The following is a 57,671-nucleotide window of genomic DNA, read 5'->3' on the forward strand; positions in this document are numbered from 1 at the left end:
GGCGAGCGGCTCTGGAAGGGCCGGCGGCCGCGGCCGCCGGCGGGCGGATCGCGCGGGTCGAGGTCCGCGAGGTCCAGGTCCTGCAGCTCGGGCGGGAGTTGGTCCCGCAGGTCCGCCCGGGCGCCCTGCGCGAGCTCACGGAGCCCGCGCAGGGCACGCACGGTGTCGGAGACCAGCCCGGGGAGCTTGTCGGGTCCGACGAGGACGACCGCCACCACGAGCAGCGTCAGGACTTCCAGCGGGCCGATGTCGGAGAACACCGCGCCTCCCGTCTGTGGGTGGGGTTCGCCCGGGACGGGCCCGGCCGGGGGTTACGGGTTAACGGGCCGGCGCACCGGCGGCACGGCGGTACGGGGCGAGGAAGGTGCCGAGTTCCGCCAGCATCTCCTCCGGCGCCTGCTCGGCGACCCAGTGGCCGGCGCCCTGGATCACCACGCCCCGTACGTCCTCCGCGAGGGGCTCCATCGCGCCCGCGACGGCGCCGCCCCAGCTCTCGGACCCGCCGATCGCCAGGACCGGCATCGTCAGCTTCTTCCGCGCGCGCTCCTCGTTCTGCGCGGAGGTGGCGTCCCACGCGCGGTAGAGCCCGAAGCTGCCGCGCAGCGTGCCGGGGTCGGAGAAGAGGCGGAAGTAGTACTCCCGGGCGTACCGGGGCAGCTTCTCCCCGCCCTGGATGTCGAACTCGTAGCCGTAGAAGTCCGCTTCGCGACCCCTGACCAGCCTTTCGGTCAGCTCGTGGTCGACCCGGTTGAACGGGATGTGCCAGAGCCTGTTGTTGTCCCGCTCGTCCAGGAACAGGATCGGCGAGGCGGACTGGCGCGGGGGTCCGGGGACCTCGGCGAGGGCCACGCGGGCGACCCGCTCCGGGTGGTCGGCCGCCAGCGCGTAGCTGATGATCATTCCGGTGTCGTGGCCGACGACGGCGAACCGCTCGTGGCCCAGGGCGTCCATCAGGGCGACCAGGTCGCCCGCCAGGGTGCGGGTGTCGTAGCCGTCGTGGGGGTTGTCGGTCAGTCCCATGCCGCGCTGGTCGACGGCGACGACGGTGTGGTGCCGGGCCAGTTCCGGCATCAGCATGCGCCAGGCGTACCAGTTCTGCGGCCAGCCGTGCACCAGCAGCAGCGGCGGCCCGTCGCCTCCGACGACGACGTGCTGACGCAGCCCGCCGGCCCGCACGAAGCGGCTGCTGAAGGTGTCGGCGAACCCGGCCGGCAGCCGGGGCGCCGAAGAGACCGAGCCGAAGCCGCGCGGCGTCCGCAGGGGCGGGGTGGCGGAGGCCGACGGCAGTCCGCCCGCCAGCGAGAGACCGGCGACGGTGACGGCGGAGGCGGCCGCACCGCCGACGAAGGCGCGTCGTGACAGTCCGCGCGGGGCACGGTGCGACGTCGGCCTCCGGCCGGGGTCGTCCTGCCCGGACGGCTCCACGGGTGGCATGTTCACGGGAATTCCTTTCGCGTATGTACGAGCATATACTCGTATTGGGGTGCAGGAGGGGCCGTGCCCGCACGGCCCCGTACGCCCTGCGGTGTCGAAGGCGGTGTCAGCGGCCGGGGAAGCGCTGCTGGATCTCCTGGAGCACCCAGCCGTTGCCGTCCGGGTCGCTGAAGGTGGCGAACGAGCCGTACGAGGCACGGTCCGGGTGCAGGCCGGCGAGCCGCGCCTGCCCCTCCAGCCGGTGGGTGACCTCTCCGCCCTCATGGCCGTGGTAGAGCAGCCCGCCGGCGTCGTGGAACACCTCGCTCACCTCGACGCCACGGGCGACCAGCTCCGCACGGGCCCCCTCGATGTCGGGGACGATCAGGTACAGACCCTGGACGGAGCCCGGCTCGGCGGAGGTGAGCCCCCGGCCGAACATCACCGAGCACTCCGAACCCGGCGGGGTGAGGTGCACCGCGCGCCAGCCCTCGCTGACGTCCTTGTCCAGATCCAGGCGGAATCCCGCCGCCTCGTAGAACGCCTTGGCCCGGTCGACGTCGGACACGGGCAGCACGACCAGTTCCAGCTTCATGTTCATGGGGGGTCCTTCTTCATTGACGGCGGTGCGCCGCACACGGGCGGGTCACCGCTTCGGGATGAACGAGGACGGCGGAGCCGCACCGGCGCCACACGCCGTCACCGGCCGGGTCGCCGAAGGCTTCGAGTCGTAGTCCAGAGCGGCTCGGCCTGTCTTCGTGGTGACGACCGTAGGCCATTAGCTCGTAACGTGCAAAGCCGGATGGTCCCTTTTCTCACCATCGTGATGCACCTCACCGCACGGGAAGCGGACGAGGACCTTAGCGATTTCACACCTAACAAGGAGCGATCTAGACTGACCGGGAGAGGAGGCCACGGACGATGCCCGCACCCACGACCGAGCGCAGTCCGCTGAACCAGCCGGCGGCCGCCGACGCACTCCTGCGATTCCTCAACACGCACGCCTCGGGACCCCGGCAGCTCCCCGAGCGCTTCACGGACGCCCGCGCCATGCACGCATGGCTTCTGGAGCACGGCCTGGACGCCGGGATCACCTTCGTCACCGAGGCCGACGCGGCCGGCGCACGCGAACTGCGCGACGCCCTGATCACCGTGCTGCTGGCGCACGCGGGCGACAAGAACACCACGCCCGAGGCACTCGCCCGGGCGGAGGAGCACCTGCGCGGCATCGCGACCCGCTATCCCCTCGCCTCGGTCGTCACCGCCACGGGGGCCGGCCTGGTCAGCACGCAGACCGGCGTCCCCGGGCTGTTCGGGACCGTCCTCGCGAGCGTCACCGAACTCGCCCACGCGGGCCTGTGGGACCGGCTGCGGGCGTGCCGCCACGAGCCGTGCCACTTCTGCTTCTTCGACCGGACGCGCAACAGCTCGGCCGGTTACTGCGGTCCGAGGTGCGCTTCCCGCGCGTCCATGCGGGCCTACCGGCAGCGCAGGAAGGAACAGGCCACCGGGACGGCGGGCTGACCCTCCGGTTGTGTCGCACCGGCGGTGCGACCCCGGTCACCTGTGCTCGTGATATGAACCTTCGAAGGACTGAACAGGCACAAATCGGGCGGCAGTCCCGCGGAAGGGCCATGCGCCGCAGCCCGGACATCCGACCGGAAGGTGGGCAGACATGCCGCATTACGATCTCGTGGTCCTCGGCGCGGGAAGCGGCAACATGCTGTTCGGGGACGAGTTCGCGCACCTGCGCCGCGCCATCGTCGAGCCGGGCCGCTTCGGCGGTACCTGCCTGAACCGGGGCTGCATCCCGAGCAAGATGTTCGTCGTGGCCGCCGACGCGGCGGAGAACGCGCGGGCCGCGGCGCGGCTCGGCGTCCGCGCCACCGTGGAGCCGGTGGACTGGAAGACCGTCCGCGACCGGGTGTTCCACCGGATCGACCCGCTCCACGACAGCGCGCTGGACTACCGCCGGGACAACGGCATCGACGTCTACACCGACGAGGCGCGCTTCGTCGAGCCCAAGGTGCTGCAGGTGGGCGAGGAGCGGATCACCGCCGACACCTTCGTCGTCTCGGTCGGCTCACGGCCCGACGTGCCGGACATCCCCGGACTGGGCACCGTGCCCTTCCACACCTCCGACACCATCATGCGGATCGAGGACGCCCCCGCCTCCCTGGTGGTCATCGGCGGCGGTTTCATCTCGGCCGAGTTCGGCCACGTCTTCAGCGCGTTCGGGACGGACGTGACGATCATCCAGCGGGGTCCGCGCCTGCTGATGGCGGAGGACGAGCAGGTGTCCCAGCGCTTCACCGAACTCGCGTCCCGGCGGCACCACCTGCTCCTCGGCGCCACCGTCGCCTCCGTCGAGCGGCGCTCCGGCGGAGTCGAGGTGAGCCTGACCTGCCCCGACGGCGACCACGTCGTCCAGGCCGAGATGCTGCTGGTGTGCACCGGCCGCCGGCCCAACAGCGACCGGCTGGACGCCGCCGCCGGCGGGCTGGAACTCGACGAGCACGGTCACATCGTGACCGACAGCAGCTACCGCACGTCGGTTCCGGGGGTCTGGGCCCTCGGCGACGTCGTGAACCACTTCCAGCTCAAGCACATGGCCAACGCCGAGTCCCGGGTCGTACGGCACAACCTGCTGCACCCGGACGACCCGCACACCCTGTCCAACAGGATCGCCCCGCACGCGGTCTTCACCAGTCCGCAGATCGCGAGCGTCGGGCTGACCGAGCAGGAGGCGCGTCGCCGCGGCGTCGAGTGCCTGGTCAGCGTCCGCGACTACGCGGGCACCGCCTACGGATGGGCCCTCGAGGACACCACGAGCTTCGTGAAGGTCCTGGCGAACCCCCACGACCGCACGATCCTGGGCGCGCACATCATCGGTCCCCAGGCCGCGACGCTCATCCAGCCTCTGATCCAGGCCATGGCGCTGGGGCAGACCGCCGACCAGGTCGGCCGGGACGTGCTGTACATCCACCCCGCGCTCACCGAGGCCGTCGAGCAGGCCCTGCTGGAGCTGTAGCCCCGGTCCGCCCGGAGCGGTCCCGCCCGAGACGGGACCGCTCCGGGTCATCCAGAGGCAGCGGTGGGGTTACATCTTCATGCCGCTCCTCAGGTGCTTCATGTCGTGCGCGTCCATGCCCCGGCCCATGTCCATCAGCATCCGGTGGATGTCGTGGACCGGCGACGGCATGACGACGAAGGGCCGCATCATGCCCTCGTCCTCGTGGTCGAGCAGGTGGCAGTGGTACATCACCTTGCCGGTCTGGTCGGCGAGGCGGCCGGCGACGGTGACGAGGGTGTTGGCGTTGACGGTGATGGTGTCCTTCCAGCCGGACTCCTCGGGGGCGACCGGAACCGGCGCTCCGAGGGTGATGGGCTTCCTGGTCTGCGCCGTGGCGAAGTCCAGGCCGGAGGCGTCGACGGTCCGCCGGTCGACGACCTGGAAGTTCATCAGGTGGATGTGCATGGGGTGGTAGATGGGCACGCCCTCGGGGGCGGCGCTGATGAAGTGCCACTTCTCCCAGGTGCCGGCGGCGGCGAAGAAGGTGGTGGTGTCCTCGAACATGGTGCCCGTGCGGCGCAGCGTGACGGTACCGCCCGGCATGTCGACGGTGACGACGCCGGTGCCCGGTGCCGTGCCGGCCGGGACCTGCTCCATCTCCCAGATCTGGGGCATGGCGCCGGTCGTGTCGAAGCTCAGCAGGACGAAGCGCTCGGTGGCGTCCTTGGGCACATCGGCGAGGCTGAGCCTGCGGAACGACGTCGACAACGTTGTCGGAAGTGGGTGCGGCGCGCGGCGCCGCTTCTCGACGCAAAACTGCATGACCTCGGCGAAGGGGATCAGGAAGTCCGGCAGGGCCGCTCCGGGGGTCTGGCCCGGGATCGCGTTGACGAGCTTGAGCTTCCTGCCGGGGAAGGCCGCGAAGTCGATGACGACGTCGGCGCGTTCCGCGGGTGACAGCGAGAGCGCCTCGTCGATGGTCTGCGGCTTGCCGAGCAGGCCCATGTCGGTGCCGATGAGCTTCATGGCGCCGTGTACGACCTTGCCGGTCTCCTCGTCCACGACGACCAGGCGGTAGACGCGGGCGCCGGAGACGTTCAGCAGCCGGAAGCGGTAGGCGCGGGCCTGGACGTCCAGGTACGGCCACACCACGCCGTTGACCATGGTGAACGGGGCCAGGCTCGCCAGGGCGGGCGGGATGGTGCCCGGCATCGGCATCGAGCCGGGGCCCACGATCCGCTTCGCGAGGACCTGGCCGGTGAGCCGTCCCTGGGCGTCGGTGTCGAAGTTCACGTCCTGGATCGTCAGCGGGATCTCGTGCTCGCCGCGGGGCAGGCCGAGCCGGTCCTCCTCCGCGTCGCGCACCAGGTAGTTGCCGACCAGGCCGGACTGCACGTTGAGCGAGGTCACCGACATGGCGTGGTCGTGGTAGAAGAGGTGCGTGGCCGCCTGGTCGTTGGCGTACTCGCCCAACTGGCCGTTCCCGGCGGTGACTCCGAACTCCGCGGCGCCGTCGCTCAGGGCGTTCTGGTGGCCGCCGTGGACGTGAACGGTGGTCCAGGCGGTGAGCCGCTCGACCTCGGGGCGGGCGGGTGCGCCCTCGGCGCCGGGCCGGTTGTAGGGCAGCAGGCCGGGGCCGGGGCCCTCGGCGTTCACCCACACGGCCTTGAGCGGCGTCGTGCCCTTGAGCCTGTTGTTCCAGGCGATGCGGACGCGCTCCCCGCTGCGGACCTCGATGGTCGGGCCGGGGAAGTGGCCGGCGTAGGTCCACATCCGGCTCGGCGGCATCTGGGAGTGCAGCCGGACCCGGGACTCCACCATGTCGATCTCGGTGATCCCGTGGCTCTTGGGGCGCAGCTTCGGCGGGACGCGCAGCGGGTCGCGGAACGGCTTCAGCGTCGTGAACGTGGGCTCGTTCACGCCGTTGAGCGCGTCGGCCGCCTCCGCGGTGCCCTGGAAGACGCCGGTGGAGCCGAGGACCCCGGTACCGGCCACGGCGACGGCCGCGGCGGTGACCCCGGCCATGCCGAGAACGGTCCGCCTGCTGGTGGTTGGCATGTAAGTGTTCATCCTGTTCTGGGTGGTACGAGTGCGGGAGGTGGAGCCTCGGAGGGACGCGCCCGCGCTCCCCTGGGTCCGGGGAGCGTCGTTCCGCACGCCTCAGGACGGCGACGCCGAGCGGACGACCGGCGGCCTGAGGGGGGGTTTCCGGCGCGGACGGACGCCGTCGGAGCTGTCGGCCACCTGGCATCCCGCGTCAGGGCAGACACGACGGCCTGCCGGCCGGCCCCGACATGGGTCCTGTCGGTCCGGCGTTCCCGGAGCGCGCATCCTCATGGTGGGTTCGCCACCTCGGTGCGGCACTCGTACCCGGGCAATCCCCCCAGCCTGCGCTGAGCCCCCGCGCACTACTTGCTCGGTCAAACAAGTAGAAGATTCGACTACTTGTACGCGCAAGTAGCTTGATTCGTCATCAAACGGAACCCGGAACGAGGGGCCCGGCAGGCGCGCCGAGCCCCTCCGTCCGGCGCCCCCCGTGGGACGCCGAAGCCGCCTGCGAGGGCTCAGCCCAAGTAGAAGTCCCGGCGGGCGGCGACGAACTGCTCGACGGTCCGGGCGGGCACGCCCGTCACGCGCTCGACGTCGTCCGACGCCCGGTCGTAACGGTTCTCCCGGTGCAGCCGGCCCATCGTGGCGATGTGGGCCTCGATGTGCTGCGGCAGACCGACCTGACCGAGCACCTCGGCCTGCCACCGTTCCGGGGGCACGTCGACGTACGTCACCTGACGTCCCAGCGCCCGCGAGAACTCCTCGGCCATCTCCGTCATGTCGACCGTGCGCGGGCCGGTCAGTTCGTAGACCCGGCCGACGTGCGGGGCCGGATCGCGCAGGACCGTGGCGACCGCCCGGGCGACGTCCTCCACGGCCACCGGCGAGGTGCGCCCGGCGCCGAACGGCAGCGCGATCGTCCCGCTCTCCCGGATCGACCGTGCCGCCAGCGCGGTGAACAGCGGATTGTCCAGGAAGGACGTCGGGCGGATGTGCACCACCGGCAGACCCGACCAGTTCAGCACCTGCTCCGCCAGCCAGTGCAGCCGCTGCTGGTGGGACTCCCCCGTGCTGGTCCCGGTCATCTGCGACACCGTCATCTGCGACATGCCCACCAGCGCGTCCAGCCGTCCGTACTCGCGGGCGACGCTCGCCACCACGGTCGCCGCGAGCAGGTGGTCGGGCGAGACGGGCATGGCGAAGTACATCCGCCGCGCCCCCTCAAGCGCCGCCGCGACGGTCTCGGGCCGGGTGAGATCGCCGGTGACGACCTCCGCGCCGAGCGCGCGCAGCGCGTCCGCCCGTTCGTCGTCGCGGCGGACCATCGCGCGCACCGGTACGCCCTGCTCACGCAGGAGTTCGAGGACGGCACGGCCCACGCCGCCGACCCCGGTGACGAGGACAAGATTGCCGGCAGCCATCGGTCGGTCTCCTTCTGGGTTGGCTGAGTTTCCGGTGACAGGTGTGGCCACGGACGCCCTCGGCGTACGAGGTGCCGACGGGACCGCGCCCACCCCTGAACCATTACGAGCATATGCTCCTATCTCGCGGGCGGCAACCGCGCCCGCCCCGCACGGCCCGGGGCCCGCGCCCGCAGGGGCGGCGTCCCGCCCATGAGCGAGCGGTCACCCGCGCACCTATACTCGCCAAGAGGGAGTCGTTCGATGACGAGCAACAGCGCGGTCGGAGAACACCGCCGCGACGGCGGGCCCGCACGGATCCAGGCCACGGATCTCGAGGAGGTCCTGCACGGCGCCGTCCGTGAGGCCCTGTTCCGGATGGACGCCGTGTCCGCGGCGGTCTACCTGCTGCACGGGGACGATGCCGAACTGCACGCGGCGATGATCGCCGGCAGCCCGCCCTCCTGCTTCACGATGCCCTGCACGATCGATATCGACATGCCCCGCGCCTCGTCCCGTGCCGTCGCCACGGGAAGGACGGCGGTCCTCCCCGATCCCGATCCGGCCGGCGCGGACCAGACGTACGCCCTGCCCTATCCCTACGCGGCCCTGGCGGCCCCGGTCACCGCGGACGGGCACCGCTTCGGCGCGCTCACCGTCCTGCGCCTGGAGAGCCACGGCGACTACGGCCCCGCGGACCACAAGGTGCTGCGGGAGATCGCGGACACACTGGCCGCGGCTCTCGCCGGGCTCGCACGCCACGGCACCACCGTCAGGGCCGGCCCCACACCCGCCGTCGTGCCGGTGCTCCACTCGAGCGTCCACACCCCGGGCTGGGGAGTGCGCGGCGTCCCCGGCTCGGCCGGCGCCAGCCTGATGTACCCCCTACGGCATCTCGCCGAACGGCTGAACCAGGCCACCACCATGGACCACGTCATCGCGGCGGCACGTGACTCCATCATGACCCCCCTCGGTGCCCGCGTCCTGGTGCTCGCCTCGGTGAGTGCGGGCCGGCTGTGGGTCCTTGGGCACAGCGGGCCCTCCTCCGCCATGGTCCGCACCCTCCACGGCGCCCGACTCGGTGCGCGAACCCCGGCGGCGGAGGCGGTCGGCGGGCACGCGCTGTTCCTGTCCGGCGGGCCACCGCGGGACGAGGGCTCCGAATGGGAGGATGCCGGGCCGCGGGCCGCGGCCTATCTGCCGCTCGCCATCGGGAGCAGGCTCGTCGCTGAGGCACCCGCGCGGAACACACACGTCGTCGGCGTGTGCTGCCTGGAGTTCGCCGGGCCCCGCGAGTTCCCGCCCGAGGAGCGGACGGTGCTCGGCATGATGGCCGGGATGCTGGGGGCGACGGTCGAACGCGTCGAACTGGATGCCAGACAACGCGAGGTCGCCGAACACCTGCAGCGCAGGCTCCTGCCGTCCGCCCTCGCCGAGGTACCGGGGCTGGCGACCACCGCGCGCTACCGGCCCGCCGTGACCACGGTGCAGGTGGGCGGCGACTGGTACGACGTGATCAAAGTGGCGGACGACAGGATGGTGCTGGTCGTCGGTGACGTGGAGGGCCACGACCTGGACAGCGCCGCCGTCATGGGCCAGGCGCGCACCGCGCTGATCTCGTACGCCACCGAGGGTCACTGCCCGGCCGTGGTGATCGACCGGACGGACCGGCTGCTCGCCGAACTCGGCACCGAGCAGCTCGTGACGTGCTGCGTGGTCGCCCTGGACACCGGCGACGGAACGGCCGAGGTGGCCCTGGCCGGGCACCCGGCGCCGATCGTACGGCGGCCCGACGGGAGCGTCGACGTCCTCGAAGCCCCACCGAACCTCCCGCTGGGCGTCACCGCCGGGCACCCCTACCGGAGTTGGGAGCACACGCTGTCGCCGGGGTCCGTGCTGATGCTGTACTCCAACGGTCTGACGGACTCCGCCACCCGCGATCCCGGCACGTGCGCTCAGGACCTGCTCCACAAGGGCGGCCGGCAGGCCGGGACCGACCTGGAGCGACTCGCCGACCGCCTGGTCGCCCAGGTCTCCGGCCCCAGGTGGCGCCGCGACGACGCGGTGCTGCTCCTGGCCAGGTACGAGGGCGCCGTGGGCAAGGGGGCGCCACGGACGGCGAGCCTGCACGTGCAGCGCCGCGATCTGCACGGGGTCAAGGCGACCCGGGCGTTCGTCGACGAGCAACTGCGCTCGTGGTCGCTGGCGGGCATGTCGGACGCCCTGCAGCTGATCGCGTCCGAGGTCGTGACGAACGCCCTCATCCACGCGGGCAGCGATGTCGACGTCCGGCTGCGGGCCTTCGACGACCGCGTGCGGCTGGAGGTACGGGACTCCTGCGGCAATCCGCCCGTCCCCTCGCCGCTCGCCCTGGACGAGGAGGAGAACGCCGAGGCCGAGCACGGCCGGGGCCTGCTCATCGTGGAGGCCCTGGCCGGGCAGTGGAACACCTCGCCCAACGGCCGCGGCAAGACCGTCTCGCTGGATCTGCCCATCCCCACGGAGGCCTGACGGCGCCTGCCTGGACCGGTGGCCCCGCGGTCGGTGTGGATGTGTGTGTTCGTGGTCGTGGGGCCCACGGGGCGTCCGGCCAGGGTCCGGGGCGCGCGCGGTGACCTCGTCCGCACCCAGCACGTCCCGTTCGGTGAGCACGTCCTCCAGGGCGGCCGGCCAGAGCCGGTGGTGGTCCCAGGGGTCGTCCGCCGCGGGACCCTTCTCCCAGGCCCGGATCCGGGCGATGAGCGCGGACTGGAACCGCGGCCGGCCGAAGGCACCGGACTCGTGGAGGCCGGCGGCCAAGCCGAAGGCGCGGCTCTCCCACGGCTCGGCGAAGACCAGCTCGCCGTTGGAGCGGGGCGGGGCGGCCGGCCCGTCGACGTCCAGGGGAGCGGTCACGGCGCCGCCACCTTCGCCACGCCGACCCCTGCGTCCCGGGTCACCAGCGGCACGAGTTCCTCCTCGGTCAAGTGCTCGGTGCCGGCGGGTCGTTCGCCCCATCCTGGCGTGCCCCCCAAGTCGGCGATGCCCTCCATGGCGCGCTCTTTCCTGTGCCGGGATCACCGCACACCAGCTTGGCCCCCGGGCGGCCGGTGTCCCCGCGACACGGCCCGCCCGCCTCCCGGTTCCCTCCGACGGGCCGTCAGGCCGCCGCCCTACCGGGAGGCGAGGAACTCCCGGGCCCCGCGCAGGCGGGTCCGTATGAGCCTTTGGGTGGCACTGCTGTCGAGGCGGACGTCGAGGGCCCCGGGTACGGGGCCGCCGGCACGGCGCCCGGCGGGCAGCGCGGTGGCGTCGAGGCCGTCGCGGCGGGCGATGAGCGCGCCGAGTCGGTGGCGGCTGAGGGCGTCCGTCCCGGCGAGGTGGAACATCCCGGACGCGTCGGACACCGCGAGTTCCCACAGGGCGGAGGCGAGGTCCCCGACGTGCACCGGGCAGCGGACTTCGCCGGTGAACAGGACGCCGTCGCGCACTCCGGCCGCCAGGTCGTGGACCAGGCGCTCGTGCACGGACCCGCCGTCGCCGATGATCAAGGAGGTGCGCGCGACCACGGCGGCGGGCACCAGGAGCCGCACCGCGGTCTCGGCGGCGGCCTTCGCCGCGCCGTACGGGGTGACGGGGTCGGGACGGCAGGACTCGTCGTAGCGGACCCGGGCCCCGGAGAAGACGGCGTCGCTGGAGACGTGGACCAGGCGGCAGCCGTGTTCCGCCGCGGCCATCGCCACGCGGACCGAGCCGTCGGCGGTGACCTCCCAGTCGCTGTAGCCGCTGGTGACGTTGACGACGGCGTCGGGGGCGGCCTCGGCCAGCACCGTGCCGAGGTGCCCGGGGGCACGGAGGTCGAGGTGGTGCCACGGGATACCGGGAACCCCGCCGGGATGGCGGGAGCGGTACGTCGCCGCCGTCCAGAGACCCGCGGCCACGGCCTGTCGTACGAGTTCCCTGCCCAGGAAACCGCTGCCGCCGACGATGAGGACCTTCACGGACTTCACCGTAGGGCAGCCGCAAGGGCGGTGGGCTCGTCCGCCGCGGAAAACGACGAAGGCAAGGGAGGAAACCCTTCCCTTGCCACTCTCAACATATAGCGCACAGGGGGCCTTGCGGCAAGGCCCCCCTCGTACCGCAGAATCGCTGACCTGAGCCGGAACCTGGGGAATTGGAAGTTCTGATACGTGTGTTGTCATTTGTTCGTCGACGGGTCGAGCAGCGCGGGAGCGGCCGCGGATCGGAGCCGCTGACGTGGAGCCCCTGACCACCGGCGCGTTCGCCCTTCCCGCCCGGCTCGCCGCCAAGGCCGCCCCGGCGCTCGTCGCAGGCGACGAGCGGCACTTCGCCGCCATCGCGGAGAGCCTCGACCGGGCCATCGCCGAGCTGTCAGAACGCCTCGCCGCCGAGCGCAGGGCGCCCGGCGGCGTGGGCCGTCAGGCGATGGACCGGGACGCGGAGATCCACCGGCTGACCGCCCGGCTGCGCGCGCTGCGCCGCTTCGGCCTGGACCTGTGCCTCGGGCACATCGTGCGCGCCGACGACCCCGAGCCGGTGTACATCGGGCGGCTCGGCCTCACCGACAGCGCGGGGCGCCGGCTGCTGATCGACTGGCGCTCCCCCGCCGCCGAGCCGTTCTTCGCGGCGACCCACGCCGACCCGATGGGGCTGGTGAGCCGCCGCAGGTACCGCTGGAGCGGCGGCCGGGTCAGCGACTACTGGGACGAGGTGTTCACCGCCGACGGACTCGAGGGGCGCGCCGCGCTCGACGACCAGTCGGCGTTCATCGCGAGCCTGGGCGGTAGCCGGTCGCCCCGGATGCGGGACGTGCTCGCCACCATCCAGGCCGACCAGGACGCCGTGATCCGGGCGGGGTCACGGGGCGCCCTCGTCGTCGACGGGGGTCCGGGGACGGGGAAGACCGTCGTCGCCCTGCACCGCTCCGCCTACCTCCTCTACTCCGACCCGCGCCTCGGTCGTCGCCGGGGCGGCGTGCTGTTCGTCGGCCCGCACCAGCCCTACCTGGCCTATGTCGCCGATGTCCTCCCGAGCCTCGGCGAGGAGGGTGTGCGGACCTGCACCCTGCGGGACCTGGTCGCCGAGGGGGCCACGGCGACGGCCGAGACCGACCCGGACGTGGCCCGCCTGAAGTCGTCGGCGGACATGGTGCGGGCCGTGGAGAAGGCCGTCAGGTTCTACGAGGAGCCGCCGTCGGCGGGGATGACGGTGTCGACCGACTGGGGCGACGTCCGGCTGACCGCCGACGACTGGGCCGAGGCCTTCGACGCGCCGGGGCCGGCCACCCCGCACAACGAGGCGCGCGACCTGATCTGGGAGGAGCTGACCGCCGTCCTCCTGGACAGGCTCGGTGACGAGGACGTCCCGCCGGAGATGTTCCGCAGGTCGTTGCTGCACGACGGGGAACTGGTCACGACCCTCAACCGCGCATGGCCGTTGATCGACGCGGCCGACCTCGTCGGGGACCTGTGGTCGGTCCCCGCCTACCTGCGGCTGTGTGCTCCGTGGCTCGCCCCCGAGGACGTCCGCAGGCTGCAGCGGGCGGACCCGCAGGCATGGACGGTGTCCGACCTGCCGATCCTGGACGCGGCACGGCAGCGGCTCGGCGATCCGCTCGCGGCGCGCCGCGAGCACCGGCGTGAGGCCGCCGTCGCGGCCGAGCGCGCACGCATGGCCGACGTCATCGACAACGTGCTGGCGGCCGACGACGACGGCGAGGGCGCGGTGACGATGCTGCTCGGACAGGACCTGCGGGACAGCCTGGTCGACGACACCGCTCTGCCCGGCGACGACCCGGAACCCCTGGCGGGACCGTTCGCCCACATCGTGGTGGACGAGGCCCAGGAACTGACCGACGCGCAGTGGCAGATGCTGCTGCTGCGCTGCCCGTCCCGCAGCTTCACCGTCGTCGGGGACCGGGCACAGGCACGGCACGGGTTCGCGGAGTCGTGGCAGGAGCGGCTGCGGCGGGTGGGCCTCGACCGGGTGACCGTGGCCTCGCTGGGCATCAACTACCGGACGCCGCGGGAGGTCATGGCGGAAGCCGAGCCGGTCATCCGGGCCGTGCTGCCGGACGCCAATGTGCCCGCCTCCGTCCGCAGCGGCGGTGTGCCCGTCGTGCACGGACGGGTCACGGATCTCGACACGGTCCTCGGCACCTGGCTCGCGTCGCACGACGACGGCGTCGCCTGTGTCATCGGCCATCCGTCGTTCCGCGCGACGCCCCGCGTGCGGTCCCTGACCCCGGAGCTGTCCAAGGGGCTGGAGTTCGACCTGGTCGTCCTCGTCGACCCGGAGGCGTTCGGCGAGGGTGTGGAGGGAGCGGTCGACCGCTACGTCGCGATGACCCGCGCGACCCGGCAACTCGTCGTGCTCAGGAGTTCCTGACGGGGCGCCTTGGCCGGGGAACGGCGCCGGACAGGGAGACGGCGCCGGACGCCGGGGCACCCGTGGTGTTCCAGGCCTTGATGACGGGGCGGCCGTGCTCGGTGCCGAGGCGGCTGACGGTGCCGGTGTCCAGGGCGAACAGCGAACCGGCGGAGGGCGGCAGACCGAGACGGCGGGCGGTGAGGACGCGCAGGATGTGGCCGTGGGCGACAAGCAGGACGTCGCCCACGGCCGGGTCGCGCAGCAGCGGCTCGACGCGCGCGAGCACGCGGTCGGCCCGGCGGCCGACGTCCTCGGGGCTCTCGCCGGGATGGTCCGCCGGGCCGGTGGCCACGCCGTCGGTCCACAGGTTCCACGTCGGGCGGGTGCGGTGGATCTCCGCGGTGGTGACGCCCTCGTAGCCCCCGTAGTCCCATTCGCTCAGGTCCGGGTCGATCTCGGGGCCGCTCACCCCGGCCAGCTCGGCCGTGCGCACGGCGCGGCGCAGCGGGCTGCTCAGGGCGAGGGCGATGTCGTGGCCGCGCAGCACGGCGGCGACGCGGGCGGCCTCGTCCTCGCCGTGCGGGGTCAGGGGGAGGTCGGTGTGGCTGGTGTGCTGCCGGGACAGGGTCCACGCGGTTTCGCCGTGGCGGAGCAGGAGCAGGTCACCCATGATCGTTCATCCACTTTCGGCAATGGAGGAGGGGGTGGTGTGTGCGGTGCGGTGGTGAGGTGTCTTTGCGGTGGTGGTGGGGGCAGTGCGGTGGTGCCCGCGCCGGCCGGACCGGCCGGCGCGGGTCACTGCGGTGGCTAGCGGGCGGTGTCCGCGGAGGTGACGGCGTGGCCGCCGAACTGGTTGCGGAGGGCGGCGATCATCTTCATCTGCGGGGAGTCGTCCTGGCGGGACGCGAAGCGGGCGAAGAGCGACGCGGTGATCGCGGGGAGCGGCACGGCGTTGTCGATGGCCGCCTCGACCGTCCAGCGGCCCTCGCCGGAGTCCTCCGCGAAGCCCTTGAGCTGCTCGAGGTGCTCGTCCTCGTCGAGGGCGTTCACGGCCAGGTCCAGCAGCCAGGAGCGGATGACGGTGCCCTCCTGCCAGGAGCGGAACACCTCGCGCACGTCGGTGACCGAGTGCACCTTCTCCAGCAGCTCCCAGCCCTCGGCGTAGGCCTGCATCATGGCGTACTCGATGCCGTTGTGGACCATCTTGGCGAAGTGGCCGGCGCCGACCTTGCCCGCGTGGACGAAACCGAAGTCGCCCTCGGGCTTGAGGGCGTCGAAGACCGGCCGCACCCGCTCGACGTGCTCGGCCTGCCCGCCGACCATGAGGGCGTAGCCGTTCTCCAGGCCCCAGACACCGCCGGAGACGCCGGCGTCGACGAAGCCGATCCCCTTGGCGGCCAGCTCCTGGGCGTGCTTCTCGTCGTCCGTCCAGCGGGAGTTGCCGCCGTCAACAACGATGTCGCCCGGCTCGAGGAGGCCGCCGAGCTCATCGACCACGGACTGGGTCGCGGCGCCGGCCGGCACCATGACCCAGACCACGCGCGGTGCGTCGAGCTTGTCGACCAGTTCGGTGAGGCTGCCGACGTCGGCCAGTTCGGGGTCCCGGTCGTAGCCGACGACGGTGTGGCCCGCGCGGCGGATCCGCTCGCGCATGTTGCCGCCCATCTTGCCGAGGCCGACGAGTCCGAGTTGCATGTCAGGTGCTCCTTCTGTGTGTCGTGGGTGTGGTCGGCGGGCGGCGCCCGCCCGGGGCCGGGTGGCGCCGCCGTGGGGGTTCCCGGGGTCAGTTCCCCCGCAGGGAGCGGTACGCGGCCACGAGGGCGGCGGTGGAGGGGTCGAGGCCGGGGACGTCTGCGTCGCCGGTCAGGGCGGGTTCGACGCGCTTGGCGAGGACCTTGCCGAGTTCGACACCCCACTGGTCGAAGGAGTCGATGTTCCACAGCGCGCCCTGGACGAAGACCTTGTGCTCGTAGAGCGCGATGAGCTGGCCGAGGACCGAGGGCGTCAGTTCGGTCGCCAGGACGGTGGTCGTCGGGTGGTCGCCGCGGAAGGTCCGGTGCGGGACCTGCTCCTCGGGCACGCCCTCGGCGCGGACTTCCTCGGCCGTCTTGCCGAAGGCGAGCGCCTGTCCCTGGGCGAAGAGATTGGCCATCAGCAGGTCGTGCTGGGCGGTGAGTTCGGCGCTCAGTTCGCCGGCCGGCCGGGCGAAGCCGATGAGGTCCGCCGGGATCAGCTTCGTGCCCTGGTGGATCAGCTGGTAGTAGGCGTGCTGCCCGTTGGTGCCGGGCGTGCCCCACACGACCGGGCCGGTCTCCCACTCCACCCGCTGCCCCTCGCGGTCCACGGACTTGCCGTTGGACTCCATGTCCAGTTGCTGCAGGTAGGCGGTGAACTTGGACAGGTAGTGGGAGTACGGGAGGACGGCGTGCGACTGGGCGCCGAAGAAGTTGCCGTACCAGACGCCGAGCAGGCCGAGGATGAGCGGGGCGTTGGCCTCGGCGGGCGCGGTGCGGAAGTGCTCGTCGACGGTGCGGAACCCGTCGAGCATCTCGCGGAACCGCCGCGGGCCGATGGCGATCATCAGGGAGAGGCCGATCGCCGAGTCGTATGAGTAGCGGCCGCCCACCCAGTCCCAGAACTCGAACATGTTGTCCGGGTCGATGCCGAACTCCGCGACCTTGCCGGTGTTGGTGGACAGGGCGACGAAGTGCCGGGCGACGGCCTTCTCGTCCCCGTCGAGCCCGGCCAGCAGCCAGCTGCGCGCCGACGTTGCGTTGGTGATGGTCTCGATGGTGGTGAAGGTCTTGGACGCGACGACGAACAGCGTCTCGGCGGGGTCGAGGCCCTGCAGGGCCTCGTGGAGGTCCGCGCCGTCGACGTTGGAGACGAAGCGGAACGTCAGCGAGCGGTCGGTGTAGGGGCGCAGCGCCTCGTAGGCCATGGCGGGTCCGAGGTCGGAGCCGCCGATGCCGATGTTGACGACGTTCCTGATCCGCTTGCCGGTGTGGCCGGTCCACTCCCCGGAGCGCACCCGGTCGGCGAAGGCGGACATCTTGTCGAGCACGGCGTGGATCCGAGGCACGACGTTCTCGCCGTCCACCTCGATGACCGCGTCCCGGGGCGCGCGCAGGGCGGTGTGGAGGACGGCCCTGCGCTCGGTCACGTTGATCTTCTCGCCGCGGAACATGGCGTCGCGCAGCTCGAACACGCCGGTGGCGGCCGCCAGTTCGCGCAGCAGAGCGAGGGTCTCGTCCGTGACCAGGTTCTTGGAGTAGTCGATGCGCAGGTCGCCGACCTCCACCGTGTAGCGCCGCGCGCGTGCGGGGTCCGCGGCGAACAGTTCGCGCAGGTGCGGCCCCGGCCGGTTGACGGCACGGTGCTCCGCCAGTGCGGCCCACTGCGGGCGGTGGCTCGGCTTGGGTGTGTCAGACATCGTCCTTCTCCTGGTTCTCGTGCTGGTGCGCGCGCTGCGGCGGCACCGGGCCGGCCTTCGCGGAGCGGGCCTTCGCGGCGGCGGCCTTCGCGGTGGGGGCCTTCGCGGTGGGGGCCTTCGCGGTGGGGGCCTTCGCCGGGACGGCCTTGGCGCGGGGCGCCTTGACCTCGGCCCGGAGCGCGGCGGCATAGGCCTCGTCGGGGTCGAGACGGCGGAGCTCCTCCGCGATGAGCTCCGCGGTGGTGCGGACCTTCAGTGCGAGGACACGGGTGGGCTGTCCGGGGATGGACAGCCGGGCCACGGCACCCTCGGGGCGGTCGATGAGGATGTCGCCTTCCGGGGTGCGCAGCCGGACCGCGGTCACGACGGGTCCGTCGGTGACGACCCGTTCGACGGGCACGCGCAGCCGGTCGGCGAACCAGCGGGCCAGCAGCTCCGCACTGGGGTTGTCGGCCTCGCTCTCCACGACCGCGGAGGTGACCCTGGCCCGGGCCTGGTCGAGCGCGGCGGCGAGCATGGACCGCCACGGCGTCAGCCGGGTCCACGCGAGGTCGGTGTCGCCCGGCGCGTACGAGCCGGCCCGGGTCGCCAGTCGCTCCAGCGGGCGGTCGACGGCGTACGCGTCGGTGATGCGGCGCTGGGCGAGCGCGCCCAGCGGGTCCTTCGCCGGCACGTCGGGCGCGTCCGCGGGCCACCACACCACGACGGGGGCGTCGGGGAGCAGCAGCGGCAGGACCACGGAGTCGGCGTGCTCGGCCGCTTCGCCGAACAGCCGCAGCAGCACCGCCTCTCCGGATCCGGCGTCCGAGCCGACGCGGACCTCGGCGTCGACGCGGGAGGTAGTGCGCCGGCGGGTGGTGCGCGACGGCCGCTTGATGACGACGAGCGTGCGCGAGGGGTGCTCCTGCGCCGCCTGCTCCGCCGCCTTCAGGGCGTCGTGGGCGTTCTCCTCGTCGGTCACGATGACCATGGTCAGGACCATGCCGACGGCGGGGGAGCCGATGGCGCGGCGGCCCTGCACCAGGGCCTTGTTGATGTGGCTTGCCGTGGTGTCTGTCAGGTCGATCCTCATGGCCTGCGCCAGCTCCGTCCGTCTCGTGCGAGCATCTCGTCGGCCTCCGCGGGGCCCCAACTGCCCGCGGTGTACTGCGCGGGCCGTGCGTGCGTGTCCCAGTACCGCTCGATCGGGTCGAGGATCTTCCAGGACTCCTCGACCTCCTGGTGGCGGGGGAAGAGGTTGGCGTCGCCGAGCAGCACGTCGAGGATGAGCCGCTCGTACGCCTCCGGGCTGGACTCGGTGAAGGACTCGCCGTAGGCGAAGTCCATCGTCACGTCCCGGATCTCCATCGACGTCCCCGGCACCTTCGAGCCGAAGCGCACCGTGATGCCCTCGTCGGGCTGGACGCGGATGACGATCGCGTTCTGGCCGAGTTCCTGCGTGGCCTCCGGGTCGAACGGGGAGTGCGGGGCGCGCTGGAAGACGACCGCGATCTCGGTGACGCGGCGGCCCAGGCGCTTGCCGGCCCGGAGGTAGAAGGGGACGCCCGCCCAGCGGCGGTTGTCTATCTCCAGCTTGATCGCTGCGTAGGTGTCGGTCCTGGACTCGGGGTCGATGCCGTCCTCCTCCAGGTAGCCGGACACCTCCTGGCCGCCCTGCCAGCCGTGCGCGTACTGGCCGCGCACCGTGTGGGCGCCGAGGTCGCGGGGGAGCCGTACCGCGCGCAGCACGTTCAGCTTCTCGGTGAGGAGGGATTCGGCGTCGAAGGAGGCGGGCTCCTCCATCGCGGTCAGCGCGAGCAGCTGCAGCAGGTGGTTCTGGATGACGTCGCGTGCGGCGCCGATCCCGTCGTAGTAGCCCGCGCGGCCGCCGATGCCGATGTCCTCGGCCATCGTGATCTGCACGTGGTCCACGTAGGAGCGGTTCCACAGCGGCTCGAACATCGTGTTCGCGAAGCGCAGCGCCAGGATGTTCTGGACCGTCTCCTTGCCCAGGTAGTGGTCGATCCGGAAGACCTGCTCCGGGGCGAACACCTCGTGGACGAGCGCGTTCAGTTCACGGGCGCTGGCCAGGTCGTGGCCGAAGGGCTTCTCGATGACGGCCCGCCGCCAGGAGCCCTCGGGGGCGTCGGCGAGCCCGTGCTTCTTCAGCTGCCGGACGACCTTGGGGAAGAACTTGGGCGGCACCGACAGGTAGAACGCGTAGTTGCCGCTGGTTCCCCGGGCGGCGTCCAGCTCGTCGACGGTGACGGCCAGTTGCTTGAACGCGACGTCGTCGTCGAAGTCGCCGGGGATGAAGCGCATGCCCTCGGCGAGCTGCTGCCAGACCTCCTCGCGGAACGGCGTGCGGGCGTACTCGCGCACCGAGTCGTGGACGACCTGGGCGAAGTCCTGGTCGGCCCAGTCGCGGCGGGCGAAGCCGACGAGCGAGAAGCCCGGCGGGAGCAGTCCGCGGTTGGCCAGGTCGTACACGGCGGGCATCAGCTTCTTGCGGGACAGGTCGCCCGTGACACCGAAGATCACCAGGCCGGACGGGCCCGCGATGCGCGGCAGCCGCCGGTCGGACGGGTCGCGCAGGGGGTTGGACCACGGGGTGTCGGATGTGGTCAGGTCCTTGCTCATCGCGCGTCGGCTCCCTTGCCGTTCAGTGCGGTTCCGATGGCCTGCAGCAACTCGGCCCAGGCCGCCTCGAACTTCGCCACGCCCTCGTCCTCCAGCCGCCGGACGACCTCGTCGTAGGAGATCCCCAGCCGTTCCAGGGCCGTCAGGTCGGCGCGGGACCGGTCGTGGCGGCCGGTGACGGTGTCACCGTCGAGGCGGCCGTGGTCGGCGACGGCGTCGAGCGTCGCCTCGGGCACGGTGGTGACCGTCCCCGGCGCGACGAGTTCCTCGACGTATCGGGTGTCCCGGTACGCCGGGTCCTTCACCCCGGTGGAGGCCCACAGAGGCCGCTGCTCGTGAGCGCCCGCCGCGGCGAGCGCGGCCCAGCGGTCGCCGGTGAAGAACTCCCGCTGCGCCCGGTACGCCAGCCGGGCGTTGGCGAGCGCCGCCCGGCCCTTCAGGGCCGCCGCCTCGTCCGTGCCCAGTTCCGTCAGCCGCCGGTCGACCTCCGTGTCGACGCGGGAGACGAAGAACGAGGCGACGGAGTGCACGGTGGACAGGTCGATCCCCGCCGCGCGGGCCCTCTCCAGGCCGGACACGTAGGCCTCCATGACCTCGCGGTAGCGGTCCAGGGAGAAGATCAGCGTCACGTTCACGCTGATCCCGAGGCCGGTGACCTCCGTGATGGCCGGCAGGCCCTCCGAGGTCGCCGGAATCTTGATCATCACGTTGGGGCGGTCGACGAGCCAGGCGAGCTGACGGGCCTCGGCGACGGTCGCCTCCGTGCGGTGGGCGAGGCGGGGGTCGACCTCGATCGACACCCGGCCGTCGCGGCCACCGGTCGCCTCGTACACCGGCCGCAGGACGTCGGCCGCGGCTCGGACGTCGGCGGCGGTCATCATGCGGACGGCCTCGTCCGGGGTGACATCACGCGCGGCCAGGTCCGCGAGTTGTTCCCGGTAGTCCTCCCCCGAGCCGATGGCGGCCCGGAAGATGGACGGATTCGTGGTGACGCCCACCACACGCCCCGCGGCGACCAGTTCGGTCAGGTCACCGGAGGCGATGCGTCTGCGTGACAGGTCGTCGAGCCAGACCGAGACTCCCTCGGCGGCCAGTCGCCGCAATGGTTCCGCGCTTGCGGTTGCTTCTTCGTTCACTGTGATCATCTTCCTTCTGCGATCGCGTCAACCGTGGCGGACCCCAAAGGATTCCCGGCCGCCGGGGGCGGCGTTTTTGCAGGTGACGGAGGTATCCCACCCCGCGGGCATGACAGTGTGGACCCCTTGGATGTGACGAGGCGACGAAGATCACACCTTGCGGATGACGCACCGGCCCCTCGGCCCTCCCCGCGACCGCCCCCGACGACGCGGCGTCAGCCGGGTACGGCCTGCCCGGCACCGACGAGGCCGCCGGAAAGGTCCGCCTCCTCGGACGCCGCCACGCGCGAACCCTCGGCCGCCCACAGCCGCAGCCGTGCGTCGTGCAGCCAATACGCGGCGATTACTGGCGAGACATCCATGATGTCCGCTATCTCCTGAGAGCCGAGGCCCTCGACAGCCGCGAGGTACACGGCGAACCGCTGCTCCTTCGGCAGCGCGAGGAGCGCGGCCCGCGCCTCCGGCTCAGGCAGCAGCACGAACTCGTCCAGCGCGGACACCCGCAGCCCCTCCGGGAACCGCGACTCCGGCGGCAGCACGCACACGTCGGGGTGCGGGCCGATGAACGCGCCGGCCAGGAGGTCGTAGAGCCAGACCCGGTGGTCGATGCCGTCGAGGAGGCGCGGGAACGCGGCGTACGCCCGGGTGAACACCTCCAGGACGAGCTCCTCCGCCTCGGCCGGGTCACCCGTGACGCCCGAGGCGGCCCGGTACACGACGTCGAGGTGGGTCAGCACGTCACGCTCGAAACGGGCCTCGTGCCCGATCGGGCCGCTCGCGGAGCCAGCGGCCGGGGGCACCGGGCCGCCGGCGGCCGACCGGGTCTGCGGCGCGCGGGCGGTCCTGCGATGACGGCCGCCCCCGAGGACCGCGCCGCTCCCCCGCCCGTACGCGTCACCGTCGGCGCGCCCGCCCCGGTGCCGGCCACTGCCCGGGCCGGACACCGCGTACCGGGCCGCGGTGGAGGACTGGGCGTTCGTCAGCGACTGATGCATGTGCGTCTCTTTCCGTGAGGGCTTGCGGGTCGGTCCGTCGTGCGGGCGGGGTCGCCACACCGCATCGCGGCCCTGCTATTTGCTTCGCGCAGCAAATATATATCCTTCGCGAAGCAAGTAAACTGGGGGCATGCAAGATGCCGCACACCGCCCGGAAACCGCCTCGGAGCTGCCCCCTCCCCTCAATGCGGACGAGGAAGTCCTCATGCGGTCCCTCAGCCGCGTCATCTACGCCCTGCCCCGCGCGCTGGACGCCGACATGGCCCGCGAGCAACGGCTCCCGCTCATCGAGTACCAGGCGCTGATGAACCTCTCGGAGGCTCCGGGCCGGCAGTCACGGATGAGCGACCTCGCCACCGCCTGCGAGATGTCGCTCAGCGGCATGACGAGCGTGGTGCAGCGGCTGGAAGGCCAGGGATTCGTACGGCGGGTCAAGTGCCCGCGGGACGGCCGGGCCTGGAACGCCGTCCTCACCGACGCCGGGCTGGCCCGCCTGGAGGAGGCCTGGCCGACCCACCTGGCCTCCATCCGCCGCCACTTCCTGGACCACCTCGCGGGTCTCGACCTCCATGCGCTCGGCGTCGCGCTGCGCGACGTCGCCACCTGACCCCGCCTCTTTCCCGTGGTCAGGGCCGCCCCGACGGGCCCGTGCCACCGCGATCGCACGGCGGGCCCGATCTCGCGCCGTCCCGTCGCGGACGTGCATACTCTGGCCCTGCGGGCGCGCCGGCACCCGCGAGGACCGGGAGGTACGCGATGGTGTCGACGTCGGGGACGGAATCCCGGAGGGTCACGATCCATGACGTCGCCCGGTCCGCCGGAGTGTCCCGGCAGACCGTGTCGCGGGCGCTCAACGACAAGGACGAGATCGACGGCGCCACCAAGCAGCGGGTGCTCGACGCCGCCCGCGAGCTCGGTTACCGGCCGAGCCGCTTCGCCCGCGGCCTGGTCCGGCAGGACACCACGACGATCGGGTTGGTCATCCCCGACCTGCTCAACCCGTTCTTCACCGAGGTCGCCGCGGCCGCGCTCGAGGCGGCGCGGGCGCGCGGCTGGCACGTCGTCGTCTACGACACCGCGGACAGGGCCGAGGAGGAGTTCGGCACACTACAGGTGATCGCCTCGCAAGTGGACGCGGTCGTCGGCTACTTCAGCTGCTCCGAGCACGACCTCGAACGCTTCACCCGCGGACTGCCCGTGGTGCTCATCGGCCGCGAGCACCACACGGGGCGGTTCAGCTCGATCCGCATCGACGGCGAGCAGGGCGTGCGCGCCGCGGTGGCACACCTGGTCGCCGTCGGCCACCGGCACATCGGCATGCTCGACCACGACCGCCGCGCCGAGCCGAGCGTCCGGCGCGAGTGGTTCGCGGCGGCCGCGGCGGCCCACGGCGTCGACGCGGGCCAGGTGGTGGGGGCCGCCCAGTCGGCCGACGGCGGCGGGACGGCGCTCAGGAAGTTGCTCGCCGCCCATCCCGACGTCACCGCGGTCTTCACCTTCAACGACATCATCGCGATCGGCGCCCTGCGCGAGGCCCGCCGGCTGGGCAGGAGCGTCCCCGAGGACCTCGCCGTGGTCGGCTTCGACGGACTGCAGCTCGGCACGCTCCTGGAGCCCCCGCTGTCCAGTGTCGCGCTCGACACGCGCCGGCTCGGCGCGCTCGCCATCGACCAGGTCGCACGGCTGCTGACCGGTCTCGAACCGCTGGGTGCCGACGACCTGGTCGTGCGGGCCGAGCTGCGGCTGAGCGGCTCCGCTTAGCCTGCCGGACTCGTGTGCCCGCGAAGTCTTGACACTTGAAGGCACCGGAGCGCACACTTCCGAACAATTCCCAATGCCCCGTGAGCGTTCACGTGAACGCTCACGTGAACGCTCACGGGGGCGGAACAAGTGGGTTTGCCCTCCCTTGCGACGGCGTTCGGCGCACCCGCCGGGACCGTCAACTCCCCGTCCCTTCTCACCAGCACGTCCCGCCTGAGGTGTCAACGTCGACCCGCCTAGCGACCTCGCTAGTCGTCCTCCGGAACGGAAACCATGAGCAGCACAGTCACGCGCATCCGCCTCGCCGCCGTCGCCGCGGCAGCCAGCATCGCCGTACTCGCCGGATGCTCATCGCCGGCTCCTTCGGGTAACAGCGCGTCAGCGGACTCCTGCGCGCCCGCGAAGGGCAAAGTCACCCTCCAGTACTGGAACACCGTTCCCGGCATGGACGAAGTCGTCGCGCTGTGGAACAAGAAGAACCCGAACATCCAGGTCGAGACGAAGAACATCTCCAACGACCAGTACGGCACCATCGGCAACGCCCTCAAGGCGGGCAAGGCGCCGGACCTCGCCCAGGTCGGCTACGACGAGCTGCCCAACCTGCGCAGCCAGGACGCCTTCGCGGACGCCTCGGCCTGCAAGGCGGCCACCGGCGCCAAGTCGGCCTTCGTGCCGTGGACCTGGTCGCAGGCCAGCTTCGGCGGCACCGGGGTGTTCGCCATCCCGCAGGACACCGGCCCGATGGCCCTGTACGTGCGCAGCGACATCTTCCGGAAGCACGGCCTGGAGGTCCCCAGGACCTGGGACGAGTACGCGACCGAGGCGCAGAAGCTGCACGACGCGGACCCCAAGCTCAGCATGACCTTCTTCGACCCGAACAACGCCGAGTGGTTCAACGGGCTCCTCTGGCAGAACAACGCCCAGATGTACTCCTACTCCGGTGACAAGTGGCACGTCACCGTCGAGTCCGAGCAGAGCAAGCAGGTCGCCCAGTACTGGCAGAAGCTGATCGACGCCAAGCTGGTGCGGACCGACCTCGCCCACGGCTCGACCCAGATGTACACGGCCTACCAGAAGGACCAGATCGCCACGTACGTCGGCGCCGCCTGGGGCTACAGCATGTTCCGCGACAACCTGCCCAAGCAGGCCGGCAAGTGGTCGATCGTGCCGATGCCGACCTGGGGTTCGAGCGCCGCGTCCGGTGACTGGGGCGGCTCCACCGTCGCCTTCATGAAGGGCGGCAAGCACCTGTACGAGTCGGTGAAGTTCAACACCTGGCTGAACACCGACCCGGAGGCCCTCGCGCTGGAGAACAAGCTGGGCGGCCTGTACCCGGCGGCCACCGCCGGTCTGGCGCTCCCCGCGCTCTCGCAGGGTGTGCCGTACTACGACAACGAGAAGATCTTCGACGTCTTCGCGGACTCGTCCAAGAACATCGACACCGGTTTCACCTGGGGCCCGACCCAGAAGACGGTGAACCTGGCGCTCCAGGACGCGATGGCCAAGGCGACCGCCGGTGACGGAACCGTCGCCGGCGCGCTGACCGCCGCCCAGGACGCCGCGCTGAAGTCCATGAGGGACCAGGCGATCCCGGCCACGGCGGGCAAGTGACCGCGGCATGACCGACCTCGCGACCCGCGCGCCGCGCGTGGTGGCGACCACCGGGGGCCGCCGTCGCCATAACGGCGGCGGCCCCCGGGCGGGCACCATCGCCGCGTTCGTGACCCCGTTCTTCCTGCCGTTCGTCCTCTTCTACCTCGTGCCGATCGGCTACGCCCTCTGGCAGAGCCTGCTCGTCGTGCGCCGCACCGGCGGCCAGTACGGCACGTCGTACACGACCTTCGGCGGTCTGGAGCAGTACACACAGGTCTTCCAGAACGCCGAGTTCTGGGGCAGCATCGGGCGCATCGGGCTGTTCGGCATCGTGCAGGTGCCGGTGATGCTCTTCGTCGCGCTCGTCATGGCACTGCTGCTCGACACCCCCCTGCTGAGGCTCAAGTCGTTCTTCCGCATCGCGGCGTTCATGCCGTACGCCGTGCCCGGGGTCATCGCCGCGATCATGTGGTCGTACCTCTACTCGCCGCAGCTCAGCCCGGTCGTCGACCTGCTCAAGGGCGTCGGCCTCCAGCCCGACTTCCTCGGCCCGGGCGCCGTGCTGTGGTCGACGGCGAACGTGTCGACCTGGCTCTGGACCGGCTACAACATGCTGATCATGTTCTCGGCACTGCAGTCGATCCCCCAGGAGCTCTACGAGGCGGCCAAGCTCGACGGCGCAGGCAACTGGACCATCGCCTGGCGGATCAAGGTGCCGATCATCGCCCCGTCGGTCGTCCTGACCACGGTCTTCTCCATCATCGGCACCCTGCAGCTGTACGCCGAGCCGGCGGTGCTGCGGCAGATCTCCTCGAACATCTCGAGCACCTTCACCCCGAACATGCTCGCGTACACGGTGGCCTCCGGGAACAACTACCAGCAGGCGGCGGCGATCTCCGTGGTCATCGCCGTCATCACCTTCGTCTTGAGCTTCGGGTTCATGCGACTGACCTCGAAGAAGGCGGGACTGTGAGCGACCGAGCCCCCGTCCGCGAGAGCCGGATCAGCCGCACCGCCGCCACGGCCCTGATGTTCCTGCTGGCGGTCTACTTCCTGCTGCCGGTCTACTTCCTGGTCGTCGCGGCGACCAAGCCGCAGGGCGACCTCGCCTCCACCAACGGCCTGGCGTTCTCGCACTTCGACCTGTTCGGCAACCTCGGCACCCTCTTCACGCGCAGCGACGGCATCTTCGGGCGCTGGGCGCTGAACAGCGTGCTGTACGCCGTCCTGGGCGCGGCCGTCGGCACCCTGATCTCGGCGCTGTGCGGCTACGCGCTCGCCAAGTTCGCCTTCCGGGGACGGGAGTTCCTCTTCTCCGTCATCCTCGGCGGCATCCTCGTACCCACCACCGCGCTCGCGCTGCCGCTGTTCCTGCTGTTCTCGGCGACCGGGCTCGTCAACACCTACCTCGCGGTGTTCCTGCCCAGCATCGTCAGCCCGTTCGGCGTCTACCTGGCCCGGATCTTCGCCGCGTCCGCCGTCCCCCAGGAGATCCTGGAGTCGGCGCGGCTGGACGGGGCCGGGGAGTTCCGGACGTTCTTCTCGGTGGCGTTCAAGCTGATGACGCCGTCGCTGGTGACGATCTTCCTGTTCCAGTTCGTCGCCATCTGGAACAACTTCTTCCTGCCGATGGTGATGCTGCAGAAGGAGTCGCTCTTCCCGATCACCCTCGGCCTGTACCAGTGGAACGGCCAGACCGCCCGCGCCCCACTCCTCCAGGAGTCGGTGGTCACCGGTTCGCTGGTCTCGATCGTGCCCGTGATCATCGTGTTCATCCTCCTGCAGCGGTTCTGGCGCACCGGACTGGCCGCCGGCTCGCTGCGCTAGCCCCGCCCACCGCGCCCCGCTTCCCCCTTCTCCCTCCCCCCCCGCCGCCCCGTCCCGCACAGAAGGTCCCGTTCCCATGCCCGATTCCGCTGTCTTCGTGCCCCACTTCCACTGGGACCGGGAATGGTACGAGCCCTTCCAGGTGTTCCGGCACCGGCTCGTCACCGCCCTGGACACCGTGCTGGAGACGGCCGAGACGAACCCGGACTTCCGTTTCACCGTCGACGGGCAGATGGCCGCGGTCGAGGACTACCTGCAGATGCGGCCGGAGAACCGCGAGCGCGTCACGACACTGGTCGCCGAGGGCCGGCTCGCGATCGGGCCGTGGCTGATCCTGCTCGACGAGTTCCTCTGCTCGGGCGAGACCATCGTCCGCAACCTGCGGATGGGGTGGGCGGCCGCGGCGGAACTGGGCGGCTCGATGCCCATCGGCTACCTCCCGGACATGTTCGGCCACGTCGCCCAGATGCCGCAGATCCTGGCCCGCGCCGGCATCGAGCACGCGGCGCTGTGGCGCGGGGTGCCCGGCTCCGTCGAGGGCCACGCCTTCCGCTGGCGCGCCCCGGACGGCTCCGAGGTGCGCACCGAGTTCCTCTTCGACGGCTACGACAACGGCCTGGACGTGCTGCTGGTGCCCGACCAGATCGAGCGCGCGCTGGGCGAGTACGCGCAGATGACGGCCGGGCGCTGGGGCGACGACCCGGTGCTCGCGATGGCGGGCACCGACCACAGCGCGCCCGACCCGCGGCTCGCCGAGTGGCTGCGGCAGGCCTCGGGCGAGCAGCGCCCCATCACCATCGCCACGCTCGACGAGTACATCAGGAAACACGTGCGCGACGAGGTCCAGGCGGTCGTCACCGGCGAACTGCGCAGCCATGTGCGCGGCAACATCCTCCCTGGCGTGCTCTCGGTACGGCGCGGGCTCAAGCGCCGGATGGCCGTCGCCGAGCGCACCGTCGACCACGCCGAGCGGATGAACGCGCTGTGGTCGGGACGGGACGAGTCGCCGTTCCTCTCGCTCGCGTGGCACAAGATCATCGAGTCGAGCGCCCACGACTCGGTCGTCGGCTCCGGTACGGACGAGACCGCCGACCAGGTCGAGGCGCGGCTCGCCGAGGCCGCGCACGCCGCGCGCGCGGTGCGGGACGCGGCCCTGGCCGGACCCGCCGCCCGCGTGCCGAGCGACGGCCATCTGGTCGCCAACCCGCTGGCGGTCCCTCGCACGACGCTGGTGGAGGTCGACGTCGTCGCCCCGCCCGCGGGGACCGTCCTGGTCGCCACCGCGGCCGACGGCTCGGCGCACCCCGTACAGCTGGTCGCGCAGGCGCCGACCGTGCTCAGCGACGAGCGCATGGACGCCTCGCAGCTCGAGCGTGTGCTGCGCCGCATCCACCGGCGCGAGCTGTTCGGCCGTCAGATCGACCACTACGAGCTCACGGCGGGGTCGCTCGTCTTCCACCTCGCCGAGGTGCCCTCCAGCGGGCCGTTCGACCTGCTGATCCTGCGCCGCGAGGTGGCCGCCGCGGCCGCCGCGCACCCGGGTGAGTGGCGGGTCCTGACCCTGGAGGAGGCCCGGGCCACCGCGCTGGTGCCCGTCGCCGTCCCCGCCTCCGGTCTCGCGAGCTTCAAGGTGGCGCCTGCCGGGCGGGCGGCCGCGCCGGGGACCGCCTTCACTCCGGCGACGGCGACGGCCGGGACGCTGTCGAACGGACTGGTCGAGGTCGTGGTCGGCGCCGACGGCACCCTGGAGCTGACCGGGGCGGACGGCACCGTGCTGCGCGGGGTCGGCCGTCTCGTCGACGGCGGTGACCGCGGCGACAGTTACAACTACGGCCCTCCGGCCCGCGATCTGCTCGTCTCGGAGCCGGTCGAGGTCACCGTCGAGCTCCTCGAGAACGGCCCGCTGCGGTCGAGGGTGCGCATCACCCGTGTGTACGCGTGGCCGGCCGCGCTCTCCCCCGACCGCGACGTGCGCGACGGCCGGACCGTGCCGACGCCGGTGGAGACCCTGGTGGAACTGCGCGCGGGCGAGCCGTTCGCGCGCGTCACGACGTCGTTCCTGAACCAGGCCGCCGACCACCGGCTGCGCTTCCACGTCCCGCTCCCCCGGCCGGCGGCCGTTTCGGCGTCGGCCGGGCAGTTCGCCGTCACCGAGCGCGGGCTGACCGCCGAGGGCGGCTGGGGCGAGTACCCGATCCCGACCTTCCCCGCGAGCACCTTCGTGTCGGCCGGCGCGGCCACCGTGCTGCTCGACCACGCCACCGAATACGAACTCACCGGCGAGGGCGCCGAACTCGCCGTGACCCTCCTGCGCGCGATCGGCTCGATCAGCGTCAACATCCACCCGCTCCGCGACGAGCCGGCGGCGAGCGAGATCCCGGCGCCGGGGGCGCAGGACCTCGGGGTGCGCGTCGAGAACCGGTTCGCGATCGTGCCCTCGGCGACCGGCTGGCAGGCCGCGGACGCGGTCGCCCTCGCCGAGGAGTTCCGCAACGACGTGCTGGTCATCCGGGGTACCGCGCCCGCCGGCGGTCAGCTGCCCCCCGACACCGCCGGCGTGCGGGTCGACGGCACGGACGTCTTCGTCTCGGCCGTCCGCCGCGTCACCGGTGACGACCTCGCGGGCGGCACCGAGGTGCGGCTGGTGGCGATGAGCGACACCGGCGTGACCGCCCGCGTCACCGGCGCGTTCACCCAGGTGACCACGGTCGACCTGCTCGGCCGGCCGCTGGCCGCCGAACCCTCGGAGGGCGGACTCGAACTCGCCCTCGGCCCCTGGGAGATCCGGACGATCGTGCTCCGCTAGCCGCGATCGCGGCCGCGAGCGTGACCGCATCCCGGATCCCCCTTCGCTACCAAGAAAGAGTCGTGACCTCTTGCCCTCCGAGCTCTCCGCGTATGTTTCGGACACCATCCCAGGGCGTGGCGCGCTGCGCCCGGCGCGCTCGTGGCTGCACTCCGACGCCCCTTCCCGCACGCTCGACGGACAGTGGCGGTTCCGTCTGTCGCCGACCGCGACGGCGGCGGAGGACTTCGCGGCCGAAGAATTCGACGACGGCGGCTGGGACAGCATCCCCGTGCCCTCCCACTGGGTGCTCCAGGGGGACGGGGTCTACGGCCGCCCGATCTACACCAACATCCAGTACCCCTTCCCCATCGACCCGCCTCATGTGCCGGACGAGAACCCGACCGGCGACTACCGACGCCACTTCGAGCTGCCCGCCGGGTGGACGGAGGCCGAGCGCGTCGTGCTGCGGTTCGACGGGGTCGAGTCGCTCTTCAAGGTCTGGGTGAACGGCGACGAGATCGGCAGCGCCTCCGGCAGCAGGCTCGCCCACGAGTTCGACGTGACCACTTCCGTGCGCCCGGGCGACAACGTGGTCGCCGTACGGGTGCACCAGTGGTCGGCTGCGAGCTACCTCGAGGACCAGGACCAGTGGTGGCTGCCGGGCATCTTCCGCGACGTCACCCTGATCGCGCGGCCGGCCGGCGGCATCGACGACGTCTGGCTGCGCAGCGGGTTCGAGAACGGGCGCGGGCGGATCGACCCGGAGATCACCGCGGAGCCGGCGGCCTTCCCTGTCACCCTCCGCATGCCCGAACTCGGCGTCGAACGGGTCTGGGCCTCCCCCGCCGAGGTGGCCCCGTTCGAGGTCGACGGCGTGCAGCCCTGGTCGGCCGAGGTCCCGCGGCTGTACGAGGTCACGGTGGCGTCGGCCGCGGAGACCGTCACGGTGCGGACCGGCTTCCGCACCGTCGAGATCCGCGGCGACCGCTTCCTGGTCAACGGCCGCCGTGTCGTCTTCCACGGGATGAACCGCCACGAGACCCATCCCGAGCGCGGCCGTGTCTTCGACGAGGCGCACGCGCGCGAGGACCTGGCCCTGATGAAGCGGTTCAACGTCAACGCGATCCGCACCAGCCACTACCCGCCGCACCCGCGGCTGCTCGACCTCGCCGACGAACTCGGTTTCTGGGTCGTGCTCGAGTGCGACCTGGAGACGCACGGCTTCGACAAGGACGGCAGCTGGGCCGGCAACCCCAGCGACGACCCGGCGTGGCGCGATGCGTACCTGGACCGTGTCCGCCGCACCGTCGAACGGGACAAGAACCACCCCAGCGTCGTGCTCTGGTCGCTCGGCAACGAGGCGGGCACCGGCGCCAACCTCGCCGCGATGTCCGCCTGGGTCCACGCCCGCGACGCGGGACGCCCCGTGCACTACGAGGGCGACCACACCGGCGAGTACACGGACGTCTACTCGCGCATGTACGCGTCGGTGCCGGAGACCGAGCAGATCGGAACCGACGGCTCGCGCGCTCCCCTGATGAACTGCACCCCCGCGCAGGGCGCACGGCAGCGCACCAAACCGTTCCTGCTGTGCGAGTACGCCCACGCGATGGGCAACGGGCCCGGCGCCCTCGACCAGTACGAGGAGCTGGTGCACCGGCACCCGCGGCTGCACGGCGGCTTCGTCTGGGAATGGCGCGACCACGGCATCCGGGCGACGGCCCCGGACGGCACCCCCTACTACGCCTACGGCGGCGACTTCGGGGAGACCGTGCACGACGGCAATTTCGTGATGGACGGCATGGTGCTCAGCGACGGCGTCCCGACCCCCGGCCTCCACGAGTTCAAGGCGGTCGTACAACCGCTCCGCTTCACCTTCGACGAAGCCGGCGGCGGGAGCGGCGCCGGCGGCACCGTGGAGATCACCAATCTGCGGCACTCGGCGGACACCTCCGACCTGCGCTTCCGCTGGCGCGTCGAGCACGACGGGTCTCCGGTGGACTCCGGGGACCTGGAGGTGCCCGTCGTCGCGGCCGGCGGCTCGGCGCGTGTGCCGCTGCCGCGGATCACGGTGTCGCCGGAGTCGGAGACGTGGCTGACCCTGGACGCGGTCCTGGCGTCCGGCACCGCGTGGGCGGGCGAGGGCCATGTGGTCGCGACCGCCCAGCTGGACCGTTCCAGCCGACGTGCCGTGCCCGCCGTACGGCTTCCCGCCGACTGGCGGCGGAGCGACGGGACGCTGACGCTCGGCATCGCCGAGTTCGCCGGCGGGGCGCTGGTGCGTCTCGCCGGGCGCGCCGTGGCGGGACCACGGCTGGAGCTCTTCCGTGCCCCGACCGACAACGACGAGGGCACCTCGGGGGTGGCCGAGGAGAGCGACGCGCACGTCCCCGGGGTCTCCAACGCCGAGCTGTGGCGGCGCGACGGCCTGGACCGGCTGACCTCACGGCTGCTGTCGGTGGAGACCGCCGCGGACGCCCTGCGGACCGTCGCCAGGGTCTCCGCCGCCGACTCCGCTTCCTCGGTGACCATGGAGACGGTCTGGTCCCTGCAGGGGGGCGAACTCGAACTGCGGGTGGAGATCCAGCCGTCGGGCGGCTGGACGACGGTGTGGCCGCGGATCGGCATCCGTTTCGACCTGCCCGACGGCGGCGCCCCCGTCGACGGCGCGAAGTGGTTCGGCCTCGGCCCGCACGAGTCCTACCCCGACAGCCTGCGCGCGGCGCGCACGGGCCGCTTCTCCGCGAGCGTCGACGACCTCTGCGTCGACTACGCGCGCCCCCAGGAGACCGGGCACCGCTCCGGACTGCGACGGCTGGAACTGACCAGTGGCAAAGCCGGTGTGCTGCGTTTCGTGACCGTCCCGGACGGGCGGGGCCGCCTCCCCGGCTTCACGCTCAGCCGTCACACACCGCAGCAGGTCGCCCGGGCGGCGCACCCCTTCGAGCTCCCGGAGTCGGCGACGAGTCACCTCTTCGTCGACGCGGCCCAGCACGGCCTCGGCTCCCGGGCGTGCGGACCCGACGTGTGGCCCGACTTCGCGCTGCGCCCGCAGGCCCGGACGATCAGGCTCCGCATCTCGGCGGGCTGAAGTGCCCCGGCAGAAGACCGCGGTGAGCGGTAGGTGCGACCCGTCCATGGCTCGTTCGGCATGGACGGAAGCCGCCCGGACGGCGCCCTGGGCGCGGCAGGCGTGAGGCGGGGTTCGCCTCCGTCTCGGGCAGGTTCAGGCCGGTCCGCAGCGATCAAGTGCGGCGCGAAGCTGCCGGAGCCCTTCCGCTCTCCAGTGGTCCCGGTCCGGCATCAGGTCGTCCCGGCGCCAGCGCCAGGCCGAGAACATCGCCCAGTTCAGGGCGCGACACCGGTGGATCAGTTCGTGGTCCGCCCCCGCGTAGCGCTCTCCCACTCCTTCGGGGGCATGGGCGAGATCGAACTCGACCGGCCCGCGGCAGCACGTGGCGAGGTCCACGAACAGCGGACCTCTCCGCGTGCCGAGGACATTGCCCGGATGCGGCTCGCCATGCAGCAGCTGCTCGCCCGCCCTGCCGGCGCCGACCGCGGCGCCCAGACCGGCCAGTGTGTCGCGCAGGAGTACCCGGTCGGCACCGGGCAGCTCAGGGGATCGCTCCCGGTCGTTCACTTCTCCCAGCGCCACGACCACTCGATCGGTGACGTGCGGTGCGTCCAGGTCGATCCGGCGCAGGGCAGCATGGAGCCGCATGAACGCGTCCGTGTAGTCGGCCGGCGCGATCTGCGATCCCACTGGCTCGTAGTACGTCCAGAGCGAGATGGCGAAGCCATCACGCACACGGACGCGGGGGTCGACGACCCTGGGGTCCAGCTCGGCCACCGGAGCGTCGACGTCGGCGAGGAGTCGGGCGACCGTCACTTCGAACTCCGAGTCGGCCAGATGCCCCGGGGGCGCGACCCTGGCCAGAACACCGCAAGGGACGAGGTGCAGCGCGACCCGGTCCGAGTCGTGGATGACGACCACGTCCTCGACCCGCAGGCCCAGTTCCGAAGCGGTCGCCCGCGCCGCCTCCACTGCGCGGCGGAGTTGCGATGGCTCCATGACGTCCTTTCTCGTTGCCGGGCACACATACGCCCGGGAGCCGTCGAGCGGTCCGGAGAAGGGCCCCTCGCGTCTCGACAGGAGATCCTTCTCCACTTCGGCAAGCCCGGGCAACGTCTTTGTACCGGCCTTGAGCGTGGGGCGCCGGGTGCAGGCGGCCGGCCGACGGCGAGGAGGTCGACCTGCCGAGGGCGGAACTCGCGACGCAGCCGGCCTTCCGGGACAGCACGGCGCGCGGCTTGTCCGTACGGTGGCTCCGGCAGCCTGCCCAATCGGCTCAGCGCCTCCCGCAGCGCCGGGCCGGAACGCGCGCCCTCACCTACCTCCTCGGGAGTGAGTTCCCGGGCCGGCACCTTCGCGGCACGCTCGCCCGGCCCCTCCGCCAGGCTCCGGGCCAGCACCAGCGGGCTCGTCGCCGTCCCGCTGCCGACGAGGAACCGCTCGCCCGCGGCGGCCGGTTCGGTCATGGCCCGCAGATGGGCCTGCGCCACGTCCCGCACGTCGGCCACGTCGAAGGACTGCGGCAGGTATTGCTGCGGCGCGCCCCTCGGCGACCACCCCATCGGGTTCGCCGACGCGGTCGAGGCCCTCACCGGCGCGGGTGACCCCGGAACGCTGCTGGTCGTACGGGAGTTGCGGCTGCCGCGCGTCGGGTGCGAGCAGCAGGTGCAGGAAGTACGGCGTGCCGATGACGGCGCTCATGAGGCCCGCGCCGAGGCTGGGCGGGGGGCGATGGCGGTACGCCACAGGAGGTCCGCGGCGCCCTCACCTTAGGCAAGGTTAGGCTAACCTTCCTTAATGGCCAAGACTCCGCGGCTCATGCCGCAGAACCCCAGGATGTTCCGCGCCGAGGTCGTCAGGACCGATCGGGTCACCCGCTCCCTGCACCGAGTGACCGTCACGGGCCCGGACCTCGCCGATTTCCCATGGATGGGCTACGACCACTGGTTCCGCCTCTTCATGCAGCTCCCCCACCAGGACACCCTGCGGCTGCCGGAGTTCTCCGGGGGGCGGTGGTGGCAGGCCTACCTCGCCATCCCCACGGCCGAGCGCCCGCACTGCTCGAACTACACCGTCGCCGCGTTCCGCCCCGAACCGGCCGAAATGGACATCGAGTTCGTCGTGCACCGCTCCCCGGACGGCGAACTCGAGGGCCGCGCCGCGCGATGGGCCTGCGGCGCCCGGCCCGGCGAGGCGCTGGCGCTCCTCGACCAGGGCGTGATGTTCGACTGCCCGGAGGACGCCTCCGAGGTCCTCGTCGTGGCCGACGAGAGCGGGATGCCCGCCGCCACGGGCATCCTGCGGTCCCTCCCCCGCGACACCGTGGGCCGGCTGATCCAGGAGATCCCCACCCCCGACGACCGGCGCGAGCTCGCCGCCCCCGCCGGGATGGCCGTCACCTGGGTCGTGCGCGACGATCCGCACGCCGTCCCCGGCTCCGCCGCGCTCGCCGAACTGCGCGGCCACACCCCGGCGGACGCCTCCGGATACGCCTTCGTCGTCGGCGAGCAGAGCCTCGCCACCAAGGGGCGCCGGCACCTGCACCGCGCCGGCCTCCCCAAGGACCGCATCACCTTCTCCGGCTTCTGGCGGCACGAGGCACGCCACGACGACGCCTGACCGCCGGCGCGGTACGGGCGGCGCGGCACGGGCGGCACCGCCTCGGACCCACCAGCGAGGGGCAGTTCACGCACGGACGGCGCACAAAGCCGGCCATTGAGCCCTGTACGCGCTCCCGGCCCTACGGGGAGAATTCCCAGCACAAGCGATCATGCGACCGGCACGCTCGCCGTCCGGCCGCCCACTCCCGGAAGGCGGGTCGACTGCCGTGCTGCTGCATCTGCCCACGTCCGTGCCCGAAGCACAGGGGTTCATGGCCCAGGGAGCGGTGCCCGTCGGAGGGGCGACGCTCGTGTGGGCCACCTGGCAGCGCGACGGGTTCCCCGCCCTGGCCATGTCGCTGCGCCACCTGCCGGAGGCCAACGCGATCGAACGCGAGGCGCTGGGCGCCGCGGTGGTGCTGAACCGGATCGACGACCGGGTCCCGGAGGTGCTGCGACGGGCGGCGGCCGGCGTGGGCACCGGCGCCGTGCGGCGGACGGCCACCGTCGGCGGCAACCTCGTCGGCAGCACCCTGCGCTGCCTGCTGCCCGCCGCGCTCGTCCTCGATTCCCGCGCGATCACGCTGGCGCCGGACCGGACCCACGAGACCGATCTGGCCGAGGCCGTGGCCAAGCAGCACCTCCTGCTCGGCATCCGCTGGCGGGTGCCGCTGGTGAGCGCGTACGAGAAGCTGCCCGGCGAGGCGGGCGGGCCGCCACCCCTCGTCGTCGCCGCCGCGGTGCACGCCGCCGACGGCGGACGCCGCCTGCGCGTGGCCGTCCGCGACGGCTACGAAGTGCTGCGCGGGACCGTTTCGTTCGACGAAGGCACCGGGGCGGTCCTACGCGCGCTGGAGGAGACGGACCTCGCCGCGCTCGCCCCCACGGCCTGGGACGTGGTGCGCAGGCACGTCACCGGACTCGCCGGACGCCTCCCCGGTTCCTGAGCCAGCTCGGCCGACGCGAACTGCCCCGCCGCATCGGGTATGCCCGGGCGTCCCCGGTTGTTGATGTGTGCGAGGGCTCGTGCCGCACCCCCCGGCGCGAGGTCTCGCCCATCCCCACAGGATCGGAAGAGGCGAGAGAAGAGATGGCTGACACGCCGGAAGAGCAGCGGCGCGGGACCCCGTTCGGCCAGGTCCGGAGCGGTCCGGAACCGGCGCGGATGTGCCTGATCACGCCCGACGGCGTCACCACGGTCGAGTTCGCCCTGGAGCCCTCGATCGGCCTCCGGTGCGCCCGCGCGGAAGGCGCCGCGGCGCTGGCGCTGAACCGGTGGCTCCATGACTCGGATCACGCACGGTACTGCGAACTCCAGGTCGCGTTCCTGCAGTTCGAGTACAACCCCGGTCACGAGTCCTTCGCCGCCGACGAGGTCCGGGCGCTGCGCGCCCTGCTCGGGGAACAGCGGGGCACCGCACGGTGGAACGACGCCCTGGCGAGCCTGCTCGCCAGGCTGGAGGCCTGCGAGGCGGAGCTTTGACCGCCGGAGGGTGAGGCCGGCCGGCAGGCACGGTCACCCGGCGGCCGCCACGACCGCCTCGCGGTGCCGCTCCCGCCGGCCGCTTCGTCGCCCCTCCCCGGATTGCGGATGCTCGCGGGCGTGATGACCCACGCCTGCCTCGGGGCGTTCGAAGGGCTTCCACCGGGTCAGCTTGATGAGGTCCCGGGTCGTCCATGAGAACGTCGCACAGCGCGTCGCGTATCGCCGCTGCCCGGCGCGCGGGGTCAGGGCCGGATCAGGTCCATGCGTCCCTGGATCGAGAGGGCCGGCCTCACCCGCCCGCTGACGAAGTCGCTTTCCGGCGTGTCCCGGCCCCGCGATACCGGTCGGTCGATGCGGAAGAGCTCGAGTGGCCGTGCGTGGGTTGTCATGTGTGCCTCGTGGGTGCGTCACGCCGGTGGAGAGCGAGGGTCCAGGTGTGGACGGTGTACGTGGTGGGGCGGCCCGGCCCGGGTTCGGCGACGACCGCGGTGAGACGGTCGCCGTCGAGGCGCAGCTCGCTGATGAGGCCCGACGTGTTGTCGGCGGCGACCGGCAGCAGTTCGGCGAGGACGGTGCCGGCCAGGCTGCGGTCGACGGCGCGGAGCACCCCGGCGTCGAGCACCAGGATCGTGCCGTCCTCCAGCACCACCGGACGCGGCACCACCGGGTGGGTGAGCCGCGGACCCCGCTCGATCACGCCCCCGGGCAGCAGCCGGACGACGCGGCTCCCGGTGGGGTGCCTCCGGTCGGCCTCGACGACACGGACGCCGGTGCCGACCACGTAGTGGCCGTAGCTGCGCCAGGAGTCCACGGTGGCGCCGTCGCGGTCGTACTCCCAGGTGTCGAAGAAGTCGTAGCCCTCCAGGCCGAGCAGGAAGCGTCCGCCGCGCAGCGCGGCGCCGCGCTCCCCGCGCAGTTCCGCGATCAGGGTGCCGTCCGCCAGGTCGAGCAGGAGGGCCGGGCCGAGGAACCCCCAGGGCGTGTACTGCAGGGAGTCCGTGGTGACCAGCACCCTGCCCCCGGAGACGTGGGCGGCGTTGGGACGGCCGTCGAAGGCGTGGGTCCAGCGCGTCCGGCCCGAGGCGTCGGCGCAGCTGATCTCCCCGGTCGCCCCCTGGATGCGCAGGTCGTCCCGGCGCGCCAGCGGCCGCCCATCGGGCCGCTGCGGGTACGGCGGCCGGCCCACCGCACTGTGACGGTCCACCACGGCGACGCGCCACGGGCCGGGGTCCGCCCCCTCGGCGCGCCCGTTTCCCTCGGGTATCGGCATGGGCGTGATGCTAGCCGCTGCGCGGCGCCCGCCGGCCGACGGGATCACCCGCGTCCTCCGGGAGCCTCGCGCGCCTCACGTGCGGGACCGGCAACGCACGGTGTTCGTCATCCGCAGGACACGTGACGCCGGTCCAGGGTTGCAGGGGCCCTACGGGCCGCATCCCGGCGCAGGGCGGCCACGGTGCGGCGCACCCGGCCGGCGGGCAGCCGCTGCCTGCGTCTTTGACCGCGATTTGCCGCCGGGGGCACTGGTGCGGGACCACTCCGGGGATTCAGGATGATCCTCATGCCCGACTCCACTGCATTCCACGACCTGGCGGCGTTCCTCGCGCTGCCCCGCGTCTCCTCGCTCGCGCTGTCGCCCGACGGGACCCGCCTGGTGACGGCGATTCAGGAACTGTCCGCCGACCGCACCCGGTTCATCGGTGCCCTGTGGGAGGTGGACCCGGCCGGGGAGCGCCCGGCCCGGCGGCTCACCCGCTCGGGGCGCGGCGAGTCCGCACCCCGGTTCCTGCCCGACGGCACCTTGCTCTTCCTGTCCTCGCGTCCGGTGGCCGACCCCGCTGAGGGCGAGGACGACCGGCAGGAGGCGGCGCTGTGGAGCCTGCCGGCGGGCGGCGGGGAGGCCGCGCGACTGCTGGCCAGGGCCGGCGGGATCGACGAGTACACCACGGCCACCGGATCCTCCCGGATCGCCTTCGGAGCCTCCCTGCTGCCCGGCGCGGCGGACGCGGAGCAGGACGAGCGGCTGCGCGAGGCCCGCCGGAAGGCCAAGGTCTCGGCGATCCTGCACGAGTCGGTGCCGGTGCGGTACTGGGACCACGACCTGGGCCCAGGGGTCCCGCACATGTTCACCGTCGCGGACGCCGCCGCGCAGGAGCCCGCTGCCGTGGACTGCGGCGCGCGCCGCGCCGCCTTCGCCGAGGGTGTCGCCCTCTCCCCCGACGGCTCGCTGGTCGCGTACGCGACAGCCGTGGGCACGCTCCCCGACGAGCTCCGCGGCGTGGTCGTCGTCGCGGACGCCGAGACGGGCAAACCGCTGCGGATGCTGGAGGACCCCGACGCGGAGTTCGGCGCCCCGGCGTTCACCCCGGACGGCCGGGACGTGGTGTGCGCCCGCCGGCGGCGGGTCACCTGGGACGCCCCCGGTGACGTCACTTTGTGGCTGGCGAGCGCAACGGACGACCGGGACGCGGGGCGCGACCTGCTGCCCGGTTTCGACCAGTGGCCGGGCGCACCGGTCGTCTCCCCGGTACCCGGTCAGGACGGGGCCCCGGTGGTGTACTTCGCCGCCGACGAGGGCGGCCACGGACCGGTCTTCCGGCTCTCCACCGGCAGCGGTGAGCTGGTCGCGCTGACCGCGTCCGGTACGTACTCGGACGTGGTGGTGAGCCCGGACGGCGGCACCGTGTACGCGTTGCGCTCCGCGGTGGACAGCCCTCCGCTCCCGGTGCGCCTCGACGCCGCGACGGCCGGGCAGCAGCCCGTTTCCCTGCCCTGTCCCGGGCAGGACACGGCTCTGCCGGGCAGCCTCACCGAGGTGCACACCACCGCTGAGGACGGGACGGCGCTGCGGGCGTGGCTGGTGCTGCCGGACGGCGCGGGCGCCGACACCCCGGCGCCCCTGCTGCTGTGGGTCCACGGCGGCCCACAGACCAGCTGGAACGCCTGGCACTGGCGCTGGAGCCCGTGGGTCGCGGCCGCCGCCGGTTACGCGGTCCTGCTTCCGGACCCGGCGCTGTCCACCGGCTACGGCCGGCACATGCACGAGCGCGGCTGGGCGCACTGGGGCGGCGCGCCGTACGACGATGTGATGGCGCTGACCGACGCCGCGCTGCTGCGGGACGACCTGGACGGCGATCGCACCGCGATGATGGGCGGCTCCTACGGCGGCTACATGGCCAACTGGATCGCCACCCGCACGGACCGCTTCAAGGCGATCGTCACCCACGCGAGCCTGTGGAACATGTACAGCTTCGCGCAGGTCACCGACTTCCCGGCCTACTGGATGCGGCGGCAGGGCGACCCGCTGGTCAGCACCGAGCGGTACGAGCGCGAGTCCCCGCACCTGCGGGCCGCCAAGATCACCACGCCGATGCTGGTGATCCACGGCGACAAGGACTACCGGGTGCCGATCGGCGAGGGCCTCGCGCTCTGGAACGACCTGGTGCGGTTCGAGGTCCCGGCGAAGTTCCTGTACTTCCCCGACGAGGGGCACTGGATCCTCAAGCCCAACAACGTCCGCCTGTGGTACGCCACGGTGCTGGGCTTCCTGGCGCACCATGTGCGGGGCGAGGAGTGGCGGCGTCCCGACCTGGTCTGACGCCGCCTGATCCCACCCGCGCCGCCGGGGCCGGTCCGGACCGTGCCCCGGCGGCGCGGGTGGGACCGCCGGCTCGGGCCGCCGCGTCCCCGCGCGACCGCCCCTGACGTGACGGCCTCTCCGCCGCGGGTTTGACGTGCCTTCACGCCCGCCGCACCGGGTTGCGGCGGGCATCCGCGAACCCAGCCGGCCCGAAAGTCACACCAACACCCTTGACACCAACAGTGCTTTGACCCCCTACTAGCCCTTGCAAAGCGAACTTGACAACGTTGTCCAGGCGCAGAAGGGGTGCTCGCGCATATGCAGCAGAGAGCTGCCCGGCACAGATGGAGTTCCTCGGCGGTCGTGTTGGCGACCGCCTTCGCTCTGGCCGCGGCCACACAGCAAGCGGCGGTCGCCGTGCCCGAACCCGAGCCGCGCGTCGACGCCTTCGCGTCGTCGTTCGAGTCGGGTGATCCCGCGCCCGACTGGCGCAACACGGTGGACACCGCGGCGGACGGTTCCAAGCGGGCGTCGGATGTGGACGGTGGCTACAGCACCGGCATACCCGGCAACCTCAACGACCACGTCACGGACATCCGCGCCAACGGCGAGTACACGGACTCGGGCGAGGTGAAGGAGAACCTCGTCGACGCCGAGCCCGGGACCAAGTGGCTGGTCTTCCAGCCCACCGGCTGGGTGGAGTTCGACCTCGACGCCCCCGCGAAGGTCGTCACCTACGCGCTGACCTCCGCCAACGACGCCGCGGAACGCGACCCGCGGGACTGGACCCTGCAGGGCTCCACCGACGGCAAGGACTGGAAGACCCTGGACACCCGCTCCGGCGAGTCCTTCCCCGAACGGTTCCAGACGAAGTCGTACGACCTCGCGGAGCCCGCCGAGTACCAGCACTTCCGGATCGACATCACGAAGAACAACGGCGCCTCGGGCATCACCCAGCTCGCCGACCTGCAGTTGTCGACGGGCAGCACCGGCGACCCCGTACCGCAGGACATGCTCTCGCTCGTCGACCGCGGCCCGAGCGGCTCGCCGACGGCGAAGTCGGGCGCCGGCTTCACCGGCACGCGGGCGCTGCGCTACGCGGGCCGGCACACCGGCGACGGCCGGGCGTACTCGTACAACAAGATCTTCGACGTCGACGTGCCCGTCCGCCAGGACACCGCGCTGTCGTACCGGATCTACCCGTCGATGGCGGACGGCGACCGCGACTACGACGCCACCAACGTCTCGCTGGACCTGGTCTTCACCGACGGCACCTCCCTCAGCCGCCTGGGCGCCACCGACCAGCACGGCTTCGCCCTCACCCCGCAGGGGCAGGGCGCGGCCAAGGTGCTCTACGTCAACCAGTGGAACGATGTCGTGTCGCGGATCGGGTCGGTCGCGGCCGGCAAGACCGTCGACCGCATCGTGGTGGCGTACGACTCCCCCAAGGGCCCGGCGAAGTTCCGCGGCTGGCTGGACGACGTGGCGCTGAGGCCCCTCGCGCCGCAGAAGCCGAAGAAGCACCTGTCGGACTACGCGCTGACGACCCGCGGCACCAACTCCAGCGGCAGCTTCTCGCGCGGCAACACCTTCCCGGCGACGGCCGTGCCGCACGGCTTCAACTTCTGGACGCCGGTGACCAACGCGGGCACCCTCAACTGGCTGTACGACTACGCCAAGGCCAACAACTCCGACAACCTGCCCACGATCCAGGCGTTCAGCGCGAGCCACGAGCCCAGCCCCTGGATGGGTGACCGGCAGACCTTCCAGGTGATGCCGTCCACCGCCTCCGGCACCCCGGACACGGCGCGCCGCGCGCGGGCGCTGCCCTTCCGGCACGAGAACGAGACCGCCCGCCCGTACTACTACGGGGTGAGGTTCGAGAACGGCCTGAAGACGGAGATGGCACCGACCGACCACGCGGCGGTGCTGCGCTTCACCTACCCCGGCGACGACGCGAGCGTGCTCTTCGACAACGTCACCGAGCAGGCGGGCCTGACGCTCGACAAGGAGACCGGCACCTTCACCGGGTACTCCGACGTGAAGTCCGGGCTGTCCACCGGCGCCACCCGGCTGTTCCTGTACGGCGAGTTCGACGCGCCCGTCACGGAGGGCACGTCGAGCGGCGTGAAGGGTTACCTGCGCTTCGACGCGGGCGAGGACCGCACCGTCTCGCTGCGCCTGGCCACCTCGCTGATCAGCATCGACCAGGCGAAGGACAACCTGCGCCAGGAGATACCGGACGGCACCTCCTTCGAGACGGTGAAGTCGCGCGCGCAGAAGCAGTGGGACAAGCTTCTGGGCCGCGTCGAGGTCGAGGGCGCCACGCCGGACCAGCTGACGACGCTCTACTCCAGCCTGTACCGGCTCTACCTGTACCCCAACTCGGGTTTTGAGAAGGTGGGTTCGAAGTACCAGTACGCGTCCCCGTTCGCGGCGATGCCCGGTCCCGACACCCCGACCCACACCGGCGCGAAGATCGTGGACGGGAAGGTCTACGTCAACAACGGCTTCTGGGACACCTACCGGACGACGTGGCCGGCGTACTCCTTCCTGACACCGGGGCAGGCCGGTGAAATGGTCGACGGGTTCGTACAGCAGTACAAGGACGGCGGCTGGACCTCGCGCTGGTCGTCCCCCGGCTACGCGGACCTGATGACGGGCACGTCCTCGGACGTGGCTTTCGCCGACGCCTACGTCAAGGGTGTGAACTTCGACGCCGAGGCGGCGTACGACGCGGCCGTGAAGAACGCGACGGTCGTCCCGCCGCAGTCGGGCGTCGGCCGCAAGGGCATGACCACCTCCCCCTTCCTCGGCTACACCAGCACGGACACCCACGAGGGTCTGTCATGGGCACTGGAGGGCTACCTCAACGACTACGGCATCGCCGAGATGGGCAAGGCCCTCTACGAGAAGACCGGCAAGAAGCGCTACAAGGAGGAGTCCGCCTACTTCCTCAACCGCGCCCGGGACTACGTCAGCCTCTTCGACTCCAAGGCCGGGTTCTTCCAGGGCCGAGACTCCCAGGGGAACTGGCGGGTGGACTCGGCGAAGTACGACCCGCGGGTGTGGGGCTACGACTACACCGAGACCAACGGCTGGGGCTACGCCTTCACCGCCCCGCAGGACAGCCGCGGCCTGGCCAACCTGTACGGCGGCCGTGACGGCCTGGCGAAGAAGCTCGACGAGTACTTCGCCACCCCGGAGACCGCCTCGCCGGAGTTCGTCGGCTCCTACGGGGGCGTCATCCACGAGATGACGGAGGCGCGGGACGTGCGGATGGGCATGTACGGCCACTCCAACCAGGTGGCCCACCACGTGACGTACATGTACGACGCGGCCGGGCGCCCCTGGGAGACGCAGAAGAACGTCCGCGAGGTGCTCTCCCGCCTCTACACCGGCAGCGACATCGGCCAGGGCTACCACGGCGACGAGGACAACGGCGAGCAGTCGGCCTGGTTCCTGTTCTCCTCGCTCGGCTTCTACCCGCTGGTGATGGGCAGCGGCGAGTACGCCATCGGCTCCCCGCTGTTCACCAAGGCGACGGTCCACCTGGAGAACGGCGAGGACCTGGTCGTCCAGGCGCCGAGGAACAGCACGCGCAACGTGTACGTGCAGGGGCTCAAGGTCAACGGCCGCTCCTGGACGTCCACCTCGCTGCCGCACTCGCTGCTCGCCAAGGGCGGCGTGCTGGAGTTCGACATGGGCCCGAAGCCCTCGTCCTGGGGCACCGGCAAGAACGCCGCGCCGGTGTCGATCACCCAGGACGACGAGGTGCCCACGCCCCGTGCGGACGCCGTCAAGGGCGACGGCGCGCTGTTCGACAACACCTCGGCGACGGACGCGGCCGTCACCACCGTGGACCTCCCGGTGAAGGGACGCACCAAGGCCGTCCAGTACACGCTGACCTCGTCGTCGGACCGCGCCAAGGCCCCGGCCGGCTGGACGCTCCAGGGCTCCCCGGACGGCACGCACTGGAAGACCCTCGACAAGCGCTCCGGTAAATCCTTCACCTGGGACCGCCAGACCCGGGCCTTCTCGGTCGTCTCTCCGGGCGGCTACACCCAGTACCGCCTGGTCCTGGACGCCGAGTCGACCCTGGCGGAGGTGGAGTTGCTCGCCTGATCCGCGCATGGCGAGAGGGCGGGCGCGCAGTGGACTCCGCGCCCGCCCTCCTCGCGTCAGGGGGCCAGCAGGTTCAGCCAGGTCCCCATCCGTACGGTGCCGTCCGCGGGCAGTGCGCGGGAGGACTGGAAGGAGCGCACCGCGGCGTCCGTCGCCGGGCCGAAGGTGCCGTCGACGGTCAGTCCCGCGCCGCGGGTGTTCAGCAGGTACTGCACGGCGGAGACCGCGGGACCCGAGTCGCCCTGCTTCAACGTCGCGACGACCAGGGCCTGCCAGGTCGCGGGGCCGACCACGCCGTTCGAGGGCAGACCGCGGGCGGTCTGGAATGAGCGGACCCCGGCGGCGGTGGTGATGCCGAAGACCCCGTCCACGGCGAGTCCCACCCCGCGGGCGTTCAGCAGGTACTGCAGGGCCCTGACCCGGGTGCCGCTCTGCCCCTGCTGCAGCAGGGGCCAGTCGGGCGCGGGCGTCCCGGCGCCGGTGGGCAGCGGGAACGGGAGCGGGAGCAGCAGTTGGGTGTTGCGGGCCGTCGGCGCGCCGCGCCGCAGGTCGATACCGCGGCCGACGGACTGGATGTCGTTGGCGGCCAGTTCGCGCGCCAGTGCGGCAAGCGTGGCGGGGGTTCCGGTGTCCCCGCCGTACGACAGCGGCGCGTCGGCGTCGACCATGGTGGTGAAGATCGACAGGTAGCCGCCGCCCTCGGCGATCTCGACGATCCGGGACTGCACGGGCCAGTCGATGTGCGAGGCCGTGTTCACCTCCCAGAAGCCGGCGCTGAGCGCGGAGGTCCACGCCGGCTTGTGCGCGGTGATGTTGTTGGTGTGCGTGTGGCCGTCCACCATCAGCACGACGTTCGGGAAGCGCAGCAGCTTGTCGCGCAGGTCGGCACCGTTGTAGGGGGCGTCGTCGTCGGTGTTGTCCATCGAGTCGAGCGTGTGGTGGCAGCAGACGACGATCAGCTTGTCCTTGACCCCGGGCTGCGTGACGACGGTGCCGGGACCGGTGCCGTTGGCTCGGTCCGTCTCGTAGCGGGAGCTGTTCGCCTTCAGCTGTGCGTCCAGCCACTCCCACTGCGCCTCGTCGAGGGCGCCGTTCGCGCCGCCGCTCGCGTTGGTGGTGTCGAGCACGAGGACCTGGACGAGGTCGGAGGGGCCGGAGGGTATGGCGTAGTAGGCCCGGTCGCTGCCGGAGGTGAAGCCGTGTCCCGCGGGGGTGCCGGTGGTGCGGAAGTGCTCGGCGACGAACTCGCGGCGCTCCAGCAGGCGTCGTGCGGGGTCGGCGGTGACCTTCTCGGTGTCGAGGGTGAAGTCTCCGGTGATGATGTCGGTCAGCAGCTCGATGTAGTAGGCGGGCCCGTTGTCGAAGACGTCGGGGACGCCCTCGATCTGCGTGATCTTCGTCGAGCCGGTGGCGATGCTCTTGAGCGGGTCGAACGGCAGCACGTCCGGGGCGACGTTGCCCTGGACGAGCCCGTCGTGGTTGCCGTAGGCGGCGTACCAGGGCATGCGCAGCCCGCCGGCGGTGAAGGGCCTGCGGGCGGCGGTGAGCAGCCCGGTCACCAGGGGGAAGCCGGCCAGCTCGTTGTTGTCGGCCGGGCTCTGCCGGGCCTGCGGGTGCCAGTAGTGGACGTCGCTGCCGAACCGTCCGCTGCTCACGCTCTCGTCGAGGGCGAGGTTGCCCGAGTCCGGGGTGACCGTGTTGCCGTCCAGCAGGTCGATGTACCAACGGGTCTCGTTGTACTGGCAGTTGTCGACCGCGTCCCCGGTGACGACGGTGAAGGCCAGCGGCGCGCCGGTCCGCGGCCCGCGGCCGATCTGCCGGACGGCGCGGCACATGGCGTCGGTCGTCTGGGTCGACAGGAACTCGTGCGCCCGGTAGGCGGACTCGGTGGGATAGGAGTTGTAGTGCGGCGGGCCGTAGTCGGCGAGCCGGTCGAGGCACTCGACGCGCAGCGGTGACTGGTCGTCGACGATGTGCAGGTCGGACATCTGGGCGAAGGCGATCAGCGACCGGGTCACCGTGGGCGCGGTGACGTTGGCCAAATCCTTGCGGACGAGGTGGGGTTCGCCGGGCCCCGCGACGATGCCGCGGTAGCCGGACCCGAGGTCCGGGCCGCGCAGCAGCGTACGATCCAGGGTCGACAGGCCCGGGGGTACGGAACCGTCGTCGGCGGTGGTCAGTGGGGCGGCGGCCGCCAGGCCGGCGAGGCCACCCGGGGCGACGGTGGCGGTCACCACGCTCATGGCGGTCGCCATCAGCATTCTTCGGCGCGTCAGAGACATTCCGCATCCTGTTCGGTCGTCAGCCGCCGTGCGCGGGCAGCACGGCATGGCGAGGGGGAGACGAGGGAGGCGCGCGAACCACCCGGTCGTGGAGCTGAGGACCGGGCCGCGCCAAGCGTGGCAAAGGGAGGGCCCGGACCGCAAGGAGTGGTTCAGCCACTCATCCACTTTGTCACTGACTCACCTTGTGGTAGCGGCCGGTGACGGCACGCCACGACCCCGCACGGGCCTTTCGGCACGGCCGTACGGGGTCGGCGGAGGGGGCCGGCCGGGCCGGCCCCCTGGTGCGGGGAGGCGGGTGGTCAGCTGTTGGCGTTCAGGACGGGGTAGTAGCCGCTCGAGTGGCCCTTGGCGGTGGGGTGGTAGGACTCCCAGCTCGGCGAGACCACCAGGGAGTGCAACCAGTCGTCGCCGGAGCACAGTTCGTGGCCGTTGAAGGTCCCCCGGACGTCGCCGAAGACGAAGCCGTGGGCGGCGGCCCGGGCGGCGATGACGCCGTCGAGGACGTCCGCGGCCTCGTCGATCTTGCGGTGCTTGGTGTCGGACAGCCCGACGCACAGGACGTTCAGGGTGTACACGCGGGGATAGCCGAGGACGACGACCTTGGCGTTGGGGGCCTTGGCGCGGATCGCGTCGTAGGTGGCGTCCAGACGGGCGGGCAGGGTGTTGCGGGCGTAGTTCTCCGCCTGGTTGACCCGGTTGACGCAGTCGGTGTCGGAGCCGATCACACAGGTCGTCATGACGTCCGAGAAGCCCGCGTCGTTGCCCCCGATGGTGAGGGAGACCAGACCGGTGGAGGCGTTCAGCGGACCGAGCTGGTTGTTGGTCACGTCCGTGGTCACCGCACCCGAGCAGGAGGTGTCGGCGAAGGATGAGGGAGCGTGGGCGTTCTTCCAGAGGTACGGGTACGCGCTGAAACTCCGGTGGCAACTGCCGCTGGCGCTGTCGTAGTTGCCCGCGCCGTTGCCGGCGGAGTACGAGTCCCCCAGCGCGACGTAGGCGGGCCCGGCGGCGTGCGCCGGGGTGGACCAGAGCAGGCCGAAGGCCAGGGTGACGAGCAGGGTGGTCAGGGCCGACAACGACGTGGTGCGTCTCACGGAACCTCCCTGGGCGGAGAGTTGACTACCACTTGGTAGCCCCTGACCCGGACGATTGGGAAGTGTCCATGACAATAAAATGTTAAAATTTCTCCGCGCGTAGATCTCGCGTTCGGCCGACCGTGGCCTCCGGGCCGCCGGGGCGCCGGGCGGCTGATGGCAGGATGCTTGCGGTAGAGGCCGGTCACGCCACCGGGCGGGAGAGCAGGAGGAGGCCCGTTGAGCCGCGGGAAGAATCATCACGTCGTCGTGCTCGTGCTGGAGGGCGCCAAGCCGCTCGACGTCGGGATCCCGGCGCAGGTGTTCGCCAACCGCCCGAGCATGCCCTACGAGGTGCGGGTGTGCGGCGCCGCGCCCGGGCTGGTGACCGGCGGGGACGGACTGTCGTACCACGTGGCGGAGGGGCTCGAGGCCTTCGAGGACGCCGACACCGTCTTCATCCCCGGCTACCGGGAGCCGGCGGGCGCCGAACCGCCCGCGACGGTCGTCGGCGCGCTGATGGCTGCCCACGAACGCGGTACCCGGCTCGCGGCCATCTCGACCGGGGCGTTCGCGCTGGCGGCGACGGGCCTGCTCGACGGCAAGCGGGCCACCACCCACTGGCACTACACGAAGGCCCTCGCCGAACGGCATCCACTGGTGCGGGTGGACGAGAACGTGCTGTTCGTGGACGAGGGCGACGTGCTCACCTCGGCCGGAGCGGCCTCCGGCATCGACCTGTGCCTGCACCTGGTGCGGCGCGACCACGGCGTCGGCCTGTCCAACCACGTGGCGCGGCGCCTGGTGGCGGCGCCGTACCGCAGCGGGGGCCAGGCCCAGTACGTCCCCCGGAGCGTGCCCGAGCCGCTCGGCGACCTGTTCGCGAGCACCCGCGAGTGGGCACTGGCGCACCTCGCCGAACCGCTGACGCTCGAGACGCTCGCCCGCAACGCCCGGGTGTCGGCGCGCACCTTCTCACGGCGGTTCGTGGAGGACACCGGCTACACACCGATGCAGTGGGTGCTGCGCGCCCGGGTCGACCTGGCGCGCGAACTGCTGGAACGCACCGACCTGGGTGTGGAGCAGATCGCCGACCGCGTCGGCCTCGGCACGGGCGCGAACCTGCGCCTGCACTTCCACCGCATCCTCGGCACCTCCCCCACGGAGTACCGGCACACCTTCTCGGCCTGAGTGGCGAGATCCTTGCGACCGGTGGCGAAAGGTATGGCGCGATACTTGCGCATGCTGTCGTTCTGGCCACTGCCGGGGCGGCGCCCCAATGCCGACCATGGAGGCGGCAACGAAAGGAAACCTCCATGACCCGCATCGCCGTCAACGGATTCGGCCGCATCGGGCGCAACACCCTGCGCGCCCTCGTCGAGCGCGGCAGCGACCTCGAGGTGGTCGCCGTCAACGACCTCACCGCACCGGAGTCCCTCGCGCACCTGCTCAAGTTCGACAGCTCGCTCGGCCGGCTCGGCCGCACCGTCGAGGCGGACGGCTCCGATCTGGTCGTCGACGGCCGCCGGATCAAGGTGCTCGCCGAGCGCGAGCCGGCCAAACTGCCCTGGGCAGAGCTCGGAGTCGACATCGTGCTGGAGTCCACCGGGCGCTTCACCTCGGCCGACGCCGCCCGCGCGCACCTGACCGCCGGTGCCGAGCGGGTCCTGGTGAGCGCCCCCTCCGACGGCGCCGACGTCACCCTCGCCTACGGCGTCAACACCGAGGAGTACGACCCGGCCCGGCACGTCATCGTGTCGAACGCCTCGTGCACCACGAACGCCCTGGCCCCGCTCGCGTCGGTGCTGGACGACCTGGCCGGCATCGAGCACGGGTTCATGACCACGGTGCACGCCTACACCCAGGAGCAGAACCTCCAGGACGGCCCGCACCGCGACATGCGCCGCGCCCGCGCCGCCGGCGTGAACATCGTGCCCACCACCACCGGTGCCGCCAAGGCCATCGGCAAGGTGCTGCCGAAGCTCGACGGCAAGCTCTCGGGCGACTCCATCAGGGTCCCCGTGCCGGTGGGCTCGATCGTGGAGCTCAACACCACGGTCTCCCGCGACGTCACCCGCGAGCAGGTGCTGGACGCCTACCGGGCCGCCGCCGACGGCAAGCTGAAGGGCATCCTCGACTACGCCACCGAGCCGCTGGTCTCCAGCGACATCACCGGTCACCCGGCCTCGTCCATCTTCGACGCCGCCCTCACCCGGGTCGACGGCCGCCACATCAAGGTGGTGGCCTGGTACGACAACGAGTGGGGCTTCTCCAACCGCGTCGTCGACACCCTCGAACTCCTCGCCCGCGGCTGACCACCGGGCGGGGCCGGCAGCACGTGCCGGCCCCGTCGCCGCCGGCCCCGCGGTGGTCGGGGGCTCTTGGTGCCGGTCTGTGCCTGGTGGTGTTCGGAGTCGTCGGCGAAGTCCCCGCCGAGGCCACGCGGCAGTCCTCCGTGAGCGTCGCCTCACCCGTCGTCTCCGGCGATGAAGCCGCTCGGAGGTTGAGCTGCCACCGTGGGACGCCCCGGGGCTCCTCTCCCCGGAGCGTCCCACGGGCCACCTCGGGCTCAGCGTCCGAGGAGGAAGTCGTGGACCGCCTGGCGGCCCTCGTCGCTCGTCGCGCGGCTCTGGACGGAGTGGGCGGCGCCGTGGACCACGACGACCTCGGCATGCGGGGTCAGCTTCTTCTGGTCGTAGAGCCATTCCAGGGGCGTCGACAGGTCCCGGTCGCCGCCGAGCAGCAGCACCGGGACGCCGGGGAGGCGGCGGTGGGCGGCGGGCAGCGGCGGGGCCGGGGTGCGGGGCCAGTCGAGGCAGCTGAGCATGGAGCCGAGGCCCGTCGCCGTGGCGGCGTCGAAGGGGCCGTGGTCGGCCGGGGTGAGTTCGCCGGCCGCCTTCTCCAGCGCGTCCCGGCGGCCGGCGACCGGGGCGTCGGACCGGCCCCAGGGGTAATGGCCGTCGAGGCACAGCGTCGCCGCGTGGAGTCCCTGGCTGAGTTCCTCAGCGGACGCCGCGTTTCCCTGCCGTGTGCCCTGGATGAGGCCGTTCAGCAGTCCGGGGGCGCCCTCGGCGGCCTGGTGGAGGGCGTCGATCATGTCCGCGTAGTCCGGGTCGACGAACTCCCATGTGGTGATCGCGTCCAGGACGTCGACCCCGTTGCCGTAGGTTGCCACGACCTCGGCCAGGTCCGCCGCCGGGTCCGTGGTGCAGCCGATGCTCTCGCAGGCCTGCCTCAGCACGCGCGGCGCGGCCCGCATGGCGGCGAGGTCCATCGGATCGTAACCGGTCTGCGGCACCACCGAGTCCAGCACCATCCGGGCCACGCGCCCGGGGTGGGCGAGGGCGTACCGTTCGGCGGTGTACGTGCCGTACGAGACCCCGTCGAGGGTCATCTTCCGTACGCCCAGCGCACGCCGCAGCAGTTCCAGGTCGGCGACCGTGTCGCCGGTGGCGTAGAAGCGGCGGTTCGGGCCGATGGCCGCGGCGCAGTCCCGCACCGCGTCCGCGGTGGGCGGTGTGAGGTCGGACGCCCCCATCTGCTCCTGCAGCCCGGGGCATTGCAGCGCGGTCCCACCGGTGCCGCGCTGGTCGATCATGACGAGTCGGTAGTCCTTCAGCACCGGCGCCATGGCCTTGCCGATCCCTTCCACGAAGGGGACGCCGGGCTGCCCGGGGCCACCGGTCAGGAACAGCAGGACGCCCTTGGGGGCGTCCACGTTGTCCCCCATGGCGACCTTCAGGCCCAGCCGGCCGCGCACCGCACCGCTGTGGTCGAGCGGGACCGTCAGCGTGGCGCAGCTGAAGCCGTCCAGGCCGGGGCAGGCCGCGGTGCCGGAGAGCCCCCCGCTCTCCCCGGCCGGCCCCGCGGTGCCCCGGCCCTGCGCGGACGACGTACAGGTGCCCGACACCATCAGCAGGCCGGCGGCGGCCAGTGCCACCGCCGCCCGTGCTCCGGACCTCCGCGTCCCCCGTGCCTTCCCGGCCCCGCGCTTCGCCCGCATCGCACGCACCCCCGCCCTCCGGCGTCGTCTGTGACCCTGCCGTCCGTCGGCCATCAGACTGCGCCAAGGGGGCTCGCCACGGCGAGAGTCCGTGCCACGATTCGAGCACGTTCGAAGGAATCCGGGTTACCGGACGGCAGGGAGCAGGATGATAGAACTCACCGTGGACGCGGCCGGGTTGGCCCGTTCCCACTTCGCCGTCTCACCGCTGCACGAGGTCGCGGCGACGTTGCTGCCGTGGGGCCTGCGCCCCGGTCCGGAGGCCGATCCTTGGGTGACGCGGGCCCGTCGCGTACTGCGCCGTGCGCGGCTGCCGCTGCTGTCGGAGCTCGCGCTCGACGGGAGCGGCTACTTACCGGACTTCCTCAGCCCGCATCCGTCCGGGCCCTCCCCCACCGTCGAGGAGGAGCTGGAGCGCGTGCGGGCCACACCGCCCGGGCGTGTCCTGGGCGAGTTGGAGGCGCTGCGCGACGGCCGGCCCCGCAACGGGCTGGCCGGATCGGAGCTGCCGCCCGGGGTCCGGCGGGCGATGGCGCGGGGCGGCGGGCACGTCGCCCGGCAGGTCGCGGAGGAGCTGCGGCGGTACTGGGAGCTCGCGTTCGCCCCGCACTGGCCCGACGCCAAGGCCGCGCTCGACGCGGAGGTCGACCGGTGCGCCGGCGTGCTGGCCCGGCAAGGAGCCGCCGGGATGTTCAACTCGCTGCACCCCGGGATCCGGTGGACCGGCGGCACGCTGCGCGTCGAGAGCCGGTTCTCGGTGGGGATCGCCGCGCCCCTGGTGATCGTGGTGCCGTCGCTGGTGGCGGGGGCACCGGGCGTGGCCGTGGATCCGGTGCGGGGCGGACGGCGGCCGCCGATGGTCGCCTACCCGGTACGGAACAGGCCGGCCGCGCCGGTACCCCCTTCCGCCGAGCTGGCGGGCCTGCTGGGCCCCACCCGCGCGGGGCTGCTCGGCGCGCTGGCGCGGCCGGCGTCCACCACGCAGCTCGCGGCGCGTCACTTCCTCAGTGCCGCCACGGTCTCGTACCACCTGGGCGTGCTGCACCGGGCCGGTCTCGTGTCCCGCTCGCGGTCGGGCCGGACGGTGCTGTACCGGCGTACGCCCGCCGGATCGCGGCTGACGGGCAGGGGCTGACCCCGGCGCCCCCCGGCGGTCCCGGAAACCCCCCGCCCGCCGCGGGGCGGACCAGGGGCCGGCGATCAGGCTGTGACGGTCTCGGCGGGCAGGGCCAGGTCGAGATCGACCAGCCGCTCGTCGCCGGCGTGCGTGGCCGCCGAGGCGAGGGGGCCGTGCCCCGCCGCGCGCGCGGCCAGCACGTACGCGCCCCCGGCCGGGACGGCGAGCGCGTAGCTGCCGTCCTCCGCGGAGAGCGCCGCGCCGGCCTGCCGGCCGCGGCGGTCGATCAGGGTGACCTTGGCACGGGCGACCGGGGCGCCCCCGGCGCCCACGACCCGGCCCCGGAAGCCGCGCAGGACCTGCTCCGCACGCGCCAGGCCGGCTTCCTCCTCGCCGCCCGCGCGCACCCGCAGGCCGGTCCGCCGGCCGGGCAGGCCGACGGCGAGCAGCAGGCCGACGAGGACGGCGCCCGTGGCGATGAGGAACGAGAGGCGGAACCCGTGCATGGTCGGGAGGGCGACGCCGTTCACGTGCTGCGCGCTGTTGGCGAGGACCATGCCGATCACGGCGCTGGACACCGAGGTGCCGACGGAGCGCATCAGGGTGTTGAGGCCGTTGGCGGCGCCCGTCTCGGAGGGCGGCACCGCGCTGACGATGAGCGCCGGCAGCGAGGAGTACGCCAGGCCGATGCCGGCGCCGAGGATCACCGAGGTGAGGACCGTCTGCCAGACGGCGTCCATCAGGCCGATGCCGCCGCCGTAGCCGGCGCCGATCACCAGCAGGCCGGTGATCAGCGTGATCTTCGGGCCGAAGCGGGCGGACAGGCGGGCGTAGACGGGGGCGGTGAACATCATCGTCAGGCCGAGCGGGGCCACCGCCAGACCGGCGACGAGCATGGACTGGCCGAGGCCGTAGCCGGTGGCGGCGGGCAACTGGAGCAGCTGGGGCAGGACCAGCGAGACGACGTAGAAGCTGACCCCGACCATGATCGAGGCCAGGTTGGTGAGCAGCACTTCACGGCGGGCGGTCGTGCGCAGGTCGACCAGCGGGGCCTTCACCCGCAGTTCCATCACGCCCCACAGCAGCAGGACGACGGCGGAGGCGCCGAACAGTCCGAGCGTGGTGCCGGAGGACCAGCCCCAGTCGCTGCCCTTGGTGATCGGCAGGAGGAACAGGACCAGGCCGGCGGACAGGCCGAGCGCGCCGAGCAGGTCGAAGGAGCCCTTCGCACGCATCGGGGACTCGGGCACGACGGCCAGGGCGAGGACGATGGCGAGCACGCCGAGAGCGGCCGCGGCGTAGAAGAGCGCGTGCCAGTTCGCGTGCTGGGCGATCAGCGCCGCGCCGGGCAGCGCGAGACCGCCGCCGACGCCGATGGAGGAGCTCATCAGGGCCATCGCCGAGCCCAGCCGCTCACGCGGCAGCATGTCGCGCATCAGCCCGATGCCGAGCGGGATGGCGCCCATGGCGAAGCCCTGCAGCGTACGGCCCACGATCATGGTGAGCAGCTGGCTGGTGGCGGCGCTGATCACGGCTCCCACCACCATGACCGAGAGGCTGCCGATCAGCATGCGGCGCTTGCCGTAGAGGTCGCCGAGGCGGCCCATGATCGGGGTGGCCACGGCGCCCGAGAGCAGGGTGGAGGTCAGCACCCAGGTCGCGTTGCTCGGGGCCGTGTGCAGCAGCTGCGGCAGGTCCTTGATGACCGGCACGAGCAGGGTTTGCATGACCGCGACAACGATGCCCGCGAAGGCGAGTACCGGGACGACCGCCCCACTGGCTCTCCGGGCGGGCAGGTCGGTCGTCGTGAGCGTCATGGGGCGGGGCCTCCGGGCAGAGGTCGGGACCGTGGTGGTGGTCGTGCGTGCGGCGTACCTGACGTGCAACCCCGTATGCCAAGGCAACTATTCCGTCACCCGGAAGTCACAAAACACGCTTTTGACTGGATTGTTCGACTTTAGCACCAACGTGATCGGGCCCCTTGGGTCTCAGCAGCCCATTCTGTGATCTCTCTGAGATCTTCCTGTGCGGGGCGGTGCGGGTGCCCGGGTTGCCGGTAGGGGTGCGCCCAGGGCGGCGCACCCCTACAGACACCCGACACCGACACCCGACACCCGACAAGGAAACGTTGCTGAGACGTCCCGTCAGCAGATCCGTCTCCCGGGCAGCGATCGGTCTCGTGGCGGCCGCCGCTCTTGCCGCCGGGTTCGGCTCCGCGGCAGCCGCCCTCGCCGGCGACGGCGCCCCGCTGCCGGGCACGATCACTTCATACGGGAGGGCCAGGAGGGCCGGAACCGGGAGCTACCGCCTGCCGCCGACGAGCGCCACGGGCCCGCCGGTGAAGGCGTCGAGCAGGATCCGCCCGCCCAGCGGCCGGTCCAGGTGGACGGTGACCGGGTCGGAGAGCAGTTGCGCGGTGCACGGGCTGTCGCTCCCGCCACGGACCGTCGCGTGGAGCACCACGCTGTCGCGGGTCTCCAGCACTTCCACGGCCGGACCGTCGTCACAGGCACCGTGCCCGGCCAGGACGGTGACATTCCGGCCGTCCTCGGCGACCTTGCGCAGTCCTTGCAACGGCATCCCGGCATCGGTGGCCTGGGACAGGGCGGCGATCGGCGCGCGCGGCAGCCTCGCGGGGTCGATCGCGGCGCGCACCAGCGGGGTGTCGTAGCCGTCGAGCGTGAAGTGCCAGGCGGGAACGCGCGCCTCGCCGCGGCTGGTGAGCAGGGTCATCTCGCCGAATGCGGCCTTCGTGACGGTGAGCAGGGCCGCGCGGTCTTCCGGCCCCTCGTTGAACTGGTCGTAGGCCTGCTGCGCGGTCATCGGTGTGACGCGGCGCGACGTCCCGTCCGCCCAGCGGATGCGGCCCTCACGCCCGGTTCGGGGAAACGCTCCGCGGTGCTCGAAGTTCCGCGTGAGGTAGGCCCGCTTGTCGGCTTCGGTGCGGAACGCGTTGTCCGGGAGGCGGACCATGTCCTCCAGCGGGTAGAAGCCCTCCCGCCACGATCGCGCCGCCGCCGAACCCTCCCAGGCCTTGGCGACCTCCCGCATGCGTGCGGCGGCCGCACCGCTGTCGTCCGTCGCGGACACCGTCCGCGCTCCGCATCCGACGGATCCCAGGAACAGGCAGATGACTCCCACCAGCACGATCGGTCTCATGACGCCTCCCCCTGCAGCGGCCCCCTCGGGCCCTGCAGGTGTGACGTGTCACCCGGGCAGCCGGTTCCGTGCGGACCGGATCGCAGTAGGGCGGTGCGCGGCCTGGATCGGACGACGATGAGGTCCCAGGCTGTCATCGCGTCGCCGTGCCGCCAGGTGGGCGGCGGCCTCCGAGTCGCGTCCCAGCCGCTCGAGCGCACGGCCGAGCAGGTGGTAATAGGCGCGAGCCAGAAGGATGCGGATGGCCGGATGGTGGCGACATGGGTCGACGATGCCACTCAGGAAACGTGCCGCCGCTGTGTGGTGCCGGCTGTTGAAATAGTGCCTGGCCTGCCGTCCGGAATGGGAGAGAAGTGGTGTGAGCCGAGGGGCCAGGACAGGGGCGAGGGCTTCGGCATAGGCGTCGGCGATGTGGCTGTCGTCGCGGTACACGAAGACGTTGCCGACCGCGACGCGGCAGGTGCCGTCCGGGGCGCAAAGCCAGGGCTCGGGGTCGATGACGGTTACGCCGCCCGCGCGGGCGGCCTGGCGCACGGCGGTCCGGCGGACCGGGTCCTTTGTCGCCTCGGGGAGACGCTGGGTGCAGCGCGACAGGCGCAAGGGCGACACGCTCGGCCAGGCACCAGCCGCTGCGACCGTCCCGGCACGTCCCGCCGAGGTGCGGCAGGGCAAGGTCCGCCCGGCCGTGCGCAGCGCATCGAGGCCCTCGGCGACGAACTCCTGCCCGTGCCGCCCGTCATCGCCCCGGTCGAGGTGCTCGCCGCGAAGCTGCCCGGC

At 72.2% G+C, this 57,671-nt stretch carries 41 protein-coding genes and 2 pseudogenes (1 of these 43 running past the window's edge); 20 read left to right on the forward strand and 23 right to left on the reverse strand.

Going from position 1 to position 57,671, the window contains the following annotated elements; all coding sequences use genetic code 11:
* From ACRWNP_RS14175 to ACRWNP_RS14185, 3 genes and pseudogenes are all read right to left on the reverse strand, one after another.
* A pseudogene (locus ACRWNP_RS14175) lies at positions 1–260 on the reverse strand (hypothetical protein); the annotation flags it as partial.
* A gap of 58 nt (positions 261–318) precedes the next feature.
* A complete protein-coding gene (locus ACRWNP_RS14180; protein WP_431961663.1) occupies positions 319–1,434 on the reverse strand; it encodes an alpha/beta fold hydrolase in 1,116 nt (371 codons plus the stop codon).
* 106 nt (positions 1,435–1,540) lie between these two features.
* Positions 1,541–2,014, reverse strand: coding sequence for a VOC family protein (locus ACRWNP_RS14185; RefSeq protein WP_431961552.1), 474 nt, complete (start codon positions 2,012–2,014; stop codon positions 1,541–1,543).
* A gap of 320 nt (positions 2,015–2,334) precedes the next feature.
* Between ACRWNP_RS14185 and ACRWNP_RS14190 the strand changes: the two genes are divergently transcribed.
* Both ACRWNP_RS14190 and ACRWNP_RS14195 read left to right on the forward strand, forming a co-directional pair.
* On the forward strand, positions 2,335–2,937 hold the full coding sequence (locus tag ACRWNP_RS14190; RefSeq protein WP_431961553.1) for a CGNR zinc finger domain-containing protein: 603 nt from the start codon (positions 2,335–2,337) through the stop codon (positions 2,935–2,937).
* Positions 2,938–3,088: 151 nt separating this feature from the next.
* The gene (locus tag ACRWNP_RS14195) at positions 3,089–4,444 is read left to right on the forward strand and encodes a mycothione reductase (RefSeq protein ID WP_431961554.1); all 1,356 of its coding nucleotides are present in this window, start codon (positions 3,089–3,091) and stop codon (positions 4,442–4,444) included.
* A 69-nt stretch (positions 4,445–4,513) separates the two neighbouring features.
* On the opposite strand, the gene ACRWNP_RS14200 is transcribed toward ACRWNP_RS14195, so the two are convergent.
* Entirely contained in the window at positions 4,514–6,484 is a 1,971-nt protein-coding gene (locus tag ACRWNP_RS14200; protein ID WP_431961555.1) for a multicopper oxidase family protein, read from the reverse strand.
* A gap of 506 nt (positions 6,485–6,990) precedes the next feature.
* Positions 6,991–7,896 (reverse strand): NAD(P)H-binding protein, encoded by a 906-nt coding sequence (locus ACRWNP_RS14205; RefSeq protein ID WP_431961556.1) that lies wholly within the window; start codon positions 7,894–7,896, stop codon positions 6,991–6,993.
* A gap of 243 nt (positions 7,897–8,139) precedes the next feature.
* Here ACRWNP_RS14205 and ACRWNP_RS14210 point away from each other — a divergent pair, with 243 nt between their 5' ends.
* Positions 8,140–10,386 carry a SpoIIE family protein phosphatase gene (locus ACRWNP_RS14210; protein WP_431961557.1) on the forward strand — a complete coding sequence of 749 codons (2,247 nt, stop codon included), beginning with the start codon at positions 8,140–8,142 and terminating at the stop codon, positions 10,384–10,386.
* A 114-nt stretch (positions 10,387–10,500) separates the two neighbouring features.
* Here ACRWNP_RS14210 and ACRWNP_RS14215 read toward each other — a convergent pair.
* The 3 genes and pseudogenes from ACRWNP_RS14215 to ACRWNP_RS14225 all read right to left on the reverse strand — a co-directional run.
* A pseudogene (locus ACRWNP_RS14215) lies at positions 10,501–10,770 on the reverse strand (nitrile hydratase accessory protein); the annotation flags it as partial.
* Positions 10,767–10,907, reverse strand: a complete 141-nt coding sequence (locus ACRWNP_RS14220) for a hypothetical protein (RefSeq protein ID WP_431961558.1) — start codon at positions 10,905–10,907, stop codon at positions 10,767–10,769. The pseudogene ACRWNP_RS14215 and the gene ACRWNP_RS14220, both read right to left, overlap by 4 nt.
* A 120-nt stretch (positions 10,908–11,027) precedes the next feature.
* A complete protein-coding gene (locus tag ACRWNP_RS14225; protein WP_431961559.1) occupies positions 11,028–11,855 on the reverse strand; it encodes an SDR family oxidoreductase in 828 nt (275 codons plus the stop codon).
* Between the two features lie 256 nt (positions 11,856–12,111).
* On the opposite strand from ACRWNP_RS14225, the gene helR reads away from it, so the two are divergent.
* Positions 12,112–14,262, forward strand: a complete 2,151-nt coding sequence (helR, locus tag ACRWNP_RS14230; RefSeq protein ID WP_431961560.1) for an RNA polymerase recycling motor ATPase HelR — start codon at positions 12,112–12,114, stop codon at positions 14,260–14,262.
* Here helR and ACRWNP_RS14235 read toward each other — a convergent pair.
* The 7 genes from ACRWNP_RS14235 to ACRWNP_RS14265 form a co-directional block, all read right to left on the reverse strand.
* A complete protein-coding gene (locus ACRWNP_RS14235) occupies positions 14,249–14,914 on the reverse strand; it encodes a histidine phosphatase family protein (RefSeq protein WP_431961561.1) in 666 nt (221 codons plus the stop codon). The two genes, helR and ACRWNP_RS14235, sit on opposite strands and share 14 nt — an antisense overlap.
* Positions 14,915–15,051: 137 nt before the next feature.
* Positions 15,052–15,939: a phosphogluconate dehydrogenase (NAD(+)-dependent, decarboxylating) gene (gene gnd, locus ACRWNP_RS14240; RefSeq protein WP_431961562.1), complete on the reverse strand. Its 888-nt coding sequence runs from the start codon at positions 15,937–15,939 to the stop codon at positions 15,052–15,054.
* 88 nt (positions 15,940–16,027) lie between these two features.
* On the reverse strand, positions 16,028–17,677 hold the full coding sequence (gene pgi, locus ACRWNP_RS14245; RefSeq protein ID WP_431961563.1) for a glucose-6-phosphate isomerase: 1,650 nt from the start codon (positions 17,675–17,677) through the stop codon (positions 16,028–16,030).
* Positions 17,670–18,749 (reverse strand): glucose-6-phosphate dehydrogenase assembly protein OpcA, encoded by a 1,080-nt coding sequence (opcA, locus tag ACRWNP_RS14250; protein ID WP_431961564.1) that lies wholly within the window; start codon positions 18,747–18,749, stop codon positions 17,670–17,672. Before opcA ends, pgi begins: the two co-directional genes overlap by 8 nt.
* Positions 18,746–20,296, reverse strand: coding sequence for a glucose-6-phosphate dehydrogenase (zwf, locus tag ACRWNP_RS14255; protein WP_431961565.1), 1,551 nt, complete (start codon positions 20,294–20,296; stop codon positions 18,746–18,748). The genes opcA and zwf overlap by 4 nt, the downstream gene beginning before the upstream one ends.
* A complete protein-coding gene (tal, locus tag ACRWNP_RS14260) occupies positions 20,293–21,441 on the reverse strand; it encodes a transaldolase (protein WP_431961566.1) in 1,149 nt (382 codons plus the stop codon). Before tal ends, zwf begins: the two co-directional genes overlap by 4 nt.
* 206 nt (positions 21,442–21,647) lie before the next feature.
* The gene (locus ACRWNP_RS14265) at positions 21,648–22,427 is read right to left on the reverse strand and encodes an RNA polymerase sigma factor (protein ID WP_431961567.1); all 780 of its coding nucleotides are present in this window, start codon (positions 22,425–22,427) and stop codon (positions 21,648–21,650) included.
* A gap of 130 nt (positions 22,428–22,557) precedes the next feature.
* Here ACRWNP_RS14265 and ACRWNP_RS14270 point away from each other — a divergent pair, with 130 nt between their 5' ends.
* The 7 genes from ACRWNP_RS14270 (at position 22,558) to ACRWNP_RS14300 (ending at position 33,487) form a co-directional block, all read left to right on the forward strand.
* Positions 22,558–23,034, forward strand: a complete 477-nt coding sequence (locus tag ACRWNP_RS14270) for a MarR family winged helix-turn-helix transcriptional regulator (protein WP_431961568.1) — start codon at positions 22,558–22,560, stop codon at positions 23,032–23,034.
* Positions 23,035–23,183: 149 nt separating this feature from the next.
* Positions 23,184–24,188: a LacI family DNA-binding transcriptional regulator gene (locus ACRWNP_RS14275; RefSeq protein ID WP_431961569.1), complete on the forward strand. Its 1,005-nt coding sequence runs from the start codon at positions 23,184–23,186 to the stop codon at positions 24,186–24,188.
* A gap of 273 nt (positions 24,189–24,461) precedes the next feature.
* Positions 24,462–25,799, forward strand: a complete 1,338-nt coding sequence (locus ACRWNP_RS14280; protein WP_431961570.1) for an ABC transporter substrate-binding protein — start codon at positions 24,462–24,464, stop codon at positions 25,797–25,799.
* Between the two features lie 7 nt (positions 25,800–25,806).
* The gene (locus ACRWNP_RS14285; protein WP_431961571.1) at positions 25,807–26,754 is read left to right on the forward strand and encodes a carbohydrate ABC transporter permease; all 948 of its coding nucleotides are present in this window, start codon (positions 25,807–25,809) and stop codon (positions 26,752–26,754) included.
* 56 nt (positions 26,755–26,810) lie between these two features.
* Positions 26,811–27,608, forward strand: a complete 798-nt coding sequence (locus ACRWNP_RS14290) for a carbohydrate ABC transporter permease (RefSeq protein WP_431961664.1) — start codon at positions 26,811–26,813, stop codon at positions 27,606–27,608.
* 76 nt (positions 27,609–27,684) lie between these two features.
* On the forward strand, positions 27,685–30,414 hold the full coding sequence (locus tag ACRWNP_RS14295; RefSeq protein WP_431961572.1) for an alpha-mannosidase: 2,730 nt from the start codon (positions 27,685–27,687) through the stop codon (positions 30,412–30,414).
* A 70-nt stretch (positions 30,415–30,484) separates the two neighbouring features.
* A complete protein-coding gene (locus tag ACRWNP_RS14300) occupies positions 30,485–33,487 on the forward strand; it encodes a glycoside hydrolase family 2 TIM barrel-domain containing protein (protein ID WP_431961573.1) in 3,003 nt (1,000 codons plus the stop codon).
* Between the two features lie 135 nt (positions 33,488–33,622).
* On the opposite strand, the gene ACRWNP_RS14305 is transcribed toward ACRWNP_RS14300, so the two are convergent.
* On the reverse strand, positions 33,623–34,468 hold the full coding sequence (locus ACRWNP_RS14305; RefSeq protein WP_431961574.1) for a phosphotransferase: 846 nt from the start codon (positions 34,466–34,468) through the stop codon (positions 33,623–33,625).
* Between the two features lie 333 nt (positions 34,469–34,801).
* Between ACRWNP_RS14305 and ACRWNP_RS14310 the strand changes: the two genes are divergently transcribed.
* From ACRWNP_RS14310 to ACRWNP_RS14325, 4 genes are all read left to right on the forward strand, one after another.
* The gene (locus ACRWNP_RS14310; RefSeq protein ID WP_431961575.1) at positions 34,802–35,242 is read left to right on the forward strand and encodes a hypothetical protein; all 441 of its coding nucleotides are present in this window, start codon (positions 34,802–34,804) and stop codon (positions 35,240–35,242) included.
* A 24-nt stretch (positions 35,243–35,266) separates the two neighbouring features.
* On the forward strand, positions 35,267–36,088 hold the full coding sequence (locus ACRWNP_RS14315) for a siderophore-interacting protein (RefSeq protein ID WP_431961576.1): 822 nt from the start codon (positions 35,267–35,269) through the stop codon (positions 36,086–36,088).
* Positions 36,089–36,296: 208 nt separating this feature from the next.
* Positions 36,297–37,016 (forward strand): FAD binding domain-containing protein, encoded by a 720-nt coding sequence (locus ACRWNP_RS14320; RefSeq protein ID WP_431961577.1) that lies wholly within the window; start codon positions 36,297–36,299, stop codon positions 37,014–37,016.
* Positions 37,017–37,159: 143 nt separating this feature from the next.
* Positions 37,160–37,552: a hypothetical protein gene (locus tag ACRWNP_RS14325; protein WP_431961578.1), complete on the forward strand. Its 393-nt coding sequence runs from the start codon at positions 37,160–37,162 to the stop codon at positions 37,550–37,552.
* Positions 37,553–37,940: 388 nt separating this feature from the next.
* Here ACRWNP_RS14325 and ACRWNP_RS14330 read toward each other — a convergent pair whose 3' ends face one another.
* A complete protein-coding gene (locus tag ACRWNP_RS14330; RefSeq protein ID WP_431961579.1) occupies positions 37,941–38,825 on the reverse strand; it encodes a hypothetical protein in 885 nt (294 codons plus the stop codon).
* 288 nt (positions 38,826–39,113) lie between these two features.
* Here ACRWNP_RS14330 and ACRWNP_RS14335 point away from each other — a divergent pair, with 288 nt between their 5' ends.
* Together ACRWNP_RS14335 and ACRWNP_RS14340 are read left to right on the forward strand one after the other, a co-directional pair.
* Positions 39,114–41,150, forward strand: coding sequence for a S9 family peptidase (locus ACRWNP_RS14335; protein ID WP_431961580.1), 2,037 nt, complete (start codon positions 39,114–39,116; stop codon positions 41,148–41,150).
* A gap of 300 nt (positions 41,151–41,450) precedes the next feature.
* On the forward strand, positions 41,451–45,257 hold the full coding sequence (locus tag ACRWNP_RS14340; protein WP_431961581.1) for a GH92 family glycosyl hydrolase: 3,807 nt from the start codon (positions 41,451–41,453) through the stop codon (positions 45,255–45,257).
* A 56-nt stretch (positions 45,258–45,313) separates the two neighbouring features.
* On the opposite strand, the gene ACRWNP_RS14345 is transcribed toward ACRWNP_RS14340, so the two are convergent.
* Together ACRWNP_RS14345 and ACRWNP_RS14350 are read right to left on the reverse strand one after the other, a co-directional pair.
* Positions 45,314–47,539 carry a TIGR03767 family metallophosphoesterase gene (locus tag ACRWNP_RS14345; RefSeq protein ID WP_431961582.1) on the reverse strand — a complete coding sequence of 742 codons (2,226 nt, stop codon included), beginning with the start codon at positions 47,537–47,539 and terminating at the stop codon, positions 45,314–45,316.
* Between the two features lie 302 nt (positions 47,540–47,841).
* Positions 47,842–48,636: an SGNH/GDSL hydrolase family protein gene (locus ACRWNP_RS14350; RefSeq protein WP_431961583.1), complete on the reverse strand. Its 795-nt coding sequence runs from the start codon at positions 48,634–48,636 to the stop codon at positions 47,842–47,844.
* 219 nt (positions 48,637–48,855) lie between these two features.
* Between ACRWNP_RS14350 and ACRWNP_RS14355 the strand changes: the two genes are divergently transcribed.
* Entirely contained in the window at positions 48,856–49,806 is a 951-nt protein-coding gene (locus ACRWNP_RS14355; protein ID WP_431961584.1) for a GlxA family transcriptional regulator, read from the forward strand.
* A gap of 125 nt (positions 49,807–49,931) precedes the next feature.
* Positions 49,932–50,930, forward strand: coding sequence for a type I glyceraldehyde-3-phosphate dehydrogenase (gene gap / locus ACRWNP_RS14360; RefSeq protein WP_431961585.1), 999 nt, complete (start codon positions 49,932–49,934; stop codon positions 50,928–50,930).
* A 254-nt stretch (positions 50,931–51,184) separates the two neighbouring features.
* On the opposite strand, the gene ACRWNP_RS14365 is transcribed toward gap, so the two are convergent.
* The gene (locus ACRWNP_RS14365; protein WP_431961586.1) at positions 51,185–52,555 is read right to left on the reverse strand and encodes an alpha/beta fold hydrolase; all 1,371 of its coding nucleotides are present in this window, start codon (positions 52,553–52,555) and stop codon (positions 51,185–51,187) included.
* 211 nt (positions 52,556–52,766) lie between these two features.
* On the opposite strand from ACRWNP_RS14365, the gene ACRWNP_RS14370 reads away from it, so the two are divergent.
* On the forward strand, positions 52,767–53,753 hold the full coding sequence (locus ACRWNP_RS14370; protein WP_431961587.1) for an ArsR/SmtB family transcription factor: 987 nt from the start codon (positions 52,767–52,769) through the stop codon (positions 53,751–53,753).
* Between the two features lie 65 nt (positions 53,754–53,818).
* Here the strand turns inward: ACRWNP_RS14370 and ACRWNP_RS14375 are convergent, their stop codons facing one another.
* The 3 genes from ACRWNP_RS14375 to ACRWNP_RS14385 form a co-directional block, all read right to left on the reverse strand.
* On the reverse strand, positions 53,819–55,552 hold the full coding sequence (locus ACRWNP_RS14375; RefSeq protein WP_431961588.1) for an MFS transporter: 1,734 nt from the start codon (positions 55,550–55,552) through the stop codon (positions 53,819–53,821).
* Positions 55,553–56,036: 484 nt separating this feature from the next.
* Positions 56,037–56,894 carry a hypothetical protein gene (locus ACRWNP_RS14380; RefSeq protein ID WP_431961589.1) on the reverse strand — a complete coding sequence of 286 codons (858 nt, stop codon included), beginning with the start codon at positions 56,892–56,894 and terminating at the stop codon, positions 56,037–56,039.
* Between the two features lie 48 nt (positions 56,895–56,942).
* Positions 56,943–57,671 carry the 3' portion of an SGNH hydrolase domain-containing protein gene (locus ACRWNP_RS14385; protein WP_431961590.1) on the reverse strand. It continues 48 nt past the right edge of the window, so only the last 729 of its 777 coding nucleotides appear in the window; its start codon lies off the right edge, out of view; its stop codon occupies positions 56,943–56,945.

Origin of the sequence: Actinacidiphila sp. bgisy160 (assembly GCF_965342435.1) — a bacterium.
GTDB lineage: Bacteria > Actinomycetota > Actinomycetes > Streptomycetales > Streptomycetaceae > Actinacidiphila.

Excerpts from the sequence above, each read along its gene's own strand:
- ACRWNP_RS14180 (WP_431961663.1), bottom strand. The coding sequence starts at position 1,434 with ATGCCACCCGTGGAGCCGTCCGGGCAGGACGACCCCGGCCGGAGGCCG.
- ACRWNP_RS14185 (WP_431961552.1), bottom strand. The coding sequence starts at position 2,014 with ATGAACATGAAGCTGGAACTGGTCGTGCTGCCCGTGTCCGACGTCGAC.
- ACRWNP_RS14190 (WP_431961553.1), top strand. The coding sequence starts at position 2,335 with ATGCCCGCACCCACGACCGAGCGCAGTCCGCTGAACCAGCCGGCGGCC.
- ACRWNP_RS14195 (WP_431961554.1), top strand. The coding sequence starts at position 3,089 with ATGCCGCATTACGATCTCGTGGTCCTCGGCGCGGGAAGCGGCAACATG.
- ACRWNP_RS14200 (WP_431961555.1), bottom strand. The coding sequence starts at position 6,484 with ATGCCAACCACCAGCAGGCGGACCGTTCTCGGCATGGCCGGGGTCACC.
- ACRWNP_RS14205 (WP_431961556.1), bottom strand. The coding sequence starts at position 7,896 with ATGGCTGCCGGCAATCTTGTCCTCGTCACCGGGGTCGGCGGCGTGGGC.
- ACRWNP_RS14210 (WP_431961557.1), top strand. The coding sequence starts at position 8,140 with ATGACGAGCAACAGCGCGGTCGGAGAACACCGCCGCGACGGCGGGCCC.
- ACRWNP_RS14220 (WP_431961558.1), bottom strand. The coding sequence starts at position 10,907 with ATGGAGGGCATCGCCGACTTGGGGGGCACGCCAGGATGGGGCGAACGA.
- ACRWNP_RS14235 (WP_431961561.1), bottom strand. The coding sequence starts at position 14,914 with ATGGGTGACCTGCTCCTGCTCCGCCACGGCGAAACCGCGTGGACCCTG.
- gnd (WP_431961562.1), bottom strand. The coding sequence starts at position 15,939 with ATGCAACTCGGACTCGTCGGCCTCGGCAAGATGGGCGGCAACATGCGC.
- pgi (WP_431961563.1), bottom strand. The coding sequence starts at position 17,677 with ATGTCTGACACACCCAAGCCGAGCCACCGCCCGCAGTGGGCCGCACTG.
- opcA (WP_431961564.1), bottom strand. The coding sequence starts at position 18,749 with ATGAGGATCGACCTGACAGACACCACGGCAAGCCACATCAACAAGGCC.
- zwf (WP_431961565.1), bottom strand. The coding sequence starts at position 20,296 with ATGAGCAAGGACCTGACCACATCCGACACCCCGTGGTCCAACCCCCTG.
- tal (WP_431961566.1), bottom strand. The coding sequence starts at position 21,441 with ATGATCACAGTGAACGAAGAAGCAACCGCAAGCGCGGAACCATTGCGG.
- ACRWNP_RS14265 (WP_431961567.1), bottom strand. The coding sequence starts at position 22,427 with ATGCATCAGTCGCTGACGAACGCCCAGTCCTCCACCGCGGCCCGGTAC.
- ACRWNP_RS14270 (WP_431961568.1), top strand. The coding sequence starts at position 22,558 with ATGCAAGATGCCGCACACCGCCCGGAAACCGCCTCGGAGCTGCCCCCT.
- ACRWNP_RS14275 (WP_431961569.1), top strand. The coding sequence starts at position 23,184 with ATGGTGTCGACGTCGGGGACGGAATCCCGGAGGGTCACGATCCATGAC.
- ACRWNP_RS14280 (WP_431961570.1), top strand. The coding sequence starts at position 24,462 with ATGAGCAGCACAGTCACGCGCATCCGCCTCGCCGCCGTCGCCGCGGCA.
- ACRWNP_RS14285 (WP_431961571.1), top strand. The coding sequence starts at position 25,807 with ATGACCGACCTCGCGACCCGCGCGCCGCGCGTGGTGGCGACCACCGGG.
- ACRWNP_RS14290 (WP_431961664.1), top strand. The coding sequence starts at position 26,811 with ATGTTCCTGCTGGCGGTCTACTTCCTGCTGCCGGTCTACTTCCTGGTC.
- ACRWNP_RS14295 (WP_431961572.1), top strand. The coding sequence starts at position 27,685 with ATGCCCGATTCCGCTGTCTTCGTGCCCCACTTCCACTGGGACCGGGAA.
- ACRWNP_RS14305 (WP_431961574.1), bottom strand. The coding sequence starts at position 34,468 with ATGGAGCCATCGCAACTCCGCCGCGCAGTGGAGGCGGCGCGGGCGACC.
- ACRWNP_RS14315 (WP_431961576.1), top strand. The coding sequence starts at position 35,267 with ATGGCCAAGACTCCGCGGCTCATGCCGCAGAACCCCAGGATGTTCCGC.
- ACRWNP_RS14325 (WP_431961578.1), top strand. The coding sequence starts at position 37,160 with ATGGCTGACACGCCGGAAGAGCAGCGGCGCGGGACCCCGTTCGGCCAG.
- ACRWNP_RS14330 (WP_431961579.1), bottom strand. The coding sequence starts at position 38,825 with ATGCCGATACCCGAGGGAAACGGGCGCGCCGAGGGGGCGGACCCCGGC.
- ACRWNP_RS14335 (WP_431961580.1), top strand. The coding sequence starts at position 39,114 with ATGCCCGACTCCACTGCATTCCACGACCTGGCGGCGTTCCTCGCGCTG.
- ACRWNP_RS14340 (WP_431961581.1), top strand. The coding sequence starts at position 41,451 with ATGCAGCAGAGAGCTGCCCGGCACAGATGGAGTTCCTCGGCGGTCGTG.
- ACRWNP_RS14345 (WP_431961582.1), bottom strand. The coding sequence starts at position 47,539 with ATGTCTCTGACGCGCCGAAGAATGCTGATGGCGACCGCCATGAGCGTG.
- gap (WP_431961585.1), top strand. The coding sequence starts at position 49,932 with ATGACCCGCATCGCCGTCAACGGATTCGGCCGCATCGGGCGCAACACC.
- ACRWNP_RS14370 (WP_431961587.1), top strand. The coding sequence starts at position 52,767 with ATGATAGAACTCACCGTGGACGCGGCCGGGTTGGCCCGTTCCCACTTC.
- ACRWNP_RS14375 (WP_431961588.1), bottom strand. The coding sequence starts at position 55,552 with ATGACGCTCACGACGACCGACCTGCCCGCCCGGAGAGCCAGTGGGGCG.
- ACRWNP_RS14380 (WP_431961589.1), bottom strand. The coding sequence starts at position 56,894 with ATGAGACCGATCGTGCTGGTGGGAGTCATCTGCCTGTTCCTGGGATCC.